52 protein-coding genes (2 of these 52 only partly in view) are annotated in these 57671 nt (G+C 35.0%); 29 read left to right on the top strand and 23 right to left on the bottom strand.

Annotated elements, in window-relative coordinates:
• The 11 genes from RQM59_RS11320 to RQM59_RS11270 all read right to left on the bottom strand — a co-directional run.
• Positions 1-44, bottom strand: the 5' end (the start) of a protein-coding gene (locus tag RQM59_RS11320; RefSeq protein ID WP_349242224.1) for an AMP-binding protein. The gene continues 991 nt to the left of window position 1, outside the view; 44 of the gene's 1035 nt are visible here — the first part of the coding sequence; the start codon lies at positions 42-44; its stop codon lies off the left edge, out of view.
• Entirely contained in the window at positions 22-951 is a 930-nt protein-coding gene (locus tag RQM59_RS11315) for a CPBP family intramembrane glutamic endopeptidase (RefSeq protein WP_349242223.1), read from the bottom strand. The genes RQM59_RS11320 and RQM59_RS11315 overlap by 23 nt, the downstream gene beginning before the upstream one ends.
• Before the next feature lies 1 nt (position 952).
• Positions 953-1990 carry an o-succinylbenzoate synthase gene (locus tag RQM59_RS11310; protein ID WP_349242484.1) on the bottom strand — a complete coding sequence of 346 codons (1038 nt, stop codon included), beginning with the start codon at positions 1988-1990 and terminating at the stop codon, positions 953-955.
• A 5-nt stretch (positions 1991-1995) separates the two neighbouring features.
• Positions 1996-2382: a VOC family protein gene (locus RQM59_RS11305; protein ID WP_349242222.1), complete on the bottom strand. Its 387-nt coding sequence runs from the start codon at positions 2380-2382 to the stop codon at positions 1996-1998.
• 3 nt (positions 2383-2385) lie between these two features.
• A complete protein-coding gene (locus RQM59_RS11300; RefSeq protein ID WP_349242221.1) occupies positions 2386-2904 on the bottom strand; it encodes an SRPBCC family protein in 519 nt (172 codons plus the stop codon).
• A gap of 27 nt (positions 2905-2931) precedes the next feature.
• On the bottom strand, positions 2932-3882 hold the full coding sequence (gene menA, locus RQM59_RS11295; protein WP_349242220.1) for a 1,4-dihydroxy-2-naphthoate octaprenyltransferase: 951 nt from the start codon (positions 3880-3882) through the stop codon (positions 2932-2934).
• A 90-nt stretch (positions 3883-3972) separates the two neighbouring features.
• Positions 3973-4752 (bottom strand): (Fe-S)-binding protein, encoded by a 780-nt coding sequence (locus tag RQM59_RS11290; RefSeq protein WP_349242219.1) that lies wholly within the window; start codon positions 4750-4752, stop codon positions 3973-3975.
• A 17-nt stretch (positions 4753-4769) separates the two neighbouring features.
• A complete protein-coding gene (locus RQM59_RS11285; RefSeq protein WP_349242218.1) occupies positions 4770-6086 on the bottom strand; it encodes a 4Fe-4S dicluster domain-containing protein in 1317 nt (438 codons plus the stop codon).
• Between the two features lie 23 nt (positions 6087-6109).
• Entirely contained in the window at positions 6110-6715 is a 606-nt protein-coding gene (locus RQM59_RS11280; protein ID WP_349242217.1) for a carboxymuconolactone decarboxylase family protein, read from the bottom strand.
• Positions 6715-7680 (bottom strand): MlaD family protein, encoded by a 966-nt coding sequence (locus RQM59_RS11275; RefSeq protein ID WP_349242216.1) that lies wholly within the window; start codon positions 7678-7680, stop codon positions 6715-6717. Before RQM59_RS11275 ends, RQM59_RS11280 begins: the two co-directional genes overlap by 1 nt.
• A 54-nt stretch (positions 7681-7734) precedes the next feature.
• Positions 7735-8808: an N-acetylmuramoyl-L-alanine amidase family protein gene (locus RQM59_RS11270; protein ID WP_349242215.1), complete on the bottom strand. Its 1074-nt coding sequence runs from the start codon at positions 8806-8808 to the stop codon at positions 7735-7737.
• A gap of 123 nt (positions 8809-8931) precedes the next feature.
• Between RQM59_RS11270 and RQM59_RS11265 the strand changes: the two genes are divergently transcribed.
• Both RQM59_RS11265 and RQM59_RS11260 read left to right on the top strand, forming a co-directional pair.
• Entirely contained in the window at positions 8932-11637 is a 2706-nt protein-coding gene (locus tag RQM59_RS11265; RefSeq protein WP_349242214.1) for a putative LPS assembly protein LptD, read from the top strand.
• 10 nt (positions 11638-11647) lie between these two features.
• On the top strand, positions 11648-12031 hold the full coding sequence (locus RQM59_RS11260) for a Rid family detoxifying hydrolase (RefSeq protein ID WP_349242213.1): 384 nt from the start codon (positions 11648-11650) through the stop codon (positions 12029-12031).
• A gap of 1 nt (position 12032) precedes the next feature.
• On the opposite strand, the gene RQM59_RS11255 is transcribed toward RQM59_RS11260, so the two are convergent.
• The 3 genes from RQM59_RS11255 to pfkA all read right to left on the bottom strand — a co-directional run bounded on the left by RQM59_RS11255 (position 12033) and on the right by pfkA (position 14609).
• Positions 12033-12485, bottom strand: a complete 453-nt coding sequence (locus tag RQM59_RS11255; protein ID WP_349242212.1) for a hypothetical protein — start codon at positions 12483-12485, stop codon at positions 12033-12035.
• 118 nt (positions 12486-12603) lie between these two features.
• Positions 12604-13596: a type I glyceraldehyde-3-phosphate dehydrogenase gene (gene gap, locus RQM59_RS11250; RefSeq protein WP_349242211.1), complete on the bottom strand. Its 993-nt coding sequence runs from the start codon at positions 13594-13596 to the stop codon at positions 12604-12606.
• A gap of 29 nt (positions 13597-13625) precedes the next feature.
• On the bottom strand, positions 13626-14609 hold the full coding sequence (gene pfkA / locus RQM59_RS11245; RefSeq protein WP_349242210.1) for a 6-phosphofructokinase: 984 nt from the start codon (positions 14607-14609) through the stop codon (positions 13626-13628).
• A 179-nt stretch (positions 14610-14788) separates the two neighbouring features.
• Between pfkA and RQM59_RS11240 the strand changes: the two genes are divergently transcribed.
• Complete coding sequence (locus RQM59_RS11240) at positions 14789-16519, top strand: sodium:solute symporter family protein (RefSeq protein WP_349242209.1); 1731 nt, start codon at positions 14789-14791, stop codon at positions 16517-16519.
• Between the two features lie 50 nt (positions 16520-16569).
• Complete coding sequence (locus RQM59_RS11235; RefSeq protein ID WP_349242208.1) at positions 16570-17769, top strand: aspartyl protease family protein; 1200 nt, start codon at positions 16570-16572, stop codon at positions 17767-17769.
• Here RQM59_RS11235 and RQM59_RS11230 read toward each other — a convergent pair whose 3' ends face one another.
• Positions 17770-22113: a translocation/assembly module TamB domain-containing protein gene (locus RQM59_RS11230; RefSeq protein WP_349242207.1), complete on the bottom strand. Its 4344-nt coding sequence runs from the start codon at positions 22111-22113 to the stop codon at positions 17770-17772.
• 275 nt (positions 22114-22388) lie between these two features.
• Here RQM59_RS11230 and tsaD point away from each other — a divergent pair, with 275 nt between their 5' ends.
• Positions 22389-23417 carry a tRNA (adenosine(37)-N6)-threonylcarbamoyltransferase complex transferase subunit TsaD gene (gene tsaD, locus RQM59_RS11225; RefSeq protein ID WP_349242206.1) on the top strand — a complete coding sequence of 343 codons (1029 nt, stop codon included), beginning with the start codon at positions 22389-22391 and terminating at the stop codon, positions 23415-23417.
• Between the two features lie 32 nt (positions 23418-23449).
• Here tsaD and RQM59_RS11220 read toward each other — a convergent pair whose 3' ends face one another.
• The 3 genes from RQM59_RS11220 to RQM59_RS11210 all read right to left on the bottom strand — a co-directional run bounded on the left by RQM59_RS11220 (position 23450) and on the right by RQM59_RS11210 (position 25411).
• Complete coding sequence (locus tag RQM59_RS11220; protein WP_349242205.1) at positions 23450-24061, bottom strand: thioredoxin family protein; 612 nt, start codon at positions 24059-24061, stop codon at positions 23450-23452.
• Positions 24062-24066: 5 nt separating this feature from the next.
• The gene (locus tag RQM59_RS11215; protein WP_349242204.1) at positions 24067-24528 is read right to left on the bottom strand and encodes a TlpA family protein disulfide reductase; all 462 of its coding nucleotides are present in this window, start codon (positions 24526-24528) and stop codon (positions 24067-24069) included.
• Between the two features lie 100 nt (positions 24529-24628).
• Entirely contained in the window at positions 24629-25411 is a 783-nt protein-coding gene (locus RQM59_RS11210; RefSeq protein WP_349242203.1) for a S1/P1 nuclease, read from the bottom strand.
• Positions 25412-25533: 122 nt separating this feature from the next.
• On the opposite strand from RQM59_RS11210, the gene RQM59_RS11205 reads away from it, so the two are divergent.
• The 11 genes from RQM59_RS11205 (at position 25534) to RQM59_RS11155 (ending at position 34999) form a co-directional block, all read left to right on the top strand.
• On the top strand, positions 25534-26394 hold the full coding sequence (locus RQM59_RS11205) for an SPFH domain-containing protein (RefSeq protein WP_349242202.1): 861 nt from the start codon (positions 25534-25536) through the stop codon (positions 26392-26394).
• A 108-nt stretch (positions 26395-26502) separates the two neighbouring features.
• Complete coding sequence (locus tag RQM59_RS11200) at positions 26503-26658, top strand: hypothetical protein (protein ID WP_349242201.1); 156 nt, start codon at positions 26503-26505, stop codon at positions 26656-26658.
• Positions 26655-26813, top strand: coding sequence for a DUF4177 domain-containing protein (locus RQM59_RS11195; RefSeq protein ID WP_349242200.1), 159 nt, complete (start codon positions 26655-26657; stop codon positions 26811-26813). Before RQM59_RS11200 ends, RQM59_RS11195 begins: the two co-directional genes overlap by 4 nt.
• 2 nt (positions 26814-26815) lie before the next feature.
• Complete coding sequence (locus tag RQM59_RS11190) at positions 26816-27319, top strand: hypothetical protein (RefSeq protein ID WP_349242199.1); 504 nt, start codon at positions 26816-26818, stop codon at positions 27317-27319.
• A complete protein-coding gene (locus RQM59_RS11185; protein WP_349242198.1) occupies positions 27312-27776 on the top strand; it encodes a DUF1648 domain-containing protein in 465 nt (154 codons plus the stop codon). The genes RQM59_RS11190 and RQM59_RS11185 overlap by 8 nt, the downstream gene beginning before the upstream one ends.
• 2 nt (positions 27777-27778) lie before the next feature.
• Positions 27779-28705, top strand: coding sequence for an alpha/beta hydrolase (locus tag RQM59_RS11180; RefSeq protein WP_349242197.1), 927 nt, complete (start codon positions 27779-27781; stop codon positions 28703-28705).
• Between the two features lie 2 nt (positions 28706-28707).
• Positions 28708-28872, top strand: coding sequence for a type II toxin-antitoxin system antitoxin (locus tag RQM59_RS11175; protein ID WP_349242196.1), 165 nt, complete (start codon positions 28708-28710; stop codon positions 28870-28872).
• A gap of 44 nt (positions 28873-28916) precedes the next feature.
• Positions 28917-29534 (top strand): hypothetical protein, encoded by a 618-nt coding sequence (locus RQM59_RS11170; RefSeq protein WP_349242195.1) that lies wholly within the window; start codon positions 28917-28919, stop codon positions 29532-29534.
• Positions 29535-29625: 91 nt separating this feature from the next.
• Complete coding sequence (locus RQM59_RS11165) at positions 29626-32844, top strand: WD40/YVTN/BNR-like repeat-containing protein (protein ID WP_349242194.1); 3219 nt, start codon at positions 29626-29628, stop codon at positions 32842-32844.
• A gap of 78 nt (positions 32845-32922) precedes the next feature.
• Positions 32923-34254, top strand: a complete 1332-nt coding sequence (locus RQM59_RS11160) for a DUF819 family protein (RefSeq protein WP_349242193.1) — start codon at positions 32923-32925, stop codon at positions 34252-34254.
• A gap of 40 nt (positions 34255-34294) precedes the next feature.
• Positions 34295-34999: a DUF4369 domain-containing protein gene (locus RQM59_RS11155; protein ID WP_349242192.1), complete on the top strand. Its 705-nt coding sequence runs from the start codon at positions 34295-34297 to the stop codon at positions 34997-34999.
• Here RQM59_RS11155 and RQM59_RS11150 read toward each other — a convergent pair.
• On the bottom strand, positions 34996-35418 hold the full coding sequence (locus RQM59_RS11150; protein ID WP_349242191.1) for a hypothetical protein: 423 nt from the start codon (positions 35416-35418) through the stop codon (positions 34996-34998). The two genes, RQM59_RS11155 and RQM59_RS11150, sit on opposite strands and share 4 nt — an antisense overlap.
• Before the next feature lie 454 nt (positions 35419-35872).
• Complete coding sequence (locus RQM59_RS11145) at positions 35873-36958, bottom strand: LytR/AlgR family response regulator transcription factor (RefSeq protein ID WP_349242190.1); 1086 nt, start codon at positions 36956-36958, stop codon at positions 35873-35875.
• A gap of 233 nt (positions 36959-37191) precedes the next feature.
• On the opposite strand from RQM59_RS11145, the gene RQM59_RS11140 reads away from it, so the two are divergent.
• From RQM59_RS11140 to RQM59_RS11130, 3 genes are read left to right on the top strand one after another with little or no spacing between them, the layout of a single operon-like run.
• Positions 37192-37632: an OB-fold protein gene (locus tag RQM59_RS11140; protein ID WP_349242189.1), complete on the top strand. Its 441-nt coding sequence runs from the start codon at positions 37192-37194 to the stop codon at positions 37630-37632.
• The gene (locus RQM59_RS11135; RefSeq protein ID WP_349242188.1) at positions 37625-38173 is read left to right on the top strand and encodes a YceI family protein; all 549 of its coding nucleotides are present in this window, start codon (positions 37625-37627) and stop codon (positions 38171-38173) included. Before RQM59_RS11140 ends, RQM59_RS11135 begins: the two co-directional genes overlap by 8 nt.
• A complete protein-coding gene (locus RQM59_RS11130; RefSeq protein WP_349242187.1) occupies positions 38163-39065 on the top strand; it encodes a DUF5777 family beta-barrel protein in 903 nt (300 codons plus the stop codon). Before RQM59_RS11135 ends, RQM59_RS11130 begins: the two co-directional genes overlap by 11 nt.
• 2 nt (positions 39066-39067) lie before the next feature.
• On the opposite strand, the gene RQM59_RS11125 is transcribed toward RQM59_RS11130, so the two are convergent.
• Positions 39068-39523, bottom strand: a complete 456-nt coding sequence (locus tag RQM59_RS11125; protein ID WP_349242186.1) for a DUF4442 domain-containing protein — start codon at positions 39521-39523, stop codon at positions 39068-39070.
• A gap of 144 nt (positions 39524-39667) precedes the next feature.
• On the opposite strand from RQM59_RS11125, the gene RQM59_RS11120 reads away from it, so the two are divergent.
• From RQM59_RS11120 to RQM59_RS11090, 7 genes are all read left to right on the top strand, one after another.
• Positions 39668-40099 carry a DUF4870 domain-containing protein gene (locus RQM59_RS11120; protein WP_349242185.1) on the top strand — a complete coding sequence of 144 codons (432 nt, stop codon included), beginning with the start codon at positions 39668-39670 and terminating at the stop codon, positions 40097-40099.
• A gap of 20 nt (positions 40100-40119) precedes the next feature.
• A complete protein-coding gene (locus RQM59_RS11115) occupies positions 40120-40461 on the top strand; it encodes a PadR family transcriptional regulator (protein WP_349242184.1) in 342 nt (113 codons plus the stop codon).
• Positions 40454-42082 carry a PspC domain-containing protein gene (locus RQM59_RS11110; protein WP_349242183.1) on the top strand — a complete coding sequence of 543 codons (1629 nt, stop codon included), beginning with the start codon at positions 40454-40456 and terminating at the stop codon, positions 42080-42082. The genes RQM59_RS11115 and RQM59_RS11110 overlap by 8 nt, the downstream gene beginning before the upstream one ends.
• Positions 42083-42173: 91 nt before the next feature.
• Entirely contained in the window at positions 42174-42899 is a 726-nt protein-coding gene (locus tag RQM59_RS11105; protein ID WP_349242182.1) for a head GIN domain-containing protein, read from the top strand.
• Positions 42900-42942: 43 nt separating this feature from the next.
• On the top strand, positions 42943-43473 hold the full coding sequence (locus tag RQM59_RS11100) for a nuclear transport factor 2 family protein (RefSeq protein ID WP_349242181.1): 531 nt from the start codon (positions 42943-42945) through the stop codon (positions 43471-43473).
• A 166-nt stretch (positions 43474-43639) separates the two neighbouring features.
• On the top strand, positions 43640-44683 hold the full coding sequence (locus RQM59_RS11095) for a DUF2911 domain-containing protein (protein WP_349242180.1): 1044 nt from the start codon (positions 43640-43642) through the stop codon (positions 44681-44683).
• A 62-nt stretch (positions 44684-44745) separates the two neighbouring features.
• The gene (locus tag RQM59_RS11090; RefSeq protein ID WP_349242179.1) at positions 44746-45411 is read left to right on the top strand and encodes a M15 family metallopeptidase; all 666 of its coding nucleotides are present in this window, start codon (positions 44746-44748) and stop codon (positions 45409-45411) included.
• A gap of 13 nt (positions 45412-45424) precedes the next feature.
• Here RQM59_RS11090 and RQM59_RS11085 read toward each other — a convergent pair whose 3' ends face one another.
• Together RQM59_RS11085 and RQM59_RS11080 are read right to left on the bottom strand one after the other, a co-directional pair.
• Positions 45425-46993 carry a T9SS type A sorting domain-containing protein gene (locus RQM59_RS11085; RefSeq protein WP_349242178.1) on the bottom strand — a complete coding sequence of 523 codons (1569 nt, stop codon included), beginning with the start codon at positions 46991-46993 and terminating at the stop codon, positions 45425-45427.
• 1 nt (position 46994) lies between these two features.
• Positions 46995-55028, bottom strand: a complete 8034-nt coding sequence (locus tag RQM59_RS11080) for a BspA family leucine-rich repeat surface protein (RefSeq protein ID WP_349242177.1) — start codon at positions 55026-55028, stop codon at positions 46995-46997.
• A gap of 521 nt (positions 55029-55549) precedes the next feature.
• On the opposite strand from RQM59_RS11080, the gene RQM59_RS11075 reads away from it, so the two are divergent.
• The 3 genes from RQM59_RS11075 to RQM59_RS11065 all read left to right on the top strand — a co-directional run.
• Positions 55550-56215: a hypothetical protein gene (locus RQM59_RS11075; RefSeq protein ID WP_349242176.1), complete on the top strand. Its 666-nt coding sequence runs from the start codon at positions 55550-55552 to the stop codon at positions 56213-56215.
• Between the two features lie 131 nt (positions 56216-56346).
• Entirely contained in the window at positions 56347-57336 is a 990-nt protein-coding gene (gene pdhA, locus RQM59_RS11070) for a pyruvate dehydrogenase (acetyl-transferring) E1 component subunit alpha (RefSeq protein ID WP_349242175.1), read from the top strand.
• Positions 57337-57339: 3 nt separating this feature from the next.
• Positions 57340-57671, top strand: partial view of a pyruvate dehydrogenase complex dihydrolipoamide acetyltransferase gene (locus RQM59_RS11065; protein ID WP_349242174.1) — the start only. 1291 nt of this gene lie beyond the right edge of the window; the window shows 332 of its 1623 coding nt (coding positions 1-332); the start codon lies at positions 57340-57342; its stop codon lies off the right edge, out of view.

Below are 57671 nucleotides of genomic sequence, written 5' to 3'. Positions count from 1 at the left end.
GCTCCATTGAGCCTAAAATCTTTATGACATTCCCAGTTCTTCAATTTCAGTTGGTTTTTCTATGCTACCAAATAATTTACTTTTCCAATTCTTCCAACCGTATTTTTTAGAAAGTATAACTAGTACTAATGGATAGATCACTAAAACTGGAAAGAACATCTCCCAACCTACAGAAGGTTCAGATACATCTACAAACATAGCTTCCGTTTGAAATACTGTCCAATCCGTAGTTACCAAAACTGCCGCCAAGATATTATTTACGGCGTGCATACCCAATGCTAATTCAGTCCCTTCATCCATCAAAGTTGTTATTCCAAACAAGAATCCGGTTCCTATATAAAAGACCAAAGCAATATCTCCGATCTTCTCAATTTCGGGATTAAACCAGTGCATTGATCCAAACAACACAGAAGTAACGATTAAAGGCATCCATCTATTCTTAACCAAAATCCCAATCCCCTGCATCAAATATCCTCTAAAAAACAGTTCTTCAAAACTCGTTTGGAGTGGTATAAGAAGTAATGACACAATTACAAGTGTAAAAAATGGAGCAGGCTTGAAATTCCAAATAAAATTATCTGGAGCTAGCCATATCCCCACAGCAATAATTACAGCAGAAATAAGTCCCCATAAAAAGAAAGCATAGAAAAATCTTGACCAATCTATCCTATCTCGGCTTGTTACTAAAGATGTAAATCTTCGTTGATGTATAAATTTTACAAAAACAATTAACAAGAGCAGTAAAAACACAAAAGGTATCAAATTTATGACCAAAAAGAAATTCTTATCTCCTTCTATATTCTGCATATCCTCATAAGCTGTATCAAAAAGTTCTGGCATAAAAATATAAGCCAGAATATTCAAAGCAAAAGGTGCAAACAGAACAATGCAACTTACAAAATATCGCCACCAATCATTTTCTCCTTTATATGCTTGTTGTATATAGTTCATACTATTCAATATTAAAATTCCAATGTTTTTTTTTATGATAACTCAACCGTCCATTTGTTACTTCCAAAGGACTTTTTATATTATTCGTGAATAGGCTTCCTGTGCCAAGTCCTTGAGGTAAATCGCTTGACAATGTATAGGTCCATTGCGCAATTGCATTTAGTCCCACATTGCTTTCTAAAGCACTAGTAACCCACCAGCCTATCCCTTGTTTTTTAGCTAATGAAATCCATTCTTCACTACCGCTATAACCTCCAACCAAACTAGGCTTTAGTATGATATATTGAGGGTTTATTGTTTGTAGCACTTCCTCCTTTTTTGTTACAGAAAAAACACCTATTAATTCCTCATCCAATGCAATCGCCAAAGGCGATGTCTCACAAAGTTGAGCCATCTCATTAAATTGACCTGCTTTTATAGGTTGCTCAATGGAATGTAAATCTAAGTCTGAAAGTCTTTTTAATTTCTCCAATGCTGTATTTGGAGAGAAAGCTCCATTTGCGTCTACTCTTACCTCTATTTCTTTCGAAGAAAATTCGTTTCTAATGAATGATAACAAATCCAATTCGGTTTCAAAATCAATAGCCCCAATTTTCATTTTAATACACGAGAATCCAGCGTTTATTTTCTCCTTTATCTGATTACTCATATATGCCTTGTCCCCCATCCATATCAAACCATTGATATCTATTGCATCCTGACCTTTCGTAAATTTTGACGGGTATAGTGAAAAGGGGGTCCTGCTTTGTAATGATAGAAACGCCTGTTCCAAACCAAATTGGATACTAGGAAATTCCATTACATTTTCAAGCAACCACTCCAATCCGAGATGTATATTTTTACAAACCCACCATATCTTTTCTTCATAATCTGGTCTATCATCAATACTTAAAGTTCTAAGTATACCACATTCGCCAATTCCAATAGCATCATTTTCTTTGAGAACGATAAACCAAGTTTCTTTAGTTCGTAACACCCCTCTAGAAGTCCCGCTAGGAACTTTAAAATTGAGAACGTATTTTTTGTAACTAGCTCTGATCAAATCTATTTATTGTACAATGCAATTCTATTCCCTTCTGTATCTACAATAACAGCCATATACCCAACCTCATTGGAGATTAGTATTTTTGGTTTTAGTATGGTGCCTCCAGCTTCTTCAATCCTACCCAGTTCATGATCTATGTCTCCCGACTGAGAATTGAAATATACTAACGGACCATGGGTTCTAGATGGCACATATTCTTCGTGCTGCACTAGAGAACCGCTAATCCCCGGAGCGGTAATATCCTCTGCAGGTGGAAACCATCCCATCAAAATACCTCCAAAGTCATTTATACTAATTGGTACCTGAAAAACAGCTTCATAGAATTTTTTTGCACGATTCATATCGTTTACTGGTATCTCGAACCAGCTGATCATATTTACCTCCATATATTATTGTTTTTCAGCAAAAGCCTTAAAATTATTTAAATATCCTTGATCTATTTCTTTGAATGTTCCCTTAAAATAGGGCATCATACATCCAAAAATATAGGAATCACTTTTACAAGTACTGCGATTTGTGATAATCGTTTTGGAGCCATCTGATGTAAACGTATAGTCATCCGTTTTCAACATTCCTTGTGCATCAAAAAACAGCGTAACTTTTTCATTTTCAATATAGGCCAATACTTTTTCTTCCATGATAATATCATTACCATTTCCATCTGTCACTATCATTCTATATCTACTACCAGTAACACCTATTTTCTTGTCAAGAGCAACAATACTCTTTAATTCAGGAATCCATTGCTTTAAATTGTTATTATCATTAAACATCGCAAAAACTTCATTTAGTGGCTTATTTACTTCTACTTTAGCTTCATAGTTGACTTCCTTTATAAGCAAACCTGTTGCGAAAAACACTACTGTTAATGCGATGATGATTCCTAATATTACTTTTATTGCTTTCATGTATAGAATACTATTTATCTTTTAAAATTACAAAACTTGTCCCAGTCCAAAAAGAACTGCAAATAAGAAAGTACTTAGTGCTACTTTTTTTAACTCGCCATCCAGTAATTTTTCTTCTTTGTTCTTTGAGACATATACCAAATGAATGGCTAGGGGTATATATGCTATCAAAAATAAAAACTGTATGGGATTTGCGTAGTGAATGACCGTGTATAGTAATGCAAATAGTAAAGAGGCTATGATCAAATAATAGTGATAATACTTTGCAAACTCTGCTCCTATTTTTACCACCAGTGTATTTTTCCCTGCTTCTTTATCATGGATTCGATCTCTCATATTATTCAGATTCAATACGGCAACGCTTAACAATCCAATAGAAAATGCTGGTAAGAAAATGGTAAAGTTCAATTGTTTTGTAAATAAAAAGTAACTTCCTACCACGCTTAGTAATCCAAAGAATATAAAAACAAACAGGTCTCCAAATCCACTATATCCGTACGCTGATTTTCCAACTGTGTATTTAATGGCTGCAGCTATTGATATCATGCCTAATCCGAAGAACAGTACTGAATATCCGAAATTATCTTCTCCAAAAGCAGCATAAATCAGTACTAATGCAATTGCTGTAGTAACAATAGCAGTAACAATCATTGCTCCTTTCATTTGTTTTGGCGAAATGGCTCCTGACGCTACCAAACGCTCCTCCCCTTCTCTATGTTTATCTGTTCCCTTAATACCATCACCATAATCATTTGCAAAATTAGAAAGTACTTGAAATCCTATAGTGGTCAAAATAGCTAGCCAAAATATCGGCGATTCATATATTGGAATTTCCAAAACATCTTCACGAATAGTAGTGGAATTATTTAAAAGAGTTGACCATTGATGGTAGTATCCTAAAAGGCACCCTACTATAATTCCTGAAACAGAAAGAGGTAGTGTTCTTAATCTTGCTGCTTTTATATAATTTTTGATCATTCTTATTCTTATCAAAAAACTTCTCGACTCCGCTCGAGGCAACAATACGGTCCCATAGAGCGGAGTCGAGAACTTCTTTTTATTTATATATTATAATCCTTCAGCCTCAGCTATTAACTCTGCAATATCTTTTACCTGAACCTGATTTTCCTTCTCATGAAATTTCACACCATCTGTCATCATAGTATTACAATAAGGGCATCCTGTAGCAATTACGTTAGGGTTGGTTTCTAAGGCATCTTTTGTTCTTAATATATTAATGTCCATATCTCCTTTTTCTGGCTCTTTAAACATCTGAGCACCTCCTGCACCGCAACATAACGCTCTATTACGATTGCGTTTCATTTCTACCAAATTCACACCCATTTTTTTGATGATATCTCTTGGAGATTCATACACGTCATTTGCTCTTCCTAAATAACACGGGTCATGAAAAGTAATTCGCTTCCCTTTTAAGGTATTATCATTCAAGGAAAGTCTTCCCTGGTCGATTAAACTTTTTATAAACTGTGTATGATGATACACTTCATATGTTCCTCCTAAACCCGGATATTCATTCTTCAGGGTATTGAAAGAATGTGGATCGGCTGTAACTATTTTTTTTACCTCATACGCATTCAATATCTCAATATTGGTCATTGCCTGCATCTGGAAAAGAAATTCATTTCCCGCTCTTTTTGCTGCATCTCCTGTTGCGCTTTCTTCAGTACCTAATACTGCAAAATCCACATTGGCTTTGTGCAATATCTTTACAAACGCCTTTGTTATCTTTTTCGCTCTATCGTCATAACTTCCTGCAGATCCCACCCAAAACAACACTTCCGGTTGCTTTCCTTGAGCCATCATTTCTGCCATTGTTGGTACATTCATTCTTTTGTATTTTTTGGTTATGCTTCGTCTTTCCAGTTTAATCTATCTTGTTGGCTATATTGCCATGGAGCTCCATTGTTTTCAATATTCGTCATCATCATATTTAACTCCTGCGGTGCAGCTGATTGTTCCATTACAAGATACCTTCTCATATCCATAATGATGGATAATGGATCAATATTTACTGGACATTCTTCTACGCAGGCATTACAACTTGTACATGCCCATAATTCTTCCGGCGTGATATAATCGTTTAATAGCTGTTTACCATCTTCTTTGAATTCTCCATTATTGCCATCTATATTTTTTCCTACCTCTTCTAATCTATCACGCGTTTTCATCATAATAGCTCTTGGCGACAATTCTTTTCCTGTTAAATTAGCTGGACATGCTGAAGTACATCTACCGCACTCAGTACAGGTATATGCATTTAGAAGCTGCACCCAATTTAGATCTGTAACATCACTAGCTCCAAACTTCTCAGGCACATCATCCTCTTTCCCGTCTTCAGGCATTGCATAAGGATCCGCATCAGGGTCCATCATCATTTTCACTTCATTAGTCACAGACTCCAGATTCGTAAACTGTCCTTTAGGATTCAGGTTTGCATAAAAGGTATTCGGGAATGCTAATAGAATATGTAAATGCTTTGAGTAGTATAGATAATTCAAGAAAATTAAAATCCCTACGATGTGCAACCACCAAGCGATTTGTTCAACCAGATGTAATGATTCGGGAGTGAATTCTGAGAATAAAGGGGCTACAAATTGACTTACAGGATTACCCACTCCAGCTTCTTGAAAAACAGGATCTGCGGCATTCATCACAATAAATAACGTCATTAATACCATTTCGAAATAAAGAATAAGGTTCCCATCACTTTTGGGCCACCCCTTCATTTCCTTGCTCATAAATCGTTTTATATTATCTATGTTTCTTCGCAACCAGAAAATAATCACTGATACAAAAACTAACAAGGCTAAAATTTCAAAACTTCCAATTAAGAAGCCATAAAACGCTTCACCTAATAAAGGTTGAAATACTCTGTGTGTTCCAAATAAACCATCAATAATAATCTCTAGTACTTCTATATTGATTATGATAAAACCAACATAAACAATGATATGGAGAAAACCAGCGATTGGGCGAGATACCATTTTGGATTGGCCTAGGGCAATCCTAGCCATGTTTTTCCATCTTGCAGCCTTGTTATCGGAGCGATCTACATCCTTCCCAAGTTTGATGTTCCTAATAAGTTTTCGAACATTCATCACAAAAAAGCTAATCCCCACAATTAGTACAATTGCAAAAGATATATTAGACAAATACTCCATATTCATTTTGTTTAGTTAGTTATTTATTGATGATTCCAATGATTTTCATCATTCGAGTTGTTTGGCGATAACCCAAGAATATCTCCTTTTGTAGAGACCCCCAGTCCTAAAACAGTTCTGTTCGCATAATTAAAATAGCTCACTACCTGATTGACTTCTAAGATTTCTCCATCTGTCATTCCTACTGCTCTCATTCTGTCGACATCATTCTCTTTGACATTTGCGAGATCTACTGTTAATTTTTCGGCATACTTTAATGCTTCTGAGAACTTGGCTTCAAAAAATGCTTCATATTCTTTTTCATTCAAAGCCTTTCTTAAATTAAGTGCTTTTTGATCATCATTCAGCAATCTTTTCAACCCTGAAAAATGATGCTCTACACAATATTCGCAATCATTAAGTATACTGACCAAAACTCCTAACGCTTCCAGGTACCATTTTGGCAATGTGTTGTTACTATTGTGCAACACATTCTTATATAAAGACATGTGTCCTGTCATGGTATGAGGACGCAATCCATGCACCATCATGATATTATCAACATTGTTATTGGGTCCAGTAACTTTATCATACAATCGTCTTAGTTTCCCCTTAGATTCCTGATAAGATATTACTCGTATCCAACTCATTACTTGTTGCTCTTATTTTTCTTGTTGTTTTCGTCGTTATACGGTTTTGCCTTTTTTCCAAACAATGAGAAATGTACAAAGCGTTTAGGGTTCAATTTCATTTCTCTTAACAACTCCTCCATTTCTTTAGAAGCATTGGTAAGGTTCATATATAATTGATCGTCGGTCATCAACTTTCCTAATGTACCTTTTCCAATTTTAAGGCTATCCATTAAGGAATTAACATTAGATAATGTTAGCTCCATCTTTTTAATGGTAGCTCCAATATTTGCACTTATTAAGGTATCAGAAATTTTAGTCGCATTGGCAGTAAGTTGCTCTGCATTTTTTAATGTACCATCTATGCTCGTTTTACTTGAATCAAGCAATTGATTTACCGATTTTAGTGTTTTTCTAAAGTCAGAAATAGTATACTCTAACCCTTTAACACTTCTATTTAAGCTTTCTCTGGTGTTCTTGTTAAGCACTTGATTCACCCCTTGAAACAAAGAGTCAGCACTTACGATCACATTTTCAAGTTTAGCTTGCAGCGGATTTAATTTCTCTCCAACCGTAGAAAATATATCTGATTCTACTTCTCCTTTTAGGTAATCTCCTGACACGGCCATATCTCCCTCATAAGACGGAATGATCGCTAGTGATTGACCTCCCAAAAGGCTTGCTGAGTAAATTTTTGCAACACTATTTTTTGAGAATTGAAAATCATTGTCAAGGCTTATTTCTACAATCAATCTCCCTTTCTTATCAACATCTTCATTAAACCGAATATCTACAACTTTACCTACCTGCAACCCATTAATGGTCACAATACTTGCCTTATTCAAACCTTGAATATTGTTGTACTCTATTAGGAAATGTCTTGCATTACCTTCAAAAAGATTTTGCCCCTTTAAAAAGTTAAACCCCCAAATAAATACTCCAATAATTATAACAGCTACGATGCCTGTTTTAAATTCCTTAGACATTTTCATGATTTTGTTAGACAATATTACTAATAATTTTTGGTAGTTCTACCTTAATTATAGCAATTTCAGTGCTTCTTTTACGGATATTTTTTCACCATTCTTAAAAGCAGCAATGAATGCAGTGGTATACCCTTTCTTTTTTGCCAGTTTTTGCGATTTTAAAGCTTCCTTATAGCTTCGAGAGATACCATAATAGTACTTATAATATTTCCCAACTCGAACTCGTTGCACATTCTTCAAGCCTTTAAAGTTATACGACTTTGTGCTTATTTTCCTTCTACTTGAAGCGATTTGAGTTTTGAATTCTATCTTATCTGTCTTAACAACATTAGGAATTACAACATCCTCAGTATTCTCAATGGTGTTCAATCTCAATCGGTCAATATACTTTCGAATTGCCTTTGCTATAGTGTTTGCCAACGCATTTTGACCTTTTTTAGAGTTGAGGTATCTACCTTCTTTTTTATTGGTCAAAAACCCCAGTTCTACCAATACACTTGGCATCACAGTTTGTCTTAACACTAAGAAATTGGCCTGTCTTACCCTTCTGTCTTTTCGATGCAAATTCTTCACAACATCACTTTGTATAAAACTGGCAACGGACAGGCTTTTGTCTAAATTTTCTTCTTGGAGTAAAGACAGCCCAATCATTGATTCGGGAGAATCAGGATCATAGTCATAATTCTTTTGGTAATCTTCTTCTAACAAAATTACGCTATTCTCTCTTTTAGCAATCTCTAAGTTTTGTCTATTCCCGCTTAAACCCAATACAAAAGTTCCAGCACCATAGGCATTTGAAGAATGTGAATCGCAATGAACAGAAATAAACAAATCCGCTCCTTGCTTATTTGCAATTTTTGCCCTGTCATGCAATTCAACAAACACATCTTTTTTTCTAGTGTATACGACTTTTATGTATTTATATTTCGCTAAAGCTTTTCCAATCTGCAATGTCACCTTAAGAGCTACGTTCTTTTCTTTGTAACCATTACCCAAATTCCCAGGATCTTTTCCACCATGACCTGCATCTAGGACTACCACATATTGTCTATCTTGAGCATTTACATACGTTAATGATGTAAAACAGAAAAGCCCTAGTACAAGATAAATTTTAAAAAAATATTTCATTCGAAATTTGTGATTTTGTATTAATTGGATCAACAAAATTTAACTAATTTTGGGGTTTTCAAATTTGGTGGCTCAATTATTGAGCCATACTTTTACCTAGAAACAAAAATAGTATTTAAAATATTGCAATCAAATCGGTCTTACATACTTTTCTTTTTATTGTTGTTTGCTGCAATACAAATAAGCGCTCAGGATATAAAACCTAAAGGGGTAAAGATTCCAAAAAAGGCGAAAGACACGATAGTTTCACCTAAAAAAGATTCTTTAAACGTCAAGAAAAAGGACAGCTTACTACTAAAGAAAAAAGATACTCTAAAGCTAGATTCAATTAAGCCTAAAGAATCTATAGAGGATATTATTACACACACAGCTAAAGATTATACTATTCAAGATGCCAAGAATAAGACGGTTACATTGTATAATGATGCAAATGTTATTTACGGAGATATTGACCTAAAAGCCGGAATCATCATTGTAGATTATAAAAACAATACCTTATACGCTAAAGGCATTAAAGATAGTCTTGGGTATCATCAGAGACCTGTTTTTAAGCAAGGAGATCAAGAATCTGTGCAAGACTCCATGATCTATAACTTTAAGACAAAAAAGGCTTTGATCTATAATATTAAAACCAGGCAAGAGCCTGGTGTTATATTGTTAAGTGAAAAGACGAAGCGTGTAAATGATTCTACCATTTATTTACGAAAGATTCGATTTACCACTTCTGAAAAAGATAATCCTGATTATTATATTGCAACCTCAAAAGCAAAATTTGTTCCTAAGAAGAAGATTATTGTTGGGCCGAGTAATTTAGTAATTGCAGATGTCCCAACACCTTTATTTTTGCCTTTTGCCTATTTTCCAATGGGAGAATCTAGAAGTTCTGGATTTATTATCCCTTCATGGGGTCAAAACAATAATCAAGGGTATTTTTTACAAAATGGAGGATATTACTTTGCTGTAAATGATTATTTAGACCTTACGTTAACCGGAGATGTCTATACAAACGGTAGTTGGGGTTTAAGAGGTGATTCTAATTATGTAATGCGATATAGATTTAATGGTAATTTTAGCATTCGCTTTGAAAAGATCTTGCAAAGCTTTAGAGGGTTTGATGATTTTTCTGAGGCAACCAATTTTAATGTACGTTGGTTTCACAATCAAGATGCTAAAGCAAGTCCGAATTCTCGATTTTCGGCTTCTGTGAATCTGGGAAGTAGTCAGTATTTTAGGCAATCTTTAAATGAGTTTAATAACTCTCAGTTTCTAACAAATACGTTTAACTCTTCTATATCGTATCAAAAGAGATTTGTCGGTACTCCTTTTAATCTAAATGTATCTGCCACGCATTCACAAAACACCAATACGGAAGATGTTTCGATGACTTTACCATCTGCCCAATTAACGATGGACAGAATATTTCCTTTTGCTGGTAAAGGTGGCGTGAAAAAGAATCCAATTCAGAAATTAGGATTCAACTATAATATGCGAGGGGAATATCGTATCAGAACAAAGGATAGTCTATTCTTTAAAGCTGAAATGTTCGAAACAGCCAAAGCTGGAGTTCAACATACTACGAATACAAGTACAAACCTAAAGGTTTTCAAATTTTTCACCCTTGCAGGTAATGTAAGCTATAAAGAGGTTTGGAACTTTGATTACATTAATAAAACATACGATGCCACTCTAGTAAATACAGACAATATGATTGGTGGTGTTGTCACAGATACTATTAAAGGATTTAAAAGCTTTAGAGAGTATAATACAGGTTTGAGTTTATCAACAAATATCTATGGTACCTTTAATTTTAAAAAGGGTCGTTTAAAATCGATTAGACATACATTTCGACCGTCTGTTTCTTATTCATATAGACCTGATTTTGCTGATAGACATAATAGAACCGTTCAACAGAGTTCAGATCCAACCGACATATTAACATATTCGCCTTTTGAGCAGGGAATTTATGGTAGACCTAGTAGTGGATTAAGTAATTCAATAGGAATTAGTTTAAACAACGTCGTTGAAGCTAAGGTCGCCCCAAAAGATCCAGATAGTGATGAAGAGGATAAGAAAATTACTATTCTGAACAACTTAAATTTTCAAACCTCCTATAATATTGCTGCCGACAGTCTTCGTTGGTCCGCTGTAAATGCAAATATGGGAACACGACTGTTCAAAGAAAAAATGGCGGTAAATTTGACAGCTGTTTTAGACCCCTATCAACTAAACGATCAAGGTCAACGCATTGATAAATTTAATAAAGGAATTTTTAGAATTACGAATGCAAACCTTACTGCAAATTATACATTGTCTAGCAAGGATTTTGAGAAGAAAGAAGATGATGAGAAAAAAGATGACACATCCAAAAGTGGCAATGGAAATCAGAACACTCCGGACGTTTTAGGTGAAAACATCAATCCTACTAATGGCTTTCAAGGAGGACAAGGAAGCGGTGGTGGTGGTGTTAAAGAGGCTGAATTATACAAAGCTAAAATACCATGGTCCTTAAATATTGCTTATACCGCCACATATACAAATAATGGCATTAGTAATATTGGTGTTAATACGCATACCGCTATGTTTAGTGGAAATGTAGAACTTACTCCGAAGTGGAACCTAGGTTTTTCTACAGGATATGATATTAATGGAGGGGGATTCACATACTCGAGATTCAATTTTTCTCGTGACTTGGATAGTTGGCGTTTCAATTTTAATTGGGTTCCTTTCGGAACCAACACTTCATATACATTTTTCATAGGTGTTAAATCATCTGTTTTAAGTGATTTGAAGTGGGATAAAAACAAACCGCCAGACAGAGTATTATTCTAAATCTATTTTGATGAAAAAAATTATACAAACCGAAAAAGCTCCTGCACCTATTGGGCCTTATAATCAAGCCGTATTAAGTGGTAATACGTTGTACACTTCTGGTCAAATTGCCATTGATCCTACTACTGGTAAATTGAACTTAGGGAATTCTATTGGGGAGGAGACTACTTTGGTAATGGAAAACATGAAAGCCGTTCTGGAAGCCGCTGAAATGACCTTTGAAAATGTTGTAAAAACATCTATCTTTATTTCTGATATGCATAATTTCGCCGATATCAATGAGGTCTATGCTCAATACTTTGATGAAGCGACAGCGCCAGCTAGAGAAACTGTCGAAGTTGCAAACTTGCCTAAGTTCGTCAATGTGGAGATCAGTATGATTGCAATTAAGTAATCTAAAAGCGAAAACCTATCTTAACGTTTCCTAAAAAACCATTTCCTACAATCGCTGGTCCTATATCTAACCCAAAATTCATGTTCCATGGACTCAGATAGTTGATCCCTATGGGTATGTATACCTTTGAATCATAAAATTGCTCGTCCAAATTAAGTAGAATAAAATCTTCTATATAACTGTATTTTAATCCTGTATAGAAGTTTACTTTTCTAGCTTTTAAACCAAGAGGGTAGTAATTCACCCCAGCACCCAATCCTATTAAACCCACGCCCACTTCTGCCGAAATTGTATTCGTCAGTAATCTTTCATAGGTAATACCAAGTATAGGGCTAGTTCCAAATAGACTAAATGAAACTGCATTTTTTCGTTCTCTCGTTTCTTGAGAAAAGCCATCATTAAAAGTTATCAGGGCCAGAAATAACAATACTATAACGGGGTTTTTAGATTTCATGTTGCAAAAGTTTACAAGCAATAATACTTCTTTTAGAATAAAAATCGAAGTTTTTCTAAAATAGTTATACCAAAAAAGCCTGCAAAATTGCAGGCTTTTTAATTATTATTGATCTTTACTATATCGTAGCCGAATATTCTAGTAAGTCCACAATCTTCGTAGCGTAACCGTATTCGTTATCATACCATGAAACTACCTTAAAGAAATTTTCATTTAACTCTATACTTGCCAACGCGTCTACTACAGATGTTCTGGTTTCAGAAATAAAATCCTGAGATACTACCTGATCTTCTGTATATCCAATGATTCCTTTAAATTCATTTTCTGAAGCTTGTTTTAATGCAGCTAGAATCTCTTTCAATGATGTTCCTTTCTCTGTTCTAAAAGTTAGGTCTACCAGAGAAACGTCAGCTGTTGGCACACGAACTGCCATTCCTGTTAATCTTCCTTTTAAGGATGGGATCACTTTAGTTACTGCAACAGCTGCTCCTGTAGTAGTAGGGATCATATTCGTTAATACTGAACGACCTCTTCTCCAATTTGAATTTGGACTATCTACAGCATCTTGTCCTGAAGTAGCTGAGTGAATAGTGGTCATTAACCCTTCTACCAATCCAAACTTATCATGTATTACTTTTGCTAAAGGCGCCAAACAGTTAGTCGTACACGACGCATTTGAAAAAATGGTCTCTTCGCTACTCAACTCTGTATGGTTAACTCCCATCACATACATGTTTGCATCTTTAGATGGTGCGGAAATGATTACTTTTTTAGCACCTCCTTTTACGTGCAGTCCCGCTTTTTCCTCAGTTAGGAAAAAACCTGTCGATTCTACAATATATTCTGCACCTACAGCATCCCATTTTAAATTTTCAGGATTTCTCTCCGCGGTTACTCTAATATTTTGTCCATTAACTACTAATTGACCATCTTTTACTTCAACATCGCCATCGAAGCGACCATGAACTGAATCATACTTTAATAAGTACGCTAAATATTCAACATCCAATAAGTCATTAATTGCAACTACTTGCATATTCTTTCTGCTCATCGCAGATCTGAAAGCTAGTCTACCTATTCTTCCAAATCCGTTTATTCCAACGTTTATCATTCTAATTATTCTCTATTTATTTAATTGTTTTATGTAGTCATAATATCTGAAACTCTGAGTAGTTCCATATTAATAGCATGACCTCCTTTTATAGCTTCTTCCAAGCTTGTGGTAATTACTTCGTTATTTTTTAGACCCACCATAAGATTTGTTTCATTATCTAAGAGTAATTCAACAGCTTTTACACCTAACCTACTTGCCAATACTCTATCAAAACAAGATGGTGCCCCACCTCTTTGCATATGACCTAAAACAGATACACGTACCTCATATTCAGGTAAATTTTCCTCTACATATTGAGCTAGCTCGTACACATTCTTTCCAGATTTATCTCCTTCAGCCACTACAACAATACTAGATGACTTCCCTGCCCTTCTACTCTTCTTTAGAGATTCTAACATTCTCTTTAAACCGAGATCTTCTTCTGGAATTAAAATCTCTTCTGCCCCAGCTCCAACACCAGCATTCAACGCAATAAATCCAGCATCTCTCCCCATAACTTCTACAAAAAACAGTCTATTATGCGAAGAAGCTGTATCTCTAATTTTATCAATGGCCTCTACGGCAGTATTTAATGCTGTATCATATCCTAAAGTGTGAGAAGTTCCGAAAATATCATTGTCTATAGTCCCAGGAATTCCTATGATCGGAAACTTAAATTCTTTATTAAAAATAACGCCTCCTGTAAAAGAACCATCTCCTCCGATCACCACTAACGCATGTAGCTCGTGCTCAACTAAATTCTCATGTGCTTTCTTTCTGCCCTCTTTCGTTCTAAACTCATCTGATCTTGCCGATTTTAAGATGGTACCTCCCTTATTAATAATATTATTAACACTTCTCGCAGTTAATGAGACAAAATCACCTTCTATCAAACCTTGATATCCTCTATAGATACCAATACATTCTGCTCTATAATAGGCGCACGCTCTTACCACAGAACGAATTGCAGCATTCATTCCAGGTGAATCTCCTCCAGAGGTCATCACCCCTATTCTTTTAATTTTTCCCATAATTTACTAATGTAAAAATACTCAATAAAACTCACTTAAAATAAAAAAAAAACGAAATCGATTTCGGTACTTTGCTCTATAAAATCTGGATATGAGCATGTTATCAATTTATAATTGGAACCATACTAACTTCTATTCAAAATGAATGATTATTTTAGGAGCCTAAAAACATCTTAAGTATGAATCTTGAAACTATCGATTATGCCATTATCATAGGCTTTTTCATTATCTCTTTAGGTATTGGGTTATGGGTTTCCAAAACATCTGGAAAAAACACAAAAGAATACTTTTTATCTGGTAGAAGTATGCCTTGGTGGTTATTGGGTGTTTCCATGGTTGCTACTACCTTTGCGGCAGACACTCCAGGTCTAGTTACAGAACTCGTTAGAAAGCAAGGTGTTTCCGGAAATTGGGTTTGGTGGGCATTTTTACTTACCGGTATGCTAACGGTGTTTTTTTACGCTAAACTTTGGAGAAAGTCTGGCATTACCACGGACCTTGAATTCTATGAGGTACGTTATTCTGGAAAAACCGCTAGTTTTCTGCGTGGCTTTAGGGCTGTTTATCTAGGTGTTGTTTTTAACGTGATTACGATGGCTGGTGTATGCTTGGCTGGTGCAAAAATTGCGAATATATTACTTGGAATTTCCCAGGAACAAACGCTCGTTTATTCGTCGATTATTGTTGTTATCTATTCATCTCTTGGAGGTTTAAAAGGTGTTTTAATTACTGATTTTGTTCAATTTATTATTGCTATGGTTGGTTCTATTTGGGCTACTATATATATTGTTAATTTACCTGAAATCGGTGGTATTGATGCCCTATTAACTCATGAGAACGTGATTGGCCAATTAAGTATGCTTCCAGATTTTTCAAATAAAGAAGCATTGATTACCTTATTTATCATTCCTTTTGCCGTACAATGGTGGAGTACCTGGTACCCTGGAGCTGAACCAGGCGGTGGCGGCTATATAGCCCAGCGAATGTTAGCTGCTAAAGATGAAAAAAATGCTACCTGGGCAACCTTGTTCTTTAACTTTGCACATTATGCTTTACGTCCATGGCCATGGATCATTGTTGGACTCGCTTCGTTAGTGATTTTTCCAAGTTTAGACAGTGTGAATTCAGCGTTCCCTGGTCTAAACGTAGAAATGCAAGGTCATGATGTTGCCTACGCTGCTATGATGACCTATTTACCGGCTGGACTATTGGGTATTGTACTTACCTCCTTAATTGCCGCTTTTATGAGTACCATCTCTACACAATTGAACTGGGGAAGCTCGTATGTTGTAAATGATCTATATGGTAGGTTTGTCAATAAAAACGCCTCGGAAAAACAAAAGGTTGTTGTAGGAAAGATCACAGTTGTAGCATTAATGTTGTGCGCAGCCTTATTTTCCTTTTATTTACAATCGGCTAAAGATGTTTTTGATCTCTTATTACAGATTGGAGCTGGCACAGGGCTACTATTTATTCTTCGATGGTTCTGGCATCGTATTAATCCTGCCAGCGAAATTGCCGCAATGACCATTTCTTTTAGTATTGCTGCATTCTTTTTTATTAATAAACAGTTGGATTTTGCTTTGATGGAAGAGATTCCTGGATACTGGCAGTTGATTATTGGTGTTGTAGTTACAACTATTGGATGGATTGCTGTTACCTTACTAACATCACCAACTGATACAGCAACCTTAGATACGTTTAACGCGTTAATTTTTGATGGCACCTCAAAGTTTAAACATATAGGTTATAAGATTGTTGCCTTCTTTGCCGGTGTAATTGGTGTATATAGTTTCTTGTTTGCAACGGGTAATTGGATTTATGGAGAAACTACCTTAGCTTTAACATTAACCATCCTTACCATTGTTTGCATTATACTTTTAAGGCGTATCTGGAAAGTGATCAAATAGGATTAACATTAATTAACATAGATCTTATAAAATAGGAATTATATTTACGTATGATTAGATCTTTTATAAAGGCACGTGCCTATTTTATCCTTGGGTACTTTATGTTTTTGAGTATTGTTCAATTATGCGCACAAGTTTCTGAAATCCCATTTGTGTTACGTGAGAACGGGCATATTCATATTAAGGTAAAACTTAATGAGTTTGACAAACCTTTGAATTTTGTTTTTGACACGGGCGCAACAGCGGATGTATTAGACGAAAAACTTGCTAAAAAACTAGGCTTGAAACCTAATTACAAACAAAGTGTTGCAGGCGGCGGAGGATCTAAATCGTACGATATTGTTTTAGGACAAAAGCTTACGATAGCGCCTAAAGTCGTGATTGAGCAATCGAACCTTGTACTTACGAACCTTGAACCGTTTCACCAATTATCAGACTATCCCTTTGACGGAATTTTTGGCTACAGTTTATTACGGAATTATGTGACTAAAATAGATTACCAAAAAGAGAAACTTTTGTTGTATGAGAAGATAGAAGACGTAGACCTAAACAAATATGAGAAACTGCCCTTTCAATTTGGGGGCGGGATCCCAATACCTCAATTGGAAGTTTCCATACAACTAAAAAATGGAGAGGTCTTTTCTGGAAGTATTCTCTTCGATTCTGGGGCAGGTATTACGTTATCCGTGAATAGTCCATTTAAGAATAAAAATAAGCTATCTGAAAAGTCGAATAAACGCATAATCTCTAAATCTCAGAACTTAGGCCATGAATCAATCTCAGAACAAATAGCCATTCGTTCGTTTAAAATCGGAAGTTTCGAGTTTAACGATTTGACCATTTCACTATCCAACGATAAAAGTGGTGTAAGTGCCTACCCTAATTATTTGGGTATTTTAGGGGCGAAAATCATCAAGCGTTTTTCAGTCATTTTAGATTATACGCAAAAGAGGCTCTACTTAAAGCCAAATACTTTATACACCAATCCTTTTGAATTCCCTTTAAGCGGAATTCGTTTAAAAAAGGATAAAGGGACAATTTTGGTTGGCAGTGTTGCTGGGTCAAGTCCAGCCTATAAAAAAGGACTTAGAAAAGGAGATAAGATCATTACCATTGGTGGCGTATCATCTAGCTCTTTAAGTGAATACTATAAACTTTTAAAAAAGGAAGGAACAACAATCAGCATAAAAGTTTTGAGTACCTCTGAACAAGAAAAAACCGTTCAGATAACATTGCAAAAATTGCTATAGTTACTTTTTTTGTTTAAAGTTAATGAGTTGCTTCTTTTTAGTTTTAGCAGTATCTTTTTTTACTACTGGTTTCTTTTTCTTCTTTTTCTTTAAACCAATCTTTTGAAGTAATTCTGACAACGTATTAAAGTTTACCTGATAGCTTAAACCAGCTCCTTGTGTATATCCCTCTTCTTGTGCTGAGTACTGAATCTCATTCTGACGATTAAAAATAACGCCTCTGAATGTTCCTTTTTCATTTAAGAGCACCTCGACTTTTACCTCTCCTACCACACTAGACTGTGTTTGAGCGCCTACCGGTACCCCAACCTTTCCATTGATAATAATTCGATCGTTGATTTGAGTAGATAACGTTGCTTCCACAGTATTATCTGTGGCTAAAGTATTCGAAACATCTTGCGGAGTACCTTGTTTATAATTTACATTTACTTTTAAACGATCATTAGAACTTATAATATCCGACAAAATTGCACTCACAAAATTACCTGTAGTATTCGTAATTAAACCTTCTGTATTAATATTAGCATTATCAGAGCTAAGGAAACTTCCAAACGCTAACAAAGACATAAACTGACGCATCTTAGCATTCTTATTATTATCATTTAAAACAAAATCAAGCTCACTACCTATTGTTGAATCTGAATTAGGAATTTCTATATCAAATTCTTGCTTAGAATTAAAGAGTTCTCCTGTAATCTTAGTAATGAGGTTTACAGGAATTGTCCTATTTGTACTAAAATTCTCTAATAAAACTGCCGGATTGGCTTTTGTGGTATACATAGCAGTAACATTCAATTCTGCTTCATATGGATCTCCACTCCAAGAAACGGTACTTCCTTTTACAATAGCAAAAGGCTTGTTAATGATTCCTCCATATTTTAAGCTATATACTCCCTTATCTATAGTATAATCTCCAAACATATTAAAAGTTCCTCGAGTATTGATCTCTATCTGAAGGTCTCCCGTACCGGTTCCTTTTAACTCACTACCATTTACCTCATCAATTACCACTTGTGCTTCTGCGTCTTTGGTCACTTCTAAATTGATAAATAAAGAAACACCTTCAATAGCTTCTTGAGCCAATTCTTTCTGACGATCTTCTGATGATTTATCCGATTTAAAATGAATTAGTTTATAACTCTCAACAGTTGCAACATCTTTTAGCGGAATAACAAATTTTGTATTCTTTTCAGTTCTTGCGTTAACAATGATATCTAAGTTATCTGTCAATCCGGTAATTTCAGCAGAACCATCTATAAACCCGGTACCATAATACTGCGCTTCTTCGGTATTTTCAGTATTTAATATCAATAAATTATCCGTATCTACTTTTAGGTCTAAGAACCAAGCATCAAAATTTTGGTGTACAATTTGTCCTGATAAATTTCCTCTGGTTGCATACTCAGTATCTAGCAAAGTGATATCATTGAAAATAAAGGATTGTCCCTGAAGACCTACAATGGCATCTCCTTCGAACTCATAATCTGTATTCAACAACGGAAATTTTAAGCCTGTGTCTCGAAGTGTTAAGCTTCCATCCATACTTGGGTTTCCTAAAAAGCCTTTTAACGTGAAATTACCAGAAGCTGATCCTCGAATTGCCGATAATACATCTTGTCCTAAAGGACTGAATGCGTTCAACTGAAAATCTTCCAGGAAAACGGACAAGTCCATCGTAGGTCGCGTAGTAGAAAAATCAAGGCTTCCCGTTGCTGCAATGCTCTTTACACGTTCTTTTTGAAGTGATAGATCTACACTGTACTTTTCATACGAATTATCTCCTTCTACGTTAATGGCCAAATCTCCTTGAGCAAAATCGTTTACTTCAAAACTATTTACAATCAGGTTTCCTTTAGGGCTATAGGAACCGTCCTTTTGAACAAAATCTATATTTCCGTTTAAAATCCCCTTAATCTTTAAGCTATCTATACTTGGCAAAAAGCTCTCTAAAGACACCTTGGTAAAATTGGCTTTAAGGTCTTTGTATGTAGAATCTCGTAGCACCCCTTTAAAGTTAATTCTTTGTTCTTTGGAAACTAATTCAAACGGAGAGAAAACATACTCGTCTGTATTTAGATCGAACGTAACTTTATTCTGTGCATTGTTAGTCGGATTGATATCCCAATTTCTATCTTTAAAATTAAAGGTCGATTTTTGAATCCCGACAACGGACTTTTTATCCTTATTTATCGTATAGAAAAAATCAACGTTAAACTTCTCTTCATCATTGATTCCTCCCCTAAAAACAGATTTAAAGAATAGGGTATCATTAACCGTTTTGTTCAGCAAGTTTAAATTTGAAAAATTGTATTGCTTTGTATTAACCTTACCTGCCGTGAGTTGGGAATTATATAATTTATTCTTTGTGTCCGTTCGCAACAAAAACTGATCTATTTCACTTCCATATGCGGTAATTTTCGGTGAGGAAATGGTAAGTTTCAATCTATTATCATCTGCATTGATCAACCCTCTAACTTTGGTATTGTTATCTATAGAAATTTCAGGATAGAATAGTTCAACCACCTGATTGTATACTGTAAAATCAAAATTCATAAATTGATGCGGTGCAACCCTATAAGGAGTATAATTCGTATAAATACTACCAAATGCATTTTGTGCTAAAGGAAGTAGATCTTCAAACGTAAAATTTCCTTTCAATTCACCTTTAACAATATCTTCCGAATCTATTCTTATTTGTTTTGTGCCATCCTTAACCGTAGATAAAACTAAAAACTGTTTGAATGTAAATTTCTTTCTTTGATTGGTGTACTCTACTCCCTTAAAATTAGCAATCCCTACTATATCGTCCAGTGTATTTCCATTTAGGTCCAAATCGACAACACCCTTTAACTGGGCAATGCTATCTCTTTCATACAATTTAATCTCCTTTAGGTCTGCGTAGGTAATATTTGCATTGAAATCAAACTGATGTACCGCAGATGAAAGATCTGCAAGGCCTTTAAATGTCATTTTTAAGTTGGCATCATCTACAGAGAAATCACCATCAAATAAATTATTTTGGTAGCGCCCATTTACCAATATATTCTGATAATTATATGCGTTAAATTCAAAGTCAGATATCTTCCCAATCAGGGTAGTATTGATATTTTCTAGCAAGAATCCACTTCCCTTAACATCTCCTTTAAAAGATACCTTTCCGAATAACGGATCGTTAAAAAATTGACCAAAATCAAAACCTATTAACTCAATCTCTCCATTATAACTTGCATCGTCAATATGATCAATACTTGTGATCTCCATATCGGCAATAGTTGTTCCAATATCAGAAACAACCGTAACTGTGGCATTCAAATTTTCAGGTGTTACTTTCGTTCTTCCTCGTAAAGTAAAATCCCCTAGCCTTATAAACTCTGTAGGTAATGTTTTCCCTAACAAATTAGGTAGTATATTCTTAAGTTTCTGGTAGTTTGCCGTGACATCGTCCAGATCGCCCATAAATTCAAAGCCCTTATCCGTATTAATGGCATTCTTAAATTCCATATCGCCAATAATGCGAATTCCTTGTTTGGAGTTCAATCGAAGCTTGCTCAATTTAAAATCGTTCAACGCTCCTTTTACGGCTCCTCTAAAGTTAAGTACATCAGTTCCATTAAGTTCGTTGTACAGCTTCTTTAGGTCTACGACAGAAAAGCTACTAGGCTTAAATGTCGCTGTAACCGCAACGCTATCATTAAAATACTTTAAGTTTTCCCTTTTATAATTGAATTCTATTTCCGCCTCAATTTTAGACCTTTCGGTCTCAACTGTTGTATTATAGAATTGCATTTGAGTTTTGGAGTACTTGAAATCCGTCGTTAGATTCGTAATCTCAATACCTCTATTATCTATAAAATACAGCCCCCTGATCTTTGTAGATACATCTGGTCCTATAATCGCAAAATCTTGCAAGTTTCCTCCTCCATTAGAAGCACTAAAAATAAACGGGTTCTCTTCATTTTCATCAATCTGTTTAAAATTCAAATTTTCCAGATAAATATTAGAAGTTCTTAACATGAAAGGGGTATACGTAGAGTCTCGTGGAGTGATAGTTCCGTCTTCAAAACTATCTACAAAAATGGAAAGATTATCATCTTTTTCATCCTTGTACGTTTTTAGATGAAAATCAATTCCATCGAGGGAAATACTTTTCAGATTTACATCATTATCTAAAACACGTTTTGCATTAAGTAAAGAAGTACTCAGTTTATTGATAAAGATTAATGTGTCTTTATGATGATCTCTAATCTCTACACCTTTAAGAGAGACAGAACCTAAAAAAGAGAGGTCTACTTTTTTGATTACCAGATCCGTACCATAATCCTCATTTATTCTATCCGTCGCCATTTTGGCCAATTTGGTTTGTACAGCTGGAATGGATAAAAAAATGATCAGAAGGATTAGAAAAAGTACCAGGTACTTTAACCATTTTATCAATATTTTGGTAAACTTCTTAATAGCTGGGTTTGTTTGAGATCATTTGCAAAACGTATAATATATCACAAATATTTTGCCATGTACTGCAAAGAACGTCAAAATTAACAAACTATTAAATTTCTACTTTAAAAAAACTGGCACCATCTTAAGAAATTATAGCTAATTTTGTCGAAAGTTTTTACGTATTGAATACTAACAAAATTTATATCCTTGGAATAGAATCGTCTTGTGATGACACGAGCGCTTCGGTAATTTGTGATGGAGCCATTTTGAGCAATGTAATTGCCAATCAGGAAGTGCATGCACAATATGGTGGAGTTGTTCCTGAGTTGGCTTCTAGAGCACATCAGCAAAATATTGTTCCTGTTGTACAGCAAGCTCTGGAACAAGCGGGAATTGATACATCGCAACTTAATGCTATTGCCTTTACAAAAGGCCCCGGATTGATGGGTTCTTTATTAGTAGGAACATCCTTTGCTAAGTCTTTAGCTATGGGGCTACAAATTCCATTAATTGATGTAAATCACATGCAAGCGCATATTCTGGCACATTTTATTAAAGACGAAAGTGCGAAGATTCCTCCCTTTCCTTTTGTATGCTTGACAATAAGTGGTGGACATACTCAAATTGTACGCGTAAATGACCATTTTAAGATGGAGGTTTTAGGAGAAACTATTGATGACGCAGTCGGAGAAGCTTTTGATAAATCGGCAAAACTATTAGGACTTCCCTACCCTGGAGGTCCTTTAATTGATAAATATGCGAAACTTGGAAACCCTAAAGCATATGCATTTACGAAACCCAAAGTAGGGAAATTGGAATTCAGTTTCAGTGGATTAAAAACGGCGATTCTATATTTTCTACAGAAACAATTGAAAGAAAATCCTGATTTCATTAAGGAAAACTTACATGATATCTGTGCATCAATTCAGTATACCATTGTTGAGATCTTATTAGATAAGCTGAAAAATGTGGTAAAAGAAACAGGTATAAAACATATTGCTATTGCAGGAGGTGTATCTGCTAATTCTGAGATTAGAGCTCGTTTGGAGCATGCGGAAAAGTACTTTAACTGGACTACGTATATTCCCAAGTTCGAATATACCACAGACAATGCAGCAATGATTGCCATTACCGGATATTTGAAATACTTAAAAAATGAGTATGCTGATGAAAATGTTACAGCTACTGCTCGTTTAAAAGTAACAGAATAAAAAAAAGCGAACTTTGTAGTTCGCTTTTTTATTTATTGTGTTTTTATACTACAGCCAATAGCCCGTGTATAAGTTTCGGACGGTTTCTTTCCAGCCAATAAAGCATCTACTGCGTTTTCCACATATTTCTTGCTTACGCCGCTTTCATCTCGTGAGCTATCATCAATAGCTCCAATATATTCTACGATGAGTTTTCCGTCATCTTTATTTAAAATATATACATGAGGTGTTTTTGTTGCTCCGTATTTTGGAAATACCTCTTGATCTTCATCAAACAAATATGGAAATGTAAACCCTTTTTCTTCCGCTCTAATCTTCATACGATCGTAGCTATCTCTAGGTTGTACAACTGGGTCATTAGGGTTAATCGCAATCACTGGATAACCTTTGCTCTTATACTTTTTATCTAATGCAATGATCCTATCTTCGTTAGCCACAGAATATGGACACGAGTTACAGGTGAAAATAACAATAAAGCCTTTAGCCTTACTATAATCTGCTAACGATACCATTTCCCCATCTACATTCTTTAAAGAAAAGTCTGAAGCTGTATCTCCTACTTTATATCCTTTCTCCGGTACTATCGTAAAGGCTGATATTGCCACCAATAGGATAATGGCACTAAGTATTTTAGTTGTTTTCATAATAGTTATTTTAAAAATGATTGTATAGTGTTTTCTAATACTTCGTAGGAAATAGGTTCTGCGAAGAATTCTCTTTTATCTTTAGTATAGATCAATGTAGCCGGTAATGCTCCTGACCATTTTTCGCTGATATCTCCAATCCAAAACTGTTCGTTTTTATCATCTAACAGCACTACCTTTGATTCAATGTTTTTCTTGTTAATGAATGGTATTAATTTGGACGTTACCTTTTTTGGAAAATCTAAACTTACCAATAAAACCTCTACATTCTTGTCTTTATATTCCTTATTGATCTTTTCAAAATACGGAAGTTCTTTCACGCAAGGAGCGCACCATGTTGCCCAAAAATTAACCACATAAACCTTGTCATCTTGCGCATGCAGCAACGGCTTTAACTCGTCATAATTCAAACTCGTCACTTCGGTCACTTTAGCAACTTTAGCAACCTCCGGCTTGCAAGAAAGCATACAAAAAAGTAAAACAGCGAATAATAGGGAGTTTTTCATAAAAGTAAAATTACAAATAAGATAATCGTCTAAAAAACAATTAACTAAACGTTAACAACTACTATTTAAAAGCATCATTAAGTACTTTTGCCAAACGAATACCCGCCTTTTGCAATTGTTTTCTTGCAGTAGTTAAATAGTCATAAGAGTATCGGTAACGTAGGTTCTCATCTTTCTTTGCAGATTTGTATATTTTTTTAGTCAATTCATGCGTCTCATCTACCCAGTTAACTACAGTTCCTTCTTGAATAGCTTTAACCTGTTTTTTGGAAAGTTCTTCTGCATTATCTGCTAATTCTATATAACTCATATTAAAACCTTCAATCATTTTGGTATCCCAAACACTGTGCAAATTCGTTTTCTGACCAAACCATTTTACATTAAATCGATTACCTCCTCTATCTTCTTCAAGCCCAATATGTAATGGTTGATGTAAGTCACCCACTAAATGCACTAACATTTTTAAATAGAAGGCCTTATCTTTTTTAGAACTCTTTTTATCTTTTATAACTTCCAAACATTTTTTGATTCCTGTGACCAAATCGCCTTTAGGGTTCTTTTTAGAATCTTCATAATTGGAATCCATTGGCATATTGATAAAGTGCCAGGTATAAAACTCTCTATATTTTCTGTCAGATTTGATCTCGTCTGCAAATGTTGATACAAAAGCCAAACTTTGACCTTTTAACAGTTTTCGAATCTTTCTCTTCGTTTTATTCGTTAAATGTTTTGAGGCTATTTTACCAACAGTCCTATGACCCGTTTGACCCCAAATGATTTCCGTAGCCTTTGTTGAGTATCCCAAAAAAAGAAAAACTGAAAGTGCTAAAATTCTAAATTTCATCCTTGTTTATTATTTAATGTAAAATGCTAATTTATGAAAATAAGTGCTTAAAAATTTGGAAATGAGAAAAATAATGTCATATCTTTGTGATATCATTTTAATATCATTTTAAACTTAAGACCATGAAAGAAGAGAAAATTATTAAACCTGCTAACGGATACTTAATGCTTTTAATAGTGTTAGTGCTATTTTTTGGAGGGATTGTATTTACAATACAACAAGAAAACCCTGGATATCTATTATCAACATTTTTTGGACTCGTAGGTATGTTTGGCTTCATATTAGTAAACCCGAATACATCAAAAGTCGTTCTACTTTTCGGAAAATATGTAGGAACAGTCAAGCAAAATGGCTTATACTGGGCCAACCCTCTTTATAGAAAAAAAGCAATATCGCTGAGAGCTAGCAATTTTGATAGTGAGCGTTTAAAAGTAAATGATAAGCTTGGAAATCCAGTAATGATTAGTACTATTTTGGTATGGAGAGTTACGAATACGTATAACGCGGCCTTCGACGTTGATAACTATGAAAATTTTGTAAGAGTGCAAACGGATGCTGCGGTTAGAAAGTTAGCAAGTATGTACCCATATGATAACTTTGCAGATGAAGGACACGAAGAAGATATTACATTACGTTCCAGCGTTAACGAAGTAAGCGAAGCTTTGGAAAAAGAATTAGAAGAACGCTTATCTATAGCTGGAATTGAAGTACTAGAGGCTCGAATTGGATATTTAGCCTATGCTCAAGAAATTGCAAATGCGATGTTAAAACGTCAACAAGCAACAGCTATCGTTGCCGCAAGACATAAAATTGTGGAAGGAGCCGTAAGTATGGTTGAAATGGCTTTGGAAGAGCTGAACAAGAAAGATATTGTAGAATTGGACGAGGAGCGTAAAGCTGCGATGGTAAGTAATCTAATGGTTATTTTATGTGGAGATAAAGAAGCTTCTCCTGTATTAAACACAGGTACATTAAGTCATTAAATCAATACGTATGTTAGGAATTCAAATTAAAAATAAAAAAGTAGCGTTCATACTGTTTATTATTTGTATGCTATTTCTAACGCTTGGAATTGTTTTATTTTAATAAGTATGAAAAACAATAGTGCTATTTTAGGGATGATATTTGGAGCTGGCATCGGCATCATTTTTAACAGTACAGGATTAGGCCTACCAATGGGTGCTGGAGTTGGCTATGTGTTGGGTCTAATTTTGAGTCAACAACAAAGGAAAAAAGAAAAAAAATGAAAGAATATAAAGTAGTAAACTGGAAAATGGGATTGTCTAAAAACAATGAAAAGTTAGAAGACACTTTAAATCAGTATGCAAAAGCAGGTTGGACTGTAAGACACATTGCAGAGAACTCGGCGAGAATTGTCTTTGAAAGGGATAAAAACAGATAAGGATGAGAGTGTTTGAAGAAGAACAACGATTTAGGCAAACCTGGTTGATCATATTACTCGCCGTTAGTATCATGATCCCAATTGTTTTGATCATCAAAGAGTATACGAAAGAGAACACCAATATGAGTGCTATGGAATTTACATTAACACTTTTACTAATGTTCGGAGCTACTATTCCAATATTCTTCTTCAAATTAAAAACGCGTATCGATGAAAAAGGAATTCATTATAGATTTATTCCTTTTCATGGAAAATTCAGAACCCAGCATTGGTCTGAAATTAAATCGGTCTCAGTAAGAAAGTACGATGCTATCTCCGAATACGGAGGTTGGGGTTTAAAAGGAGGTTTTCGTCGAAAAAAAGGTCGAGCTTTCAATGTTAGTGGAAATATTGGTATTCAATTGGAATTACTAACAGGTAAGAAGATTCTCATTGGAACGCAAAAAGAGTATGATGCAAAAAAGGTACTCGAAACTTATCAGAATAAAATAGAAGATCATGGATAACCAACATAACATAAAACTTGAAACGATTGATTACATAATCATCAGCATAGCATTTTTTATAAGTCTATGTTCTTGGTTGTACGTTATTATAGAGTATGCTGAGCTACCATCTGAAATTCCTACACACTTTACTTTGAATGGAGAAATAGATGGTCATGGAAGCAAAGATATTATATGGCTGGTTATGGGATTACTTACTATATTAAATGTTGGCCTATTCTATTTGTCTAAAGCGACTTCTTTTCATAGTATTCAGCTAAAAAGTAGAATAGCAAACTTTAGAGCTGCCGCCATATACATGCCTTTTCTTAGTATTGTTCAAGGTATTGTAGTGTACTCCGTTATAGAAAGTGCTAAGGGTACTTTTCAATACTCGCAATGGATGTTACCAAGTATTTTAACGATTACTGGAATTACCTTAATCGTAATGTTCACCATTATATTTAAAAATAAATAATCATGTTACGAGTTATCGCATTTATTAGTACATACATTCTTAGTATCACATTAACTTGGGCCCAGGTGAAGTCTGAGGCCATACTAATCAAAAATGATAGTATAGAATTACCAGGAACCTTAACGTATTCAGATAAGGATACTGATCTTGTTATTTGGGTACACGGATCTGGAAATGTTGACAGGAATGGAAATCAAGCAGGGTTGAATGTTGGTGCAAATTATATTAAACAGTTCAGAGATAATATTAACAAAGAAGGTATCGCTTTCTTTAGTTATGATAAAAGAACAGCGAATAGAAACAACATGAAATTCTTATTGAAGAAGCTAACCTTTGACGACCTGGTGGTCGATGTTAAAAAAGTAATAGCTTATTTTAGAAAAGACGATCGTTTTAAAAAGATAACCTTGATTGGTCATAGTCAAGGGTCTTTAGTAGCTATGTTAGCTTATGCCGACGCCGATAAATATATTTCTTTAGCAGGACCCTCTGAATCGATTGATGCTACTATAGTTGGTCAAGTTACTAAACAAAACGCTGAACTGGGAAAAACGACTGCCGCTCATTTTAAAGAACTAAAAGAAACCGGAGAGATTAAAGAAGTAAATCCAATGTTGTTAAGTATTTTTGCAAAACCTAACTTGCCATTTTTTAAGTCTTGGATGCAATATGATCCTTCAGAAAAAATTAAAGAAGTTTCCATACCAACTTTGATTATTAATGGTGATAAGGATATTCAAGTTTCTGTGGAAGATGCCAAACAACTACATGCTTCGAAAAAGGATGGAGCATTAAAGATCATAAAAAACATGAACCATGTGATAAAGCATATAGAGAAAGATGCGGATAATATTCCATCGTATCGATCACCAGATTTCCCTATATCCAACGAATTGGTAACGATTATCGCAATGTTTATAAAACAATAAGTATGGCAAAGAAGAAAGCTTTTGCATTACGCATCAATGAAGAGATGCTCAAGGCCATTGAAAAATGGGCTGGAGATGAGTTTCGATCGACCAATGGTCAGATCGAATGGATGCTGATGCAATCGCTAAAAGATGCCAAAAGAGAACCTAAAAAGAAAGACGAGTAAAATACTCGTCTTTCTTTTTATATTTAAGCTGTAATTATCAATATATGTCAGAAGAAATTAAATCAAAAAGATGGGAAGTTAAGTGGTCTGCCGAAAAGGTGATGAGTATTTCTGCGTTGTTCATAAGCGCCATATCTTTGTTTGCTCTTTTCTATCAATTAAATCTAGGGAGGGAAGAAAATGAATTGACCAGAAAGCAGCAAAGCGCAAGTGTTTTACCCTATTTACAATTTGAAAATGTCTATAATGTCCGAGCATTTAGCATACATTTAATTAACAAGGGAGTGGGACCCGCTTTTATCAAAGAAGTTTCTTTTGTTTTAAATGATAGTGTTCAATTTGATAACTCTACTGATGCCCTACTCTATAAGATGAAAGAAAGAGTAGCTATTGGGGATTCTATTAGCTACACGGGGTCAATGACGATCACCAAGAATACTGTGGTACAACCCAGCGAGAATATAAGAGTCTTTGAAATTTCTTCTAAAGATAAAGACGATTATTCTGGAGTTAAAAACTTTAAGAATCAAATGAATAAAACTCCTCCAGCATTCACCATTATCTATGAAGATATCTATGGTCATCGTTGGGAGTTATCCAATAAAAACAATGAACAAGGTTTTCAGTATTTAACTCCTGTTCAAATTAAAAAAGCAGATTAGTACAATGATGTTCTTTAAGATTTCTTTAAGAATATATAAAAACTGTAACTTGTACCTTTAAGCTTTTTAAAAATCAACTAACATTTCACACATGAAAAAAATCCTAACCTTTCTGTTACTTTTCATTTCGATCACTCTTTTTTCTCAAGAGTTTTCAATGGATCTTGTTAAAAATATGAAACCGAGGAACATAGGTCCTGGTGGTATGAGTGGACGTGTAACTGCTATAGACGTGGTTCAGTCTGACCCTGATATTATGTATGTAGGTACCGCTTCTGGTGGACTTTGGAAATCTACGTCTGGAGGTATTAAATGGGCTCCCGTTTTCGACAAAGAAGTTACCGCCTCTGTTGGAGCTTTGGCCATACAACAATCCAACCCTAGTGTTATTTGGGTAGGAACTGGGGAAGGAAACCCTAGGAATAGTTTGAATGGCGGATATGGAATCTTTAAGTCTTTAGATGGTGGAAAGTCATGGAAATCTATGGGATTAGAAAAAACACGTCATATTCATAGGATTGTGATAGATCCAACAAACCCAAATACTGTATATGTTGGTGCTATTGGGTCTCCCTGGGGAGAACATAAAGAACGAGGTGTTTATAAAACAACAGATGGAGGAAAAACATGGAAGCGAATCTTATTTAACAATATAAAAACTGGAGCTGCCGATTTAGTCATGGATCCTTCTAATCCTAACAAATTGATCGCAACTATGTGGGAACATAAACGTGATCCTTGGTTTTTTAAATCAGGAGGAAAAGGCAGCGGAATGTATATTACCCATGATGGTGGTGAAAATTGGAAAAAGATTACCGCTAAGGAAGGTTTTCCTAAAGGTGATTTGGGAAGAATTGGTGTTGCGATCTCAAGAAGCAACCCCAATGTTGTTTATGCTCTGGTAGAAGCAAAAAAGAACGCACTATATAAGAGTGTAGATGGAGGTTTTAAATGGAAAATGATCAATAACAAGAGAGGTATTGGAAACAGACCTTTTTATTATTCTGAAATCTATGTAGATCCTCAAAATGAAAACAGACTCTATACCATATTTACGTATGTAAATGTATCTGAAGATGGAGGAAAGAGTTTCCGTCAGTTAATGCCAGCATATGGCGTTTCTAATGGTGTGCACCCAGATCATCATTCCTGGTGGATACACCCAACAGATGGTTCATTTATGATTGATGGTAATGATGGAGGTATGAATATCACGAAAGACCGAGGAAAGACTTGGAGGTTTGTTGGAAACTTGCCCGTGGCACAATTCTATCACATCAATGTAGATAATGAATTCCCATATAATGTATATGGAGGAATGCAAGATAATGGTTCTTGGAGAGGCCCAGCATATGTTTGGAAGGCACAAGGAATCAGAAATTCATATTGGCAAGAGATCAGTTTTGGAGATGGATTTGATGTCGTACCAGATAAGGATAACTCCCGTTATGGATGGTCTATGAGCCAGCAAGGTTTTGTAAGCAGATATGATCATATAACAGGAAACAATTATACTGTGCGCCCCACGCATCCAGACCCAAAAGTGAAATTACGCTTTAACTGGAACTCGGCAATTAATATCGATCCTTTTGATAATAGCACTATTTATTTCGGAAGTCAGTTTGTACATAAGTCAACAGACAAGGGATTAACATGGTCTGTAATTTCACCTGATTTATCCACAAATGATAAAGAAAAACAAAAACAAGGAGAAAGTGGCGGTTTAACTATGGATGCTACTGGTGCCGAAAACCATTGTACTGTCTTAGTTATAGAGCCATCTCCTTTAGAAAAAAATATGATGTGGGCAGGTACGGACGACGGTCGAGTTCATATTACTCAAAATGGAGGTACAACGTGGTCGGATGTTTCAAATGGATTGAAAGGCCTTCCAGCAGGAAGTTGGATCGCTCAAATTAAAGCATCTAATAAAAATAAAGGCGAAGCATTATTGATCGCTAACGATTACAGACGATTTAACTATACGCCTTATGCCTATAGAACAAAGGATTATGGTAAAACATGGACAAGAATTGTCGATGCAAATGATGTGGAAAGCTATACGTTAAGTATTGTAGAAGATCCAGTAAACGCTAATTTATTGTTCCTGGGAACGGATGATGGATTGTATGTGTCTTTAAATGCTGGAAATAAATGGACAAAGTGGACTGCTGGTTTTCCAACAGTACCTGTAAAAGATCTAGTGATTCACCCTAGAGAGCATGACCTTATTATTGGAACCTTTGGTAGAGCGGCATGGGTATTAGATGATATTAGACCCCTGCGGGCTATGGCTACAGGAGCTGCATCGAAGACCTTAGCATTATTTGAACCACCAACTGCATACCAAGCTGCGTATCAACAACCAACAGGAAGTAGATTTGGGGCGGATGCTCTTTACAATGGGGAGAATCGTCGATTTGGCGCTATGATTTCTTACTATATCAATAGACCTGAAAAGAAAAAAGAAGAAGCTCCTAAGGCTGCGAAGAAAAGAAGAGGAAAGAAAAAAAAGAAAGAAGAGCCAAAACAATCTGAAGGTGACAAAAAGCCTGCTGTAAAATACGACTCTATTAAGTTAGAGATTTTTGATGGTTCTAGATTAATCCGTACGTTAAAACGTAAAGCTCCTAAAAAGAATGGTGTACATAAGATGTACTGGTTTATGCGCGAAAAAGGAGTAGCGAGACCAAGTAGAACTATCAGAAAACAACGTAATGAGCCTTCAGGGGTTCGTGTTAAACCTGGGACATATCGATTAAAAATGTCTTTTGGTGATCAGGTTTCTGAGCAAAACATTACAGTTGCTTATGACCCAAGATTACAAATGTCTGCTGCTGCGATCAATGAGATCTATAATGCAAGTAAAGATATGGAACAAGATCAAAAGCGAATGGCTGGTGTCTTAAAGCAATTAGCAGAGAGTAAGAATACTGCCAATGGATTTAAATCTAAATTATCTAAAGAAGATAAAAAGAAATACAAAGATCAGATTAAAGCATCTAAAGATATTGTCAAGAAAATAGATGGAATAGTAGCTATTTTCTTAGGTAAGGTTGACAGAAGACAAGGAATTACACGAAATCCAGAAGTAACCGTCAATCAACGTTTTGGAAATGCCAGAAGATATGTCGGTAGCCGAAAAGGAAATCTTACAGCAACTGAAAGACAGTTAATGAAGCAGTTTAAAGACGCCTTACAAGATGCCATTACCAAGACCAATACTTTCTTTGATAAAGATTGGGCGGCATACAAAGCCAAAGTAGAAAACATAAGTATCTCACCTTTTAAGGAGGTCAAAAAGTTTTAAAATAAGAAGCGGAGTTTTACTCCGCTTTTTTTATGTTTTTAATTTTATACTTTAGCGGAAACCAAAATCACAGAAGACATGGAACAACCACTTTTCACCAACGATGCGATCGTATTTGGCATTTTAATGATCTCTTTAGGATTTGTATTCTATACAGAGTCGAAAACTTCAGGTTTTTGGCACAAATTTTATAAAATAGTTCCAGGTCTGTTTATGGCATACTTTATTCCTGCGATTTTTACCACAGCGGGTATCATTGCCCCTGAATGGGAAACGGTTACTGCAGCTGGTGAAACGGTGAAAGGAAAGTCACAGTTATATTATGTAGCCAGTAGATTTCTACTTCCAGCAGCACTCGTGTTAATGACCTTAAGTATCGATCTAAAAGCTATTTTTAATTTAGGATCGAAAGCTTTGATCATGTTCTTTACAGGAACCGTTGGGATTATTATTGGTGGACCGATAGCTGTTTTATTAATTTTATATTTCTCACCAGAAACATTGGCAACACCTACATTTCCTGTACCAGTTGAGGGAGAATTTAATGATATATGGAGAGGCTTATCTACATTAGCTGGAAGCTGGATTGGTGGTGGTGCAAATCAATCTGCAATGTTAGAGATATATAATTATAATCAAAAATTATACGGAGGAATGGTATTTGTAGATATTGTAGTTGCCAATGTATGGATGGCCATTTTATTGATTGGAATTGGGAAAAAAGATAGATTAAACAAGTGGTTAAAAGCCGATACTTCTGCCATTGAAGAACTCAAAGAAAAAGTCACCACATTTACACAGAAGGTAAAAAAGAATCCTACACTAACAGATTTAATGATTATGCTTGCGTTAGCATTCGGCGCTGTTGCATTTGGTCATTTTGCTGCTAAATATTTAAGTATATTCTTTGAAGACGTTATTGCGGGTATCAAATCAAATGTTATTCGAAATATATTTACGTTCTTAGGATCTAAATTCTTCTGGTTAGTAAGTATTTCGACTTTAATAGCAATTCTATTGTCTTATACTAGAGCTAGAAACTATGAGGGAGCTGGAGCTAGTAAGCTTGGTAGTGTCTTTATCTACATTTTAGTTGCTTCCATTGGAATGAAAATGGATTTAGGTATGATCTTCGATAATTGGGGTCTTATAGTAATTGGAATTGTTTGGATGGCAATACATGCCGGTCTTTTGATCTTAGTTGCTAAATTAATTAGAGCTCCATATTTCTTTTTGGCAGTTGGAAGTCAGGCAAATGTGGGTGGTGCAGCTTCTGCTCCTATTGTTGCTTCTGCCTTTCATCCATCCTTAGCCACTGTTGGAGTCCTTTTAGCTGTATTTGGATACGCTATTGGTACGATCGCTGCTATTGGATGCACTATTTTATTGGAGCTAGCAGCAACTTTTTAAATAAAAATCAGCATATTTGTAGCCTTAAAATTTGATGTACATGAAGAGAGTTTTTATTCTAGGTCTAATAGCAATTATCACTGCTTGTTCTTCTAAGAAAGAAGGAAATATGGTAGTGCAAGGAACAATCAAGGGATTGCAAAAAGGAACACTATATCTGCAAAAAATGAATGACTCTGTTTTATTCAATGTAGATTCAATTTCTTTATACGGAAAAGAAATATTCAAAATGTCTGATGATGTAAGTTCTCCTGAAATGTATTTTCTAACTTTTGATGGAAATACTACTGAGAAAAGAATTATGTTCTTTGGAGAACAAGGTATTATCACTATTAACGATGATGTTGAGAAGTTTGGAGTGAATCCAACTATTGAAGGTTCTGATAATCAAAAGATCATGAACGATTACTTTAAAATTACTAAAAGATTTCAGGAACAATATTTAGATTTAATAGAGCAAGATCTGACTGCTCAAAAAGATAAGAATATTTCAAAGATTTCAGAAATCAAAAAGAAGTCCGATAATTTAACCAAGCGTCGTTATTTATTTGCTACAAATTACGCCATTAATAATGGAGATTATGAAGCATCTCCTTATATTGCTTTAACGGACCTTGTTGATGCCAATATTAAATTACTAGACACCATTCATGTTTCTTTAAGTCCAAAAATCAAAGAGTCTTTGTACGGAAAAAAATTAACAAAGTTTATTGCGGAGATTAAAGACAGTGAAAAGGAAGATTAACTAGCCCTTCTGTGTTGCATTTCATTTGAGAAGTACTTCATGATTCCTTTAGGCGGATGTATAATTTCCCAATTATTATAATTCACCCAATGTAGTTCTGTAACTACAGTTGAACATACCTCTTTTTTTTCATTGAAAAAACGAACAATCGTATGGGTTCGATTTCCTGAGATAGCCGAAGTATCAAACTCCAAAACTGCAGAAAAAGACTCCATAAACATCAGTTTCTTAGAATTTTTTAGTTGATCATTGTTCTTTTGCCAGCCAATTTTCAAGTCATTCAGTTTGGGTTTAGAGAATCCTTTCTCCAATAAAAAGAGTTCAATAAGTTTTGATGTATACTTGAGGTATGCAAAATTTTGCATCACCATAAAATCATTAACGTCTTCTCCTTTTACTGTGTAGTTCCTTTTAAACATGTTTTTCATTTTTTCTAAAAATTAAAAGCAGCTCCTGAGATGCATATATCCATTAAAATCAACCAAAATAAAATAACGGAGCTGCTTTTTTGTATTTCATATAAACCTTAACCAATTAAAAAGTTCTCGAGATGTTAAAACCCATGGTATTATTTCCCCCAAAACAGTAACATAGGTTTGTAAAACTTTTCTATTATTTAAATAGTGTAAGGTAAACTCCACTGAAATACATATCCGTAGCTTCTAAGTCCACTCCAAATTCATGGAGCTTCTTGCAGTTATAGAATCTAACGGAACAAATAATTAGTTTTCTCATTAAAATTTTTAATCTCTATTTTATATACCAAAACTGATTTTCAGCATTTATACTGCTAAGTAACATATATTAATAGGTTGAAAAGAAATTAAAATGAGCGAGAGGGAAAAAATTCTTGTTAAAAGGGAAAAAAAAGCTTTAACTATTTAACCATTGTTTGAATTCAGCTGCCTTGTTTTTACTAATAATGATCTCGACTGAAGTATTGGACTGTACCAATATTTTTAATTGGCTATTTCCATAACGAATGATCTTATCAATAGCCGTAATACCGATAATAAATTGTCTATTTGCTCTAAAGAATAGTGACGAATCTAAATTTGTAAACATATCGTCAAGACTCACGTTACTCGTGGACTTTTTACCATCAAAACAAACCACATATGTAATCGTGTTTTCGGTATAGACATACGCTATATCTTGGATACGAACAGGAACAAGTTCGTTTCTAATATAAGTTAAGATTCTCGTTTTACTAGTATCTGATATACTTTCTTGTTCTTCTTCTTTCGTGCTTTCAACCACTCTTTCTTTATAAGTAACAAGATCTACATTTAATTTGGAAAGATTGAGTACCTCAGATTCTAATGTTGTGTTTTTCAATTCAAGTTGTTTCTCGTACTTGCTTCCTATAAGCCTAACTGCCAAGAATGACAGGAGTATCACCAAAACACCCATTAGCGAAAAAATGATGTAGAAGTTGTTTTTCAAATCCTTCATCTGACCAGATATCCTAGGAATATTTGCATGAGCTGCAACAATCCAATCTGCATTTCTAATAGGAGATATATAGATGATTTCTGACGAAGCTTCAGAACTATTATTTACCAAAACATCATACAGCGCATCTGAGTTATTATTTTCATTTAACGATGCTAACAATGTTTGATTAGAGTTTGTTTTTTGACCTATCTCTGTCCTATTAGGGTGACATACTTCCTTTCCAGACCAATCAATCATACTAATGAACCAACTGTCAGAATTTGTTTTTTCTATGGTTCTTTGGAGATTATCAACAATACTTTCTTTACTAAGACCGCTTTCCAATTGTGCATTGATCAATGTTGCTATTTCATTCACCTCTCTCTTACTGGATTCTACCTGAACTTCAATTAATTGACTAGCACTCACTTTGATAAAATAGCCAACTGTAAAAGAAGCTATGATCAAAAAAATAATCGTAATAGAAAGAAATGTTAAGAAATACAATCTATCTTTTCTCATGGTAGTGCCTAAATATGTTGAATTCCGATAAGCGAAAATAGAACAATATCTTAACTCTATTTCAAAAAAACCGAAAATTTACTTCGATTTTCAACTGTTCTTTTTCCTTTTTATCCCTCTTTTTTCCTTTTCGCACTCTTTTTTTTATGAGGGTCGTTATAATACCTTTTCTTTGCAAGTGGATATAAATCTGCCATACATTTGCAGGTAAGATTTACTAGGTTAGTTTCTTAATGAGTAAAAAAAGAAATATTGTACTTCTGGTTCTTAGCGCTTTGCTAATCGTTTTTTGCATCTATTTAAATTCAAAATTAACCGCTGAAACTTATATAGACATTGAAAACGTTTCGACCGAGTTAAATATTACCTCAAATAAACTCGTGGCCAATTTTATGGATAATGAAGAACGTGCAGATAGCATGTTCTCAGGAAAAATTGTGGAAATAACCGGCCGAGTGAAAGAAGTCACTTTTTTAAACAATCGAAATACCGTAATATTGTATGGACAAAATACGGCGTCTGGTATTATTTGCGATTTCGATACAAATCAATTAGAAGAGATTAAAAATCTTTCGAAAAATCAAAAAATTACCATAAAGGGAGTTTGTAAAGGTTTTTTGAAAGATGTCGTTATATTGAATTGTTTGCTAATGAACACGAATTTGAATGAATAAGATTTTTACGTTTTTATTTTTATTGACTTTCATTGCTGATTTTGATTCAAAGCCAAATCAGTTTATAGCTAATCAAGGGCAAGTTTCTTTTTTTTCCTACACTCCTGTTGAAAATATTGAGGCTAAAAATAACCAGGTTTTAAGTCTTCTCGATACTTCAAACAGCGAAATTGCCATTAGCATGTTAATGCGTGCATTTATTTTCAAGAAAGCGCTGATGTATGAGCATTTCAACGAAAGTTATATAGAGTCAGATATTCATCCAAAAGCAAATTTTGATGGAAAAATTATTGATTTTGATGCTTCCTTAAGAGAATCGCAAACAAGAATTATTAAAGGAACCTTAACCATTCATGGAATCTCCAAAGAAATGGATATTAAAGCTACTATTGAACTCAAAGATGATGCCTATGTAATTTCTGGAAGTTTTGATGTGGTTGTGAAGGATTTCGATATAAAAATACCACCCATATTAGCAAGTAATATTGCTAAAACGATAAACGTGATGTTCAAATTTGAATACAAGCCTTATGAAGAGTAATATATTTTTTAGCTGCATATTCGGTATATTTATCAGTAGTATGTCTTTGAACGCTCAAAGCTTGTTAGATAGACTGGAAAAGGAATTTCCCAAAACAAAACAATACGAAATTGCAACGTTCAAGACCACTAGAATTGCTCTAGGCCATTCCATTGAAACTAGAAGTAAAGGAGCTTTGGAAATAGCAATGTTTAATAGGTATTGGAACATTCCCAATTTTGATGGTCAACGTTTTTTAGCAGATAAAGTGAGTACCCGTTTTTCTTTGGAATATGCATTTACGGATAGGTTTACATTTGGTGGAGGGTATACAAATTTTGACAAAATTAAGGATGGTTTTTTTAAATATAGATTGATTCGACAGGTCTCTAACTCAAAGAAAACACCCATTAGTGTTACACTTTTTCAAGGGATCAGTCATCGAAATGAAGAAGAAGGCCCTGCTCCATATCCTGGTGCAGAGACTGTAGGCAACTATGCATTTACCACGCAAGTATTGATTGCGCGAAAATTCAATCCTAAATTTTCTGCCCAAATTTCTCCAACATACATAGGAAGAAATGCAGCTGTAGCCAGTAATGATCCAAGTAACCAATTCGCTATTGGTTTTAGTGGAAGACATAAAATAGGTGGTCATGCTTCTATCGTATCGGAATATTATTATGTTGCCAATCCTTTAAAATCTATAGATACCTACAATGCGTTTGTAGTAGGTGTTAATTGGGAACTAAGTCATCTGATGTTACAATTCCATGTAACGAATGCCAGAAATTTTGCCGACGACACTTTTATTACTAGAACCACTAACAATTTCAACTTTGAAGATGGGAATTTTCATTTTGGATTTAATGCCACCTTTGTACTACACACAAAGAAAAAGAAACTGAACTAGAATTATTCTTTTACCTTAAGACTCCATTCAAATTCAAAAGAAGAAACAGAAATCTGTTCTTCATTAATTCCTTCTGCCAACATAGTTATGGTTTGTCCTTCTCCCGTATCAATCGATCTCTGAATCGCATCTGCCACCTTATTTCCATCTTTACAGACAAATTGAATTCGCCCCGTCGCCTTTTTAGTAAATGTCCCTTTTTGATTGGTTACCAACATAGATACCTTACGATTAGAAGCAGCAATATTTTTCATGACCAAAACCCCTGTCGTCATTTCTGCGGCCATGCCTTGTGCAGCCCAAAACATAGATTTAAACGGGTTTTGGTTGAGCCAACGATGCTTTATTTTGACGATACAATCCGTTTCTGAAATTTTTTTTACGCGTACACCTCCGATATAAGCCAGGGGTAATTTGAAAAGCATAAAAGTATTAATTTTCCTAGGTGTAATCTGCATTTCCTAAATATTTAGACCACAATGTAAGCATATTTTATCGCATCTCGAAATGTTAATAAAATGTTAATTTACAGTACTATGTTTTGCATAATACCTTTTTTTATCCATATATTTGCATAGACAAGTATTATACAATTTAATAAAATGAAACATAATAACGAAAATACCAATGCTTTTTTAATACATATTTCTGCTTTAGCGGGATTTGTTTTTCCATTTGGCAGCATTATACTTCCATTGGTATTATGGCAATCTTTAAAAGATAGAAGTCAGTTTTTAGATCAGCAAGGAAAGGAAGCGGTGAATTTTAACATTAGCTATACTTTATACATATTCATTATTTCTATCACAGCAATTCCATTTTTTATAGGACGAATATTTAAAAATAATTGGAACTATGATCATTCACATTGGGATTGGAGTTTAAACATAAGTGATATGTTCGGAATTTTTGGCTTTGCTTCTTTTGCAGGAATCATCGGATTAATTCAGCTAGCTTTAATCATTTTGGCAGCCATTAAAGCCAATAAAGGGGAAGCGTATAAGTATCCGTTTACCATAAAATTTATTAAATAAAATATTATAAACCACAATACATGAAGATAGAAAATACTAAAGCACAGATGCGTAAAGGCGTTTTAGAGTATTGCATTTTATCCATTTTGCAAAATGGAGATGCCTATACCTCTGAGATACTTTCTACCCTAAAAAGTGCAGAGATGATTGTGGTAGAAGGTACCATATATCCTTTACTAACCAGGTTAAAGAATGCTGGTTTGTTATCCTATAGATGGGAAGAATCTACCTCGGGTCCACCACGTAAATATTATGTGCTCACAGAAAACGGTGGCATGTTTTTAAAAGAATTAAACAAAACATGGAGTAATTTAATTAACGCAGTTAACCAAGTAACCAGTAAAAAGACTAAAGATGAATAAGACAATAAATATAAACTTAGGCGGATATTTTTTCCACATAGATGAGCTTGCTTATCAGAAGTTACGAAGATATTTAGATGCTATTGCTAAATCTTTAAGTGATGACCCTCAGGGTAAAAATGAAATTATCGCAGATATTGAAATGCGTATTAGCGAACTATTATCTGAAAAGATCGCCGATGCCAGACAAGTGGTAAACGAGCAGGATATTAGCGATATCATAAAAATCATGGGAGAGCCTGAAGACTATGCTGAGACGGAAGAAGGGTATACAGAAACTGGTTCTTCATACCAAAGAAAACAAAGTTCATCGAAGAAATTATATAGAGATGGAGATGATAAGTTCATCGGAGGTGTTGCTGCCGGTATTGCACACTACTTTGATGTAGATGTAATCTGGATCCGATTAGCGTTCATCTTATTCTTTATTGGTGGTGGGTTTAGCTTCTTGTTATATATCATCTTATGGATATTGCTTCCTGAAGCAAAGACCACGGCTGAAAAATTACAGATGGAAGGAGCGCCTGTAAACATTGATAACATTGAAAAAAAAATTCGTAAAGAATTCAGTTCAATGACAGATAGCATTAAAGATGGAGCAAGCGAAGTAACGAAAAAAGTGAACGAGGGTTTTAAAAAAAACTCTGGCAAAGCTAAATCGGGGTTTCAAGAATTTTTAGATACTTTAGGTAATATTATCGTTGCTTTTTTTAAGATCATAGGGAAATTTATCGGAGTGATTTTAATTATCGTTTCCGCTTCAGTTTTAATTTCATTCATTATTGGGATTTTCTCAATTGGCAGCCTTGAAATCATAGGTTTTGAAGAAGAATATTTGCAGATGCCTCCTTTCTTACATAATTCAATACTACCAGATTGGTTGCTAGCCCTATGTATATTTATTCTTGCGGGTTTCCCTTTCTTGATCCTATTTGTTTTAGGCTTAAGAATTCTATCTAGCAATGTAAGACAGTTTAGTAAAACCACTTCTTTAAGTCTATTTGGTATATGGGTAATTGCTTTATTGATGATCATTTTCACAGGAATAGAGCACGGGACTTCGTACGCAGTTGCTGGAAACAAGATTGAGACAAAATCTTTAGAGATTCAGCCAAAAGATACAATTAAACTGAGTGTTATTAATGATGATAGTTTACTCTACCAAAGTAGGTTAAGAAGAACATATAGAACAGAGGAAGTATATGATGATGGAGTATTAAAGTCATATTCTAACAATATAAAAATAGATGTAGAAAGAAGTAATTCTGATGATTACAGCGTTAAAATTCGAAAAACTTCGAGAGGTAGAAATCGAGGAAATGCGAATAAAACTGCTGGAGAAATCGAATACTATTTCAAAATAGACGAGAATAAATTAATCTTAAACGGTTACTTCTTATCGAATATTAAAAACATGTATAAAGAAGAAAAGATCTATATCACGCTTTATATTCCAGAAAACAGTACAATCTATTTTGATACAACAACGATGAGTTTTCTTAATGATGTTCAAAATACGGACGATATATACGATAACGACATGGTCGCGCACTATTTTCTAATGACAGAGAAAGGGCTAGATTGTACAGATTGCGAAGATGAGACCAATAACGAAGAATAAAACAACTCAACCATAAAAACCAACAATTCAGTAACCTAACTTTTAGTTAAAGCGTCTATTATAAGACATTTGAACTATAAAACATAAAACCATGAAAACAACAATCAAAAAATTAAGTGTAATTCTATTCTTATCGGCTTTCATATCATCTTGCGGAATCGATATGTTTAATAGAGTAGACGGTAACCGAAATGTAGTTACCAAGAAAAGAAAAATTCAAGATGACTTTACAAAAGTAAAAGTAAGCACTGGTCTTGATCTATACATCAAGCAAGGAGACAAAGTGTCTTTAACCGTTGAAGCTGATGAGAATTTACATGATATTATTATCACAGAAGTAGATAACGGAAGATTAAAGATATACTCGGAAAAAAACATTTGGAGAGCTAAGGCTAGAAAAGTGTATTTAACAGTAACTGATATTGAAGAATTAAAAGCCACTAGCGGAAGTGATGCATATTCTGAAAACACACTAAAAGTAAAAGATTTTGAGCTTTCAGTAAGCAGTGGTGCAGACGCCAATATTACTATAGATGCTGATAATATTACCACAAGTGCAAGCAGTGGAGCTGATCTAAGAGTTTCTGGAAAAGCAAATACACATTACAGCAGTGCTAGTAGCGGAAGTTCTATTAACGCATTTGCTTTAAAGAGTAGAAATGTCACCGTGAAAGTTAGTAGTGGAGCAGACATCAATATCCATGCATCTGAATCTATTAATGCCAAAGCAAGTAGCGGTGGAGATATCGATTACAGAGGAAATCCTGAAAATGTCAATAAAAAGACCTCATCAGGAGGTAGTGTTTCTAAAGGATAGTATCATTTATAACCAACCAACTAACAACTAACCAACCATTACAATGATACATGAGATTATAACCTTTTTAAAAGACAGTTTTGTTAAGATCGTACTACTGATCATATCATTCTTCTTTTCTTTATTCTCGAATGCACAAGTAGATTCCAATTCTGATCTCTATAAGCGTTTAAAGAAAAATGATAGCTTGATATTCGAATCCTCTTTTAACAAGTGTAAAATAGCGGATGTTAAACCTTTGATAAGTGAGGATTTTGAATTTTATCATGACCAAGGTGGTATTACAAATTCTAAAAAAGAATTTTTAGCTTCTATCGAAAAGAATATTTGTAGCAATCCTAAAAGCAAACCTCACAGAGAGCTGGTTGCTGGTTCTTTAAAAGTATTCCCTCTATATAAGAATGGAATTCTATATGGAGCTGTTCAAAAGGGAACACATAACTTTTATTTAATAGAAGGAAATAAAACAAGACCAACAGTGAGTGCTTTATTTACGCACGTGTGGGTCTTGGAAAACAAAAAATGGATGTTGAAAAGAGTATTAAGTTACCATCATCAACCAATAAAAAATTGAACCCATATTAGATAGCTAACTCTAATATACACACTAATACTTGGTTTTATTAGTTTACTTGGTAAGAGTCGTCTTCGCAGACGGCTTTTACTTTTTTTTATCATATTGTTAACACCCTAAGAAGCGATTTGAACGTATTTTTATTCCAACATTAAAACAATCAACAATGAAAAAATTAATTACGTTATCAATTTTCGCCTTTTTCCTGACCTTTAGTGTTCAAACGCATGCGCAGTTTGAACATCCTGTAAAGTTACCGAACGCAAGTCAAAAAGCTAAAGTATACCAACAAGTAGGTGTTACAGACATTACTATTGTATATCACAGACCTTTGGTAAAAGGCAGAGAAGTTTTTGGAAAAATGGTTCCTTTCGGAAAAGTTTGGAGAACAGGTGCCAATGAAAATACAGTTATTAAATTTTCTACTGATGTAACCATCAATGGAAAAGAATTAAAAGCTGGAAAATATGGGTTCCATGCAATTCCTAATAAGGATAATTGGACCTTGATCTTTAATAAGGATAATGAATCTTGGGGAAGTTACTTTTATAACCAAGAAAGAGATGCTTTAAGAGTAGACGTTGCAGCGACAAGCACTGAACACAACGAGTTACTTACGTACAGTTTTACAGATGTATCTTCTGATGCTGCTACCGTAAACTTGGCATGGGATAAAACTATGGTCTCTTTTACAGTAAAGGCAAAAACTAAAGATTTAGCCGTAGCTAGTTTAAAAAGACAAATAAACTCTTTACCTTTTTGGGGTTGGACAGGTTTGTATAATGCTGCTAATTATACGTTAACCAACAATACGCATTTAGAGGATGGTTTAACTTGGATCAACAGATCAGTTCAAAACAACAAGAACTTTACAAACTTGATGCTAAAATCTCAGATATTAGAAAAATTAAACAAATCTGCAGAAGCGCAACCACTAATTGCTGAAGCTTTTGAAATGGGGACCATAAATCAAATAAACAGATATGCTTATTTTAAATTTCAAGCGAAGGACAATGCTGCTGGTATAAATGCTTTAAAGCACAACATTAAGAACAATCCCAAAAACTATCAATCATATACAGCGATGGCATGGGGATATACTAATGCTGGAGATAAAAAAGAAGCCATGAAAATGTATAAAAAAGCATTGAAAATGGCACCAAAAGATAAGACAGCAAACATTGAAAAAGCAATGGCTGCCCTAAAATAATTGAATATATATTCACATTAAAAACGTACTTTTGATAAGCAAAATCTTAAGTACGTTTTTTTATGAAATTTAAAGCCACACTCCTAGCCTTTATTATTATAAGTTTTGGTTGTTCTAAGCTTCCAAAAGACTTCGTTTATCTAAGTGATGTAGATGCCTCGATACAATCTGAATTGCGTTACATCTCTAATAATAACTTTATAGGAAAACCCATTGATGGTTATAAGAAAAAAACAGTAATCGTTACAGCTCCTGCGGCCAAAGCGCTCGTCAAAGTACAAGAAGCGCTCTCAAAAGAAGGATTGAGCTTAAAGATCTATGATGCATACAGACCTCAACAAGCTGTAGATCATTTTGTAAGATGGGCAAAAGTGTTAAACGATACATTGATGAAAGCTCAATATTATCCAGATGTAGCGAAAAAAGATTTGTTTAAAAAAGGGTTTATTGCGGCCAAATCAAGTCATACCCGAGGAAGCACAGTAGATCTTACCATTGTTGATGCAAAAACAGGTAAAGAACTAGATATGGGTAGTTCGTATGACTTTTTTGGAAAAGAATCACATCCTTTTTATGACGGAATTGATGAGCTACAAAAAAAGAATCGTATACTTTTGCGTAGATTGATGTTGGCAAACGGATTTAAACCATATGAAAATGAATGGTGGCATTTTACATTAAAAAATGAGCCTTTTCCAGAAACCTATTTCAATTTTCCTATTGAATAAAGAACACTTTAATCTACTGGCCAATAATCATTTTTTTTGTGGCCGTAAAATCATTTACCTCAAACTTATACAGATACACACCACTAGCATATTTAGAACTATCTACATTTAGATTATACAAACCAAAATTCTTGTATTCATCAATTAGCACCGAAATTAATTGCCCATTAATATTGAATAGCGAGATTTTTACATCGCCTGGCTTCTTTAGTTCGTACTGAATAACTGTTGAGCTAGCTGAAGGATTCGGTACATTTTGTGATAGCGAATAGATTCCTGATAAATTCGATTCGTCATCCACCAATTCACTTATTCGAAAAAAATTAACTCCACCTGAATTCGTGATATTGTTTATATCTGCATAAGGAGATCCGATGATCACATTTTCCTCATCAGAAGTTACATGCGTACCGAACTGATTGTAAGCACCTATAAAATTCTCCGATAAATGCACGCCTCCAGAGACCGAAGTACCATTTCCAACTAGTGTTTGATAATAGTACACCCTTCCGGAGTTCAAATCCAAATCATTATTTGTTCTATTGGCTCCCACAAACAGCCCTCCTTTTGTGTTCGCAGTAATCGAAACTCCAAAATGATCATTATGATCTGTTTCAGGTTCTATAAGTTCCAGCCCTAGTTGCCAACCGGAAGCTTCCTCAGTGTATAAGTAGACAGAACCTGTTTTCTTATTTTCATGTTGTGCTCCAGGAGCGCCAACAAAAAGTATTCCTGGAAATCTTCCTGTATTAGTAGCATCTGGTAATTCAGGTATAAAAGTCAAACTATATCCAAACAGATCGCTAGATTCTCCCTCAACGTCGTACAAAGTTGCCTGTTGCTTCCAGCCTTCTTCAGTTTGTTTAAAAACATACACTACTCCTGAACGTTCCTTCGCTCCATCTGCATTATACGCACCAACGGCGATATAATTTTCATTTAGAATTTTCACATGATGGCCAAAATAATCATTAGATTCCCCGACATCTGTATATAGTTTCTGTTGTTCTTGCCATACATTATTGACTTTTTTATATACATAACCTGCTCCAGATTTAATGGCTAATCCATCCGCGTTATACGACCCTACAACAATTAGATCTCCTACAATATCTACCGACTGTCCGTATCGTTTTCCCATACCTAAGTCAGATGCTTTTAATTTTATCGTTTGTGTCCAACTCCCTAGTAAAAAATCATAGTTATATACATAAACAGCACCCGAGAACAACTTCTCCTGATGATCGCCTATAGAAGAGATCACGGCAGTCGTACCATCAATGGCAACGCTTGTTCCAAAGTTACCTAACTGACTGGCATCTTCAGGCAATACATGCTGAAACACTTTCCACTGGCCATCTGTTAGCTGATAAAATGTAACACCTCCAACTCCTCTTCGATTTCCAGCATCCTTCTGCGGAGAGGCTACAACTGCCCAACCTCCGGAAACGGCTGAAGAAATTCCTATTAGCCCATTTTTTATAGGAGTCGTTTCCTCGTGAGGGATCAATTCTTGAGAAAATAAAGTACTTGCAAATAGTGCAAAACAGAAAACGCTAATTTTTTTAATATATGCTCTCATACTAATAGGTTTCAATTTGTAAGTTTAATTGTTGTGGTGTACCATCAAAGACCAGTGTTTGGGAAGATTGGTTGTCCGTTCCTCCGACTATTCTATATCCTCGAGGTAAAACCACTCGAATATTATAGGTTCCATCGTCCAGATCCTGAAAAGAGAATTCTCCAAGTTCATTTATGAGAGAAAAGGGTTCCAAATCTCCTGTTGAATCTGTATCAAAACTTCCATCATTATCTAAATCTATGAAGATCCGAAGTCCTTCCGCAACAACTTCTCCAGTTGTATCATTTACAACAATGGTCCCAACCAGATCGAACTCCATCGTATAAGCAGCACTAATTACAGATCGGAGAGGAGGGTTTACTCCATCCTCTATCACTGCATAGAAATATACATCGGTTATATTTTCTTCAAAATACTTTGGTTGATAAGACATGGTTTCCGTACCATTCCCTGAACTGTCAAAATTCGTTGCCTTTAAATGATTGATCAATCTTCCACCTTCATAGGAGTTTTGAGTATTCACATAGAATGAAACCAATGTTGAGTCTGGTAATGAAGACCAGTAGTCTACTTCTAGATTAAATATGTTATGAGTGGTCTGATTTACAATTATATTGGATTCTGGAATTTGCCACTTGGGTTTAAATTGTACCGAATCGATTTGAGTTTCAGCTCCTGGAAAACTAACCACCAATTGATAACTTCCTGTTGTTAATTTTGGCTGTACAACATCCTCTTCATTAATAGCTGATGGGCTAGAAAACAATAACGTTGTAACGGTATCTTGTGCAACCGTAGTTAAATTTTCTTCATAGCCCATCGTTGGAACCTCATCAATAGCATTTTCGGAAACAACAACTGCCTTTGTTAATTCATAAGTCCCTTGTGGGCCTGTAACCGTTATCAAGGCCTCATCTACTGCTTCATCCCAATCAATATCGATAAGCATAAGGTCTGGTGCCGGATGTACTACTTCAAAATCAAATACTTTACTGGTCGCTGTAGTAGTACTTCTGTTTCCTTCGTCATGATTTATGGTGCTTTTTATACCATCAATACTACCGCTACCAATAGAGCTAATATGTCTAGATCCAAAATTATATTTGGCTCCTTCATGATAGGTATGCCAAAATGTCCAAATCTCAACCCAAGCTGCTCCAAAGCTATTGTTTAGATCATCTTTTTTGTATCTAACCGCCCCGTCTACGCTTCCAAAATGTTTTCCTCCAATAAAGGGTACCCAATGAGGGACAATAAACTCTACATCTAGCAGTCCATCAAAATGTCCATGGTTATCAAAATACACGTTTAAATTTGCCTCTATTAAAGGATCTCCTGGATATTTAGCATTCACGTTCGCCTTGATGTAATGATGAAAATACGCGGTAAGATCAATACTTCCAGAGCCCAGCAAACTATGCCAGGAATTGGTTCCTGTTCTATAGGCTCCTACATTTACATCTCCATCAATTTTAAACTCTTTACTTGAGATAGTAACATTATCTGACATTTGCAAGAAGGTTGCGGACTCACCACCAAGTGTAAATCCTCCTCCGTAGATAGTACCAATACCTGCGCTAACTTCTAGTTGCGAAGGATTGGTGAGGTTGCTTACGCTTCCAGAAAGGTAACTAAGTTGTACTCCTTCGAATATCTCAATTGCATCTTCCAAATTATCCGCGCGATATGCCAAACTAATTTCATCTATTTCTGCTTTCCCATTAATGTCTTTAAATTTCATGGTAGCATCTATTTCCCATCCTTCAGGAAAAACAACTTTTAGATCAGACTCTAATATCCCAACACTATTGAAAATAAGCTTCAGTTGTTTTATGTCTATAGCTCCTAAGTTTGCATGTTCAATGTCGATGGTCAAATCTTCAATTTTGAATTTAGGTTCACTTCCACTTACATCAATCTCTAGACCACCTTGAGTACCGCTTCCAAGAATTACAGCTATTGAAAATACTTCTTTGATTTCCATTTCTCCAGTGACTTCAAATATATCATTGCTGTATTTTACCACTAAATCTTTGGTTTCGACTTCTAAGTTTCCAAGTTTAATATCACTATTTAGATCAACCTCAAAAGAATATAAATCACCATTCTCTATTACTACACCTGGGCTATCAAACGTTCCAAAGTCAGCATCTATAGAATCGCCTCCAATGCTTAATCCTGCATCTCCATAAAGATGAAACGTACCACCACTGGTCCAATCTATCCCTACATCATTAACATTGATAGATAATCCACTGATACTAAAATCGGTAGTAACTCCAAAATTCACATGCTTTATCGCATTGTTTTCATAGATCATTCCTGGGTCGGAAGCGTCTCCTAAGATTGCTTCAAATGTATCTCCAAATACTGAAATACTAACATCTCCATACATTTGAAAGTAATCATCAGCTTTTGAATATTCAAATGTCAAATCTGTAGGTTGAATCGATATCTCTTTGAGGGAAAAATCAGCAGTTACGGAGATATTAATTTCTTGAACAGCACCATTATAATATTGAAAACCAGGATCATCAGATGTCCCTAAAGTAATGGACATACTTTCGCTGTCAAAACTGGCACTTGCGGTTCCAAAAATAGCATACGAACTATCATCTTTAGAGTATTGAAGTCCCATAGACTCTATGCTAAATTCAATATTCTTCATAGAAAAATCTGCGGTGATCGCGGCATCTATAGCTTCTACCGAACCAGAAGAAAAAACGATTCCCGGACTCTCATCATCACCAAGGTCTAAAGAAATATCATTTCCATCAACGGATGCGGTTGCTGAACCATACATTTCGTAATATGAGTTATCCTTATCATAAACAAAAGTAAGATCGTCAGGTGAAATCGTAACATCTGCCACATCAAAATCTGCAGATATAGAAATATCTAAAAATTGTAAACTACCTCCCTTGATTTCTATGCCAGGAGTATCATTATCTCCTAATCCAATAGAAACAGTATTGTTATTAAAAGAAACCGAAGCTGAGCCATATAATTCATACAGATCATCATCAGAATTGTAGACGAAGGTTAAGTCTTCTGGGCTGAACCCTAAATCAAAAATTTGGAAGTCTGCTGTAATGGATGCATTGATACTACTTAGACTACCATTTTCTATAACAATACCAGGATCATCTTCATCTCCTAAAACAAGATCGATATCATTATTATCAAAAGTTATAGTAGCTCCGCCGTACAACGCATAAAGTTGATCTGTTGTATTATAGGCAAAGGTTAAATTGTCTGGAGCGAAGCCTAATCCACTGATGGAAAAATCAGCCGTAATAGAGGCAATGATCTGTTGTAGGTCTCCATTCTCTATAACAATCCCTGGATTGTCTTCATCTCCTAAAACTACATCAACGTCGTTACCATCAAATGAAATGGTGGCTCCTCCATATAATTCAAAATATTCGTTGGTCAAATCATATTGAAAGGTCAAACCATCTGGTTCAAATGACAATGAATACAATTCAAACGTTCCTGTAAGTCCAAAAGACAAACTTACCACTTGCTTATTGGTAACTGTAAGGCTCATCGATGTTTCAACATCATTTCCATTGAAGGAAGTAGTTACATCACCAGATATCACGTATGTATCTGTGGCTACCGTATAATCCATGGTGATCTCCACATTGTTGATACCAACTCCATATGCTGTAAAGTCATCTGAGAGATCTAAGCTAAAGTCTCTACTGGATTGTTGAAAGACAAGTCCGTCTAATCCGTCTATGGTAAAATTATTACACCTTTCAGTATAGGTTGCATTAATGGTCCATCCATGATTAGTCGTTAATTCAGTTATAGCATCTGCAGATGCACAATACTCAGGAGTGATTGTCCCCAAATTAATATTGGGCGGAATCGTTGCTGCGGAGGCCCAAGCAATTAAACTGTTGTCAAAATTTTCGAAGTAATACGCATTGGCGTTTTCGAAAATATCCAACATGGATATGACAGAACCTATATCCCAACTTACTAGACTTTGATCAAATTCATCTGTGTTTTTAAACAAAGCACTCATGTTCGTTACATTACTTACATTCCAGTTCGATATATCTCCATTAAAGTTGGTACATCCATAGAAAACTTCTGTCATGTTGGTAATATTACTTACATCCCAATTTTCCCATCCGCCATCCGAATTTAACAGGGCACAACCATAGAATGCGTATTCCAATGATGTTACATTTGAAAGATTCGGGGCTCCTGCATCTGGTGAGATGACCAAATTAGCACATCCTCTATAGGCTCCTTCAAAAGTTTCCCATTCCATATCCCCCCAATTGTTTATCTGAGTAATCATTAAGGGGTTTGTAACACTTCTGTTTGTATAAAAATCAATCGCAGGAAACATCCCTTCTATGGAGATTGTATAGGTTATATCTGAACCTGTGTTGTTTCCATAGGTATGAGACAATTGTGTCGTAGCATTATTATCAAATGTACCATCTCCCCAGTTCACGAAATAATTATAACTATACGTGTTTGCCAAAATAGGCAAGGTAAAACTACCTCCTCCGTCTGGAATGACAATATCAAAAGAGAAGACTCCAGCACAATCGCTAGCAATATTAGCTTGTATTGTCCATCCATGATTTTCTGATAAATCAAGAACAATCGTATTGGCTAAGCAGTAAGTAGGTGTAACTACTCCTAAATTCAACCCTGATGGATAGCTCCCTGCATACCATCCTGTCATCGTTGCATCAAAATTACTGGTTGAATACGCATTTGCGTTTTCAAACATACCTTCTATGTCTGATACTGAACTGATATTCCAGTTCTCCAGGCTGTGATTAAAAGTGTCTGTATCTTTAAGTAAAGAACTCATATTGTTAACATTACCTGTAGACCAACCTGACACATCTGTATTGAAAGCAGAAGCGCTAGAGAACATAGAGCTCATATCGGTTACATTTCCAGTATCCCAGCTAGATATGTTTCCATTAAAAATTGAGCAACCTTCAAACATCCCAGACATATATTGAATGGTTCCAGTATTCCAGTTTTCGAAACCTGAGTCAGAATTTAAAGATGAACACCCAGAAAAAGCATTGTTCAGATCGGTAACATTAGCAAGATTTGGAGCACCAGCATCTGAAGCAATAGTTAAATTTGTACAACCTTTGAATGCGTTGGTAAAATTTAGCCACTTTATAGTACCCCAGTTTGTTATTTCTATAATCTGTGCGTCATTATCGTCATTACTCTGATTAGCACTAAAATCTATTGCTGGAAATGCTCCGTAAACTTTGATTGTAAATTCTGTTGGAGTAGTCGTTAAATTAGAATAGGTATGCGTAACAGATTCGCCATAAAAAAGTTCTGTACCATCACCCCAATCAACGCGGTATAAGTATATATAACTCTGATCGGGATTTACAGGAATTGTAAATGATGGATTGGAACTATCTACTTTAATTTTAAATATAAAAGCTGTATCATCATTATTGCAATCTGGACTTGTATTCGTAGAGTCTATAGCCCAATAATACGTATTACTTAATTCTATTGCAGTATTTACGGCATCACAAAGTTTTGGAGTCTGTGTTCCAAATGCAATTAACTCTGGTATATCATCAATTCCATCTTGTCGTGTTCCACTATTATCTGTACCCCATCCAATAATCGTTGCATCATAATTATCTACGGACATTCCTGAAACACCATTAAACATATCAGACAAATCGGTAAGGGAAGTTAAATCCCAATCTCCTAGACTTTGATTGAAAGTAGAACAATTGTACAATAACTGTCTCATTTCAGTCACCTTACCTGTATTCCAACTGGAGATATTACCATTAAAATTTTCACACTCAGAAAATGTTTCCTGCATATTGGTTATGGAACTGGTATTCCAACTTTCCCAACCCGAATAAGAATTTAAGAGTGTACAACCCTTAAAAGCATTCTGCAGACTTTCTGTATTTGTTAAATCTGGCACACGTGCGTCATCATCAATTGTCATGTTTGAACAGCCATAAAAAGCGCCTTCAAAACTTTCCCATTTGATATCTCCCCAATTATTTATTTTGGTGATCATCTTATTATATGTACCGTCATTATTATAATAGATCGCCGGAAAAGAACCGACTACCTTTACAACAAAAACTTTATCGGCACTTGTATCATTAGCGTAGAACGTTGCGGTAGCTCCTGTGTGGCCTGAAGTGATAACACCATTCCCCCAGTTAACCGCATAATCGTAGGTATAATCGGAATTCACATAAATCGGGAACTGTGATCCTCCTGGCGGCACGGTGACTTCAAAAGTAAAACCACAATCATAGGAAAAATTTGAATTTATTGTCCAACCATGGTTTCCTATCAATTCCGAAATAGCATCAAGAGAAGAACAATAATCCAAAGGTAAATTACCCATATCGATGCTGTTTGGAATATCGTCTACTCCGTCGCCTAATATGCCACTATCATCGGCATTCCATCCAACCATAGTTGCATCAAAACTAAATACAGACATTCCATCATTTTGATAGAAAATATTCTCCATATTCGTTACCGAGCTAATGTCCCATTCTCCTAAACTATAATCAAAACTATCTGCATTTCTGAAAGTCTCATACATATTGGTGACCTTGCCGGTTTCCCAACCGGTAATATCCTGATTAAAGGCATAAGCTTGTGCAAACATATACTCCATGTTGGTCACTTTACTTACGTCCCAACTACTAATATCTTGATTGAAAATATGACAGCTTAAAAACAGAGAGACCATGTTAGTTACATTACTGGTATTCCAGTTAGAAACATCTCCATTGAAATTCACACATCCATCAAAGGTCTCTACCATGGATGTAATGGTGCTCGTATCCCAATTCTCCCAACCTCCATCTGAATTTAATGATGAACAGCCTCTAAAAGTTCTATAAAGACTTGTTGTATTTGACAAATCTGGAACCCCAGCATCTGATGCAATTGTTAGATTGGAGCACCCCCAAAAAGCTTGACTAAACGTCTCCCATTGAATGTTTCCCCAACTCGTAATTTCAGTAATCATTTGATCATTTGCGGAATCGCTACTACTATTTTGAAATTCGATAGCAGGAAATTCTCCATAAATACTTATTTGATACGTTATATCCGAACCACTGGTGTTGGAATAACTATGAGTAGCATTAGAGGTTTGACCTGAGCTAATGGCTCCATCTCCCCAATCCACATAATAATTATATGTTAGGGATGACGAGGTATTAATAGGAATTACAAAATCTGAACCGCCATCCGGAACGGTAATTGTAAACGAAAAAACTGAACTACAATCGCTGGAAAAACCAATATTCATAGTCCATCCATAGTTATTGGTCAAACTGAAAGCATCTTCTGCTGAAGCGCATACTTTTGGGCTTATGGTTCCCAAGTTCAATCCATTGGGAATATCATCGTCTCCGTCAGTAACTCCGGTAATATCATGAGCCCATCCAGTGATAGTGGCGTCAAAATTATCTACTGACATCCCTGTCGCACCGTTAAACATGTTATTTGCAGCGGTGATAGTGCTTAAATCCCAATTGGACAGATCTGTATTAACATTGGAACAACCATGAAACATGTTACTTAGATCGCTAACATTGGTTAGGTCTGGCACACCAGCGTCCGTGGCTATCTTCATGTTTTTACAACCGTGAAAAGCGTTACTAAAAGACTCCCATTCTATACTACCCCAACTAAGTATTTCTTTAACATAATGATCATTAGTAGTATCACTGTAGCCAGAATTAAAATTTATAGCAGGAAACTCCCCATAGATCTTAACAATATATCTCCTTGTCAAAAAAATGTCGCCCGAATAACTATGCTCTATATTTGATGAAACATTTGTGCTAGTTTGTCCATCTCCCCACTCTACAGTATAATTATAATTGTAGTTAGAATTGATGGGAATCCTAAATTCATTCCAAAAAGGAGGAATCTCCACCTCAAAAATGAAAGGATCTTGAGCATGTCCTTTAAAAGAAAAGAAGAAGATGCTTAGTAGACTTAATTTGATTATAAATTTCATATCAATAGTATTATAAAGAAGGAAATTTCATTTTCCATTATTTATTTTTTAAGTAGGTTTAAAAACCATTCATCTTTGGTAAGTGAGCTCATATTTATGCCATTTTTAGGGAAAATATTAGTACACTTTATATGCTGATTTTATCAGCTCTATTTCAGGGAGCAATCAATTAAATTGCTTTATCAGCAATCCAGTTGTTATTCGTAAAATCTTATTTCGAAAGTGCCAATTGAATAAAACTCTTGAGAGTAAGTAGTTTCTCAAAAAAAGAAAAAGTAACTTTTTTTTTCCATGCCCTTTACTTTAAAACTTAGCGTTAAATAACTGAACAATAGTACAACAATATCGATTTTGCCATCTACGTGTTATTACGTATACGCCTTCTATTTTTTAATGATGACATATGCTTTTTTTAACAATTTAAATGTGCTTGCAGTGAAAGTTTTAACACTATATAAACGACTTTATATGATATCGGCATTATATTTGTTAAAGTTATGTCTAGTATGTATTATTTGAAGATGAATAAAAAATCGTATTATATTTTACTTATTTTTTTGTGTTTAGGCCTTGCTATGAATGCACAGGTAGACGATTCTAAGGGTAAGATCAAAAAAGGCACAAAAAAAAGTATTTCTGCTGTACCGAGTAAAGAAATTAAAAAGCCTACTGTTTTAGAATCTAAGGATAAAACTAGCGGGTTTAAAAAAGCGTACGATAAAGCTAAAAAGGAGGATGCTAAAAAGAAACGCGAACGAGAACTTAAAGAAAAAGGAATTCTATCTAAAGCCAAGATTGCAGAAGAACGCTTTTTAAAATCCTTCAAAAAAATTAACGGGCAATATCCCAAGATCGATCAAGACCTAGGTAGTTTTAGAACGCAATCAAAAAGTATAAAAATTATTTGTCGTGATTTCCAGTATCCTGATGGAGATCGCGTAACGATATTAGTCAATGATGTACCTGTTGTGTACAATATTACATTAAGAAGATCCTATCAGGTATTTACAATTCCATTACAAAAAGGAATTAACAAAGTTGCATTTAAAGCGTTAAATCAAGGAACGTCTGGACCAAATACTGCCGGATTTAAAGTATATGACGATTCAGGTAATTTAATTTCTTCCAATGAGTGGAATCTTGCAACGGGCGCTAAAGCAACACTTTTAATAGCAAAAGATAAATAAAAGATTTACGAAATCGTTATCTTTAAATTACATCACCCAATCTTTTTTATTCTATATAAAACAACTATTTTTGTTTAGAATTTTTTGTACGTATTTGCGTTATAAGAAAGAATTACAAACAAACTATTAGAATGAAGAAAGTCACAAAACAAACATATCTTAATTGGTATAAGGACATGCTGTTCTGGCGTAAGTTCGAAGATAAATTAGCTTCGGTGTATATCCAACAAAAAGTAAGAGGTTTCTTGCATTTATATAATGGACAAGAAGCTGTATTGGCAGGTGCATTGCACGCTATGGATCTATCTAAGGACAAAATGATTACTGCTTACAGAAATCACGTTCAACCTATAGGTATGGGTGAAGATCCCAAAAAAGTCATGGCAGAACTGTATGGAAAAGCTACTGGTACCTCTAAAGGTATGGGTGGATCTATGCATATTTTTTCTAAAGAGTTTGGATTTTATGGTGGTCATGGAATTGTAGGAGGTCAGATTCCTTTAGGAGCAGGGCTTGCGTTTGCAGATAAATACAAGGGAAGTGATGGTGTTACATTAACATATTTTGGTGATGGTGCTGCAAGACAAGGTTCTTTACACGAAACATTTAATATGGCCATGTTATGGAAATTACCAGTTGTATTTATTGTTGAAAACAATGGATATGCCATGGGGACTTCTGTAGAAAGGACAGCTAATCATACTGATATTTGGAAATTAGGTTTGGGATATGAAATGCCATGTGGACCAGTAGATGGAATGAATCCTGTAAAGGTAGCCGAAGCTGTTGATGAAGCAATTCAAAGAGCAAGACGTGGCGACGGACCTACATTCTTAGAAATGAAGACCTATCGTTATAGAGGACATTCTATGTCGGATGCACAGCACTATAGAACGAAAGACGAAGTCGAAGAATACAAAAAAATTGACCCTATTACACAAGTATTAGATATTATTAAGGAAAAGAAATATGCTACCGATAAAGAAATCGAAGCAACAAATCAAGAAGTAAAAGATTTAGTTAAAGAGTGTGAGCAATTTGCTGAAGATTCTCCATATCCAGAGTTAAATCAATTACATGACATGGTATACGAACAAGAAGATTATCCTTTTATCAAATAAATTATGGCGGAAATTATTAATATGCCAAGATTGAGCGACACCATGGAAGAAGGTGTTGTGGCAAAATGGTTAAAACAAGTTGGTGATAGTATTGAAGAAGGTGATATTCTTGCTGAGATTGAAACGGATAAGGCAACCATGGAGTTCGAATCTTTTCACGAAGGTACCTTATTACATATTGGTGTTCAAGAAGGAGAAACCTCTCCAGTTGATACGTTATTAGCCATTATTGGTGAAAAAGGTGAAGATATTTCAGGGTTGTTAAATGGAGAAGCTGCTACCAAAGAGGTAACCACTGAAGCGACTAAAGAAGAACCGAAAAAGGAAGAAACATC

Origin of the sequence: Asprobacillus argus (assembly GCF_032248395.1) — a bacterium.
Classification (GTDB): Bacteria; Bacteroidota; Bacteroidia; order Flavobacteriales; family Flavobacteriaceae; genus Polaribacter; species Polaribacter argus.
This window is presented reverse-complemented; position numbering and strand designations above follow the sequence as displayed.

Coding starts and splice junctions, on each gene's coding strand:
- RQM59_RS11315 (WP_349242223.1), bottom strand. CDS start 951: ATGAACTATATACAACAAGCATATAAAGGAGAAAATGATTGGTGGCGA.
- RQM59_RS11305 (WP_349242222.1), bottom strand. CDS start 2,382: ATGGAGGTAAATATGATCAGCTGGTTCGAGATACCAGTAAACGATATG.
- RQM59_RS11300 (WP_349242221.1), bottom strand. CDS start 2,904: ATGAAAGCAATAAAAGTAATATTAGGAATCATCATCGCATTAACAGTA.
- menA (WP_349242220.1), bottom strand. CDS start 3,882: ATGATCAAAAATTATATAAAAGCAGCAAGATTAAGAACACTACCTCTT.
- RQM59_RS11290 (WP_349242219.1), bottom strand. CDS start 4,752: ATGAATGTACCAACAATGGCAGAAATGATGGCTCAAGGAAAGCAACCG.
- RQM59_RS11285 (WP_349242218.1), bottom strand. CDS start 6,086: ATGGAGTATTTGTCTAATATATCTTTTGCAATTGTACTAATTGTGGGG.
- RQM59_RS11280 (WP_349242217.1), bottom strand. CDS start 6,715: ATGAGTTGGATACGAGTAATATCTTATCAGGAATCTAAGGGGAAACTA.
- RQM59_RS11275 (WP_349242216.1), bottom strand. CDS start 7,680: ATGTCTAAGGAATTTAAAACAGGCATCGTAGCTGTTATAATTATTGGA.
- RQM59_RS11270 (WP_349242215.1), bottom strand. CDS start 8,808: ATGAAATATTTTTTTAAAATTTATCTTGTACTAGGGCTTTTCTGTTTT.
- RQM59_RS11260 (WP_349242213.1), top strand. CDS start 11,648: ATGAAAAAAATTATACAAACCGAAAAAGCTCCTGCACCTATTGGGCCT.
- RQM59_RS11255 (WP_349242212.1), bottom strand. CDS start 12,485: ATGAAATCTAAAAACCCCGTTATAGTATTGTTATTTCTGGCCCTGATA.
- gap (WP_349242211.1), bottom strand. CDS start 13,596: ATGATAAACGTTGGAATAAACGGATTTGGAAGAATAGGTAGACTAGCT.
- pfkA (WP_349242210.1), bottom strand. CDS start 14,609: ATGGGAAAAATTAAAAGAATAGGGGTGATGACCTCTGGAGGAGATTCA.
- RQM59_RS11240 (WP_349242209.1), top strand. CDS start 14,789: ATGAATCTTGAAACTATCGATTATGCCATTATCATAGGCTTTTTCATT.
- RQM59_RS11235 (WP_349242208.1), top strand. CDS start 16,570: ATGATTAGATCTTTTATAAAGGCACGTGCCTATTTTATCCTTGGGTAC.
- RQM59_RS11230 (WP_349242207.1), bottom strand. CDS start 22,113: ATGGCGACGGATAGAATAAATGAGGATTATGGTACGGATCTGGTAATC.
- RQM59_RS11220 (WP_349242205.1), bottom strand. CDS start 24,061: ATGAAAACAACTAAAATACTTAGTGCCATTATCCTATTGGTGGCAATA.
- RQM59_RS11215 (WP_349242204.1), bottom strand. CDS start 24,528: ATGCTTTCTTGCAAGCCGGAGGTTGCTAAAGTTGCTAAAGTGACCGAA.
- RQM59_RS11210 (WP_349242203.1), bottom strand. CDS start 25,411: ATGAAATTTAGAATTTTAGCACTTTCAGTTTTTCTTTTTTTGGGATAC.
- RQM59_RS11205 (WP_349242202.1), top strand. CDS start 25,534: ATGAAAGAAGAGAAAATTATTAAACCTGCTAACGGATACTTAATGCTT.
- RQM59_RS11200 (WP_349242201.1), top strand. CDS start 26,503: ATGAAAAACAATAGTGCTATTTTAGGGATGATATTTGGAGCTGGCATC.
- RQM59_RS11195 (WP_349242200.1), top strand. CDS start 26,655: ATGAAAGAATATAAAGTAGTAAACTGGAAAATGGGATTGTCTAAAAAC.
- RQM59_RS11190 (WP_349242199.1), top strand. CDS start 26,816: ATGAGAGTGTTTGAAGAAGAACAACGATTTAGGCAAACCTGGTTGATC.
- RQM59_RS11185 (WP_349242198.1), top strand. CDS start 27,312: ATGGATAACCAACATAACATAAAACTTGAAACGATTGATTACATAATC.
- RQM59_RS11180 (WP_349242197.1), top strand. CDS start 27,779: ATGTTACGAGTTATCGCATTTATTAGTACATACATTCTTAGTATCACA.
- RQM59_RS11175 (WP_349242196.1), top strand. CDS start 28,708: ATGGCAAAGAAGAAAGCTTTTGCATTACGCATCAATGAAGAGATGCTC.
- RQM59_RS11170 (WP_349242195.1), top strand. CDS start 28,917: ATGTCAGAAGAAATTAAATCAAAAAGATGGGAAGTTAAGTGGTCTGCC.
- RQM59_RS11165 (WP_349242194.1), top strand. CDS start 29,626: ATGAAAAAAATCCTAACCTTTCTGTTACTTTTCATTTCGATCACTCTT.
- RQM59_RS11160 (WP_349242193.1), top strand. CDS start 32,923: ATGGAACAACCACTTTTCACCAACGATGCGATCGTATTTGGCATTTTA.
- RQM59_RS11155 (WP_349242192.1), top strand. CDS start 34,295: ATGAAGAGAGTTTTTATTCTAGGTCTAATAGCAATTATCACTGCTTGT.
- RQM59_RS11150 (WP_349242191.1), bottom strand. CDS start 35,418: ATGTTTAAAAGGAACTACACAGTAAAAGGAGAAGACGTTAATGATTTT.
- RQM59_RS11145 (WP_349242190.1), bottom strand. CDS start 36,958: ATGAGAAAAGATAGATTGTATTTCTTAACATTTCTTTCTATTACGATT.
- RQM59_RS11140 (WP_349242189.1), top strand. CDS start 37,192: ATGAGTAAAAAAAGAAATATTGTACTTCTGGTTCTTAGCGCTTTGCTA.
- RQM59_RS11135 (WP_349242188.1), top strand. CDS start 37,625: ATGAATAAGATTTTTACGTTTTTATTTTTATTGACTTTCATTGCTGAT.
- RQM59_RS11130 (WP_349242187.1), top strand. CDS start 38,163: ATGAAGAGTAATATATTTTTTAGCTGCATATTCGGTATATTTATCAGT.
- RQM59_RS11125 (WP_349242186.1), bottom strand. CDS start 39,523: ATGCAGATTACACCTAGGAAAATTAATACTTTTATGCTTTTCAAATTA.
- RQM59_RS11120 (WP_349242185.1), top strand. CDS start 39,668: ATGAAACATAATAACGAAAATACCAATGCTTTTTTAATACATATTTCT.
- RQM59_RS11115 (WP_349242184.1), top strand. CDS start 40,120: ATGAAGATAGAAAATACTAAAGCACAGATGCGTAAAGGCGTTTTAGAG.
- RQM59_RS11110 (WP_349242183.1), top strand. CDS start 40,454: ATGAATAAGACAATAAATATAAACTTAGGCGGATATTTTTTCCACATA.
- RQM59_RS11105 (WP_349242182.1), top strand. CDS start 42,174: ATGAAAACAACAATCAAAAAATTAAGTGTAATTCTATTCTTATCGGCT.
- RQM59_RS11100 (WP_349242181.1), top strand. CDS start 42,943: ATGATACATGAGATTATAACCTTTTTAAAAGACAGTTTTGTTAAGATC.
- RQM59_RS11095 (WP_349242180.1), top strand. CDS start 43,640: ATGAAAAAATTAATTACGTTATCAATTTTCGCCTTTTTCCTGACCTTT.
- RQM59_RS11090 (WP_349242179.1), top strand. CDS start 44,746: ATGAAATTTAAAGCCACACTCCTAGCCTTTATTATTATAAGTTTTGGT.
- RQM59_RS11085 (WP_349242178.1), bottom strand. CDS start 46,993: ATGAGAGCATATATTAAAAAAATTAGCGTTTTCTGTTTTGCACTATTT.
- RQM59_RS11080 (WP_349242177.1), bottom strand. CDS start 55,028: ATGAAATTTATAATCAAATTAAGTCTACTAAGCATCTTCTTCTTTTCT.
- RQM59_RS11075 (WP_349242176.1), top strand. CDS start 55,550: ATGAATAAAAAATCGTATTATATTTTACTTATTTTTTTGTGTTTAGGC.
- pdhA (WP_349242175.1), top strand. CDS start 56,347: ATGAAGAAAGTCACAAAACAAACATATCTTAATTGGTATAAGGACATG.